We start from the raw sequence: 55,318 nt of genomic DNA on the forward strand, positions 1-55,318 counted from the left end.
GCCGAGTTCGCCGAACTCGTTGACGATGACCGCCAGGCGCAAGCCCTGCGCATTCGACATGATGTGGCGCATCAAAGTGGTCTTGCCGCTGCCGAGAAAGCCGGTCACGACGGTGACGGGAATCTTGCGGGTTTGCATCGTTGCTCCGTGGCGTGTGTGCGTGCGCCGTGCCGCTCAAGGCATGGAATGCGATGTCGAACGGGAATGCGCACGGCTCTGTGATCATGGACCGGGCCGCATCCCCGCGGCATGGGTCCTTGCGAAAGTCTGGCCGGTATCCGGGCTTGCGGCTTCATTGCACCGCCTTCCTGCCGATGGCAGTGGCGTATGGCGCAATGCGCGGCATCGTCAATACCGATACCGCCAGTCGCTTACCGTTGCGGGGGCAGCGCAGGTTGACGCAAGCCATGATCATGCATGGCCAGGCGCTCCCTGCTTCCCGTTTAACTGTGCGCGAAAGAAGCTCGCGCACGAGCACCAAAACTGCGTGAAAGTCTAGGCGTAGCGGGCACGAGCGTCAAGGAAACACGCGCTTTGAAGAAGCGCCTATGGTATCTTTGGCCCGCGACTGGTGCCCGCGCGTTCCAACGCAACGCGCAGTTAAACGGGAAACAGGAAGCCGTGCTCGTCAGACGAACCACGCGCCAGCCTGTGCTGTCCCCGCAACGGTACGCGACCGGCGGCATTGTCATCGTGCAATGCCGCGCATCGTGCTCGAATGCCACTGCCGAAGGCGGGAAGGCCGCACGATGAGGTCGCAAGCCCGGATACCGGCCAGCGCAGGGGACGAAGCGCATTGCGTGATTGCAAGCGACGCGCTTTGCCGAACGCCGCGCATCCGCGAGGGACGCATGCACGGCGCAAGCTGCCATTCCATTTCGATGATGACCATTAGCGCGAATCGGCGCCATCTTGCCGTCGGCATCGGTTGCAGGCGAGGCGCAAGCGCGGACGCCATAGAGCAAGCCGTGCGCGCGGCGCTTGGCGCAACCGCCTTTCTGTTCGAGGATATTGCGCTGGTCGCCAGCATTGCCGCGAAAGCGAATGAAGCAGGCTTGCTTGCGTTTTGTGAGCAACATGGTCTTGCATTGCAATTCTTCCGAACGGAAGAAATTGCCGAAGCGCCAGCAAGCTATTCACCGTATGCCGGCAAGCACATGAACGTCGATGGCGTGTGCGAACCTTGCGCGATACTGGCAACCCAGGGCGGACGCCTCGTGCTTGGGAAGACCATCGTCGGCGATGTGACTGTCGCCATTGCAATGAAGAACGCGCCATCAGATACGAAAGTCCCATGAAAACCGATACCGAATCGCATCTGCGCATGACGCAGCGTCGCAAGGAAGGCCACGAAAAGAAGCAGGCCGCCGCCGATCACGAGAAGGGTTTGTTGATCGTCAATACCGGCAATGGGAAGGGCAAGACCACAGCCGCATTCGGCATGGCGGTGCGCGTGCTCGGCCACGGCATGAAACTCGGCATCGTGCAATTCATCAAGGGCGCGTTGCATACGTCCGAGCGCGATTTCCTCGCCGCAGTGGCGAATTGCGATTTCGTCACGATGGGCGACGGCTATACGTGGAACACGCAGAACCGCGAAGCCGATATGGCGACCGCGCGCAAAGGCTGGAATGAAGCGCGCCGCATGATCGAGAGCGGCGAGTACCAGATGGTCGTGCTCGATGAACTCAATACCGTGCTCAAGTACGAGTATCTGCCGCTCGATGAAGTGCTCGATGTGCTGAAGGCGCGGCCCGCGATGCTGCATGTCGTCGTGACGGGCCGTCATGCGCCCGATGCGCTCGTCGACATCGCCGATCTCGTCACCGAGATGCGGCTCGTGAAGCATCCGTATCGCGAGCAAGGCGTCAAGGCGCAACGCGGCGTCGAGTTCTGATGCCGCGCTGCCCTGCACTCTTCATCGGTGCGAGCGCCTCGCATCAAGGCAAGACCACCGTGACGGCCGCGCTTGCGCGCCATCATGCGCGGCAAGGCCGGCGCGTGCGCGTCTTCAAGACCGGCCCGGATTTTCTCGATCCGATGATTCTCGAACGGGCATGCGGTTCGCCTGTCTATTCGCTGCACCTGTCGATGGTCGGCCTCGATGCCTGCCGCGCGATGCTTGCAAAAGCAGCGCGTGAAGCCGATCTCATTCTGATTGAAGGCGTCATGGGCTTGTTCGATGGCACGCCCAGCAGCGCCGATCTGGCCGCCGCGTTCAACGTGCCCGTGCTCGCCGTGATCGGCGCGCATGGCATGGCGCAAACGTTCGGCGCGGTGGCGTTCGGGCTGGCGCGTTATCGCACGGATGTGCCGTTCTATGGCGTGCTCGCCAATCGCGTGGCATCGGCGCGTCATGCGCAGATGCTTGCCGAAGCCATTCCCGATGGATTGCGCTACTGCGGGCACCTGTCCAACGCGGACGATATCGCGTTGCCCGAGCGTCATCTCGGCCTGACGCAAGCGCAGGAAATCGCGAGCCTCGATGCACGCCTCGATCGCGCCGCCGATGCCATCGCTACTACCTCGCTTGGCGAGCTGCCGCCGCGAGTCGAGTTCGAAGATGCAACGCTCGATGCACCGCCGCGCCTGCTCGACGGCATGCGAATCGCCATCGCACGCGATACCGCGTTTTCTTTCATCTATCCGGCGAACATCGACTTGTTGATTGCAATGGGTGCGAGCGTCACGACGTTCTCTCCGCTCGCCGACGAACCGCCGCCCGCCGATACCGATGCGCTCTATCTTCCCGGCGGCTATCCCGAACTGCATGTGGCCACGCTCGCATCGAATGCATGCACGCGAGCGTCGATCAAGGAGCACGTTGCGCGTGAGCGCGTCGTCGTCGCGGAATGCGGCGGCATGCTTTATCTGCTCGACACGCTGACGGATATCGAAGGCAACCGGCACGCCATGCTCGGCGTGCTGCCCGGCAATGCAACCATGCAGCGGCGTCTCGCACGCCTCGCGATGCAGCGTCTCGACACTGCACATGGCATGCTCACCGGCCACACCTTTCACTACTCGACACTCGATACCCCGATGCAGCCCCAACTCACCGCGACGCATGCAACGACGGGCGCGGCAGGCGAAGCGCTTTACCGGCAGAGCCGCATCACGGCAACGTATATGCACGCTTATTGGCCGTCGAACCCGGCGGCAGCAGCCGCGCTGTTTCGCGGCGAATCACTATGACGATGACATTGGACCTCGCCTTCACGATCGAACGCGCGAAAGCGCAAGAACCCATTGGTTCGCCCTGCACCGGCGTATGCAAGATCGATCCCGCACACGAACTGTGCGCGGGATGCTTCAGAAGCCGCGCGGAAATCAAAGCCTTCAGATCGATGGACGATGCCGCAAAACTCGCCCTTCTCGACGAATTGCCCGGCAGGCAAGCATCGGTGTCGGGCGTGAGGACCGCTTAGACCGTCGCCATTGTTCGCCGCGCGGGACGTTCCAGTTCGCGGGCGGCAAGTGCGCCGAAGACAAGACCGAGCGCCGTCCAGATGATCGCCTGAATGCCGATAGCGGCCACGCGGAAATTCCAGAGCAACGATGCGGAAAAACCAGCGGGCACTTCGTCGACGCGCGGCAGGATGAATTGCGCAAGCACCATCAACGCGACATACGCAGCGCCCGCGATGATCGTCGCATTCCAGTTGCCCTGAGTGCCATGCAAGCGCCTTTGCGACCACACGGAAAAAGCCGCAGCCGCAATGGAAATTGCAACGATGCCGAAGAACAATGCAGTGCGCGCGCCGATGGTCTCGGGATTGCCGACGGCGGGCGGATTCGGCGGATACACGAGAAACGGCGCGACGGTCACGCTGACGAAGCCGAACATCGCGAGCAATGCCGCTACGCCACGCGCGTGCAAAGCGCCGAGCCGCCCGTAAGCGACCGCGAAGACAAGCGAGAAAATGCCGCCGAGCGCCGTGCCGAATACCGCGATGCCTGTGAGCAAGCCTAAGCCCGCCTGAGTATCGCGGCTAACGATGTCTTGGCCGCCTTCGTGTTCGTGTGAATGCGCCGCTCCTTCATGCCCTGCATGAGCATGTTCGTGCTGCGCTTCGAAAGCGATGGCGCGCTCGACCGATGCTTCACCCACCGTCTTTGCGAACGCGAAGCCGAGCAGGCCCGCGACAAGTCCCGCGATCATGCCGCGTATCAACAGACTGCGAATCATGGCCCGTCCTCAGTGGCACGGAAAGCCGAGCAAATGCCGGCCATCGTGAACGAACTCGTGGACGTAGGTGCCCGACAGAATCGACGTTGCGCCCTGCTCTGCGCCGACGAAGTAAATGGCGATCAGCAGAATAAGGCCGATAAACACAGCCCAAGGCAGGACTTCGCGCACCGGAATGGGGACAGGTGCGTCGATTGTCGGTAAGGAAGGAGCCGCGGAAAAGACCGGTGCGTTGGAAGCATTCATGGATGGTTCTCCTGGGAAAAGCGCGTCCCGTTAGACGAAGAGCTTGCAGCGGGGTCTGACTCGCGGGCTATCTATTTGAAACGCCCGCATACAGTGGCGCGACCGTGCCGGGTTTGCACCGGCTTCCTCGCACTGCAAGCTTGCCATTCTATGACGATTACCGGCAAAGTAAAGCAATGCTGCTCTAAGGGCGATTGATTGAAGTGAACGTTATTCTGCTTTGCCACGCCGCTACTCATGCAATGAAAGCCGCGCGCTTTCCGACTGGTAACGAACCCGCCAAGCGCGCGGAACTCATGCGCTTCGGTCTTCCTCACGACGTTCCTGTCATTTCAAGTCCCGCCGCCGCAGCTCGCGAGACGGCCTCGTGGCTGACGAGTCAATTCACGATCGACCCTGCGTTCGACGATATCGACTATGGGCGTTGGCGCGGCCATGCCATTCGCGAGATTGCGCAGCAGGAAGCGGAAAGCATCGCTGCGTGGCTATCGGATGTGAATGCGCGCCCGCATGGCGGCGAGAGCATCGCCATGCTGGCGGAACGCATTGCAGGGGCGCTGACGCGTATCGGCAACGATGCGTCGCATGAATGCTGCATCGTGGTCACGCATGCGATCGTCGTCAAAGCGGCGCTCGCGCATGTGCGCGGAGAAGCGCTGGCGTCGTCGCTGAGAATGGATTTCGCGCCCTTGTCGTCGATACAGCTCGAATACGATGCAGCGCATCGTTTATGGTCCGTACGAAACTTCGATGCGAGCGCGAGGCTCAAAAGCATCGACAGCGCATGACGCTGCCGCACACTCAAGGAGACTCACATGGCGCACTACGTTGATGGTTTCGTCGTACCCGTGCCAATAGACAAGATCGATGCATACCGGGCCATGGCCGAGGAAGCCGGCAAGATCTGGCTCGAACACGGCGCGTTGCAGTTCGTCGAAGCCATCGCCGATGACGTCAAACCGGGCGAACTCACTTCGTTTCCGCAGAGCGTTCAGCTAAAGGAAGGCGAGACAGTTGCGTTCTCGTGGATACTCTACGATTCGCGAGAGCAACGCGACGCAGTGAACGAGAAAGTCATGAACGACCCTCGGCTGAAGGCCATGATGGAGAAGGCTCCGCCGCCGTTCGACGGAAAACGCATGTTCTTCGGCGGATTCAAAACGCTAGTCGAACTCGGCAGCGCCTGAGCCCGATTAGCGCAATTCACAAAGGAAAAGCATCGACATGTTCATCGCCATGAATCGCTTCAAGATCGTGCCGGGCGCCGAGTCAGATTTCGAACGGCTGTGGACGAGCCGCGACACTCATCTGAAGGAAGTTCCGGGCTTCGTCGAGTTTCATCTGTTGAAAGGCCCGGTCAAGGACGACCACGTGCTTTATTCAAGCCATACGATCTGGGCGAATCGTGCCGCATTCGAGAACTGGACGCGCTCGGACGCGTTTCGCGCCGCTCATCGCAATGCGGGCGGCGAGACACGTCAACTCTATCTGGGTCACCCGGAATTCGAAGGCTTCGAAGTCATTCAGACGATCAGCTAACACGCGCGTTTTACACGCCTATGAAAAAACGCGCTAAAGCCGCCGTCGCAATAAACTAAGCCTTTGCCCCGCGAGCCATCCGTTGCAGCGTCGAAGAATCGATTGCGGCGGCGCAAATGCGTACGGCTTCCTTCAAGGTCCGGGGCCGTCCTTCGCCGAACTGCGATTCGAGCATGGCCAAAGCGCGCACCCGCTCTTCGTTGCCCAGCTTCTCGCCGGTCGCCAGTTCCAGCACGGAGATGAAGTAGGCGGCGGGCGGGGCTGCGCGCCCGGCAGGTGTGGGATGTGCGGCACGCACGCCATGCGATTCGCCCGCACCGTCGCGGTGCCCATCGAACGCCGTCCGGCGCAATGCCGGCCGTGCGGTCCAATCCGTTTCGTTTCGACTATTCATTGGTCTGATCTTCGCTGAAGTGCCCTGCGCCCGAAGCGCATCGTCTGTTTAATAGACAGCAAAGATCGTTCCAACCCGCTTACGCGCTCGCCTCTTGCGACGATAAAACTGCTTTCGCGACGCGGCATGCAGCGAGATCCCACGCCGCACAGCCGACCGACTTGAATACCACAGGACGGCCCGAAACGCTGCGTGAAACAAGCGCCGACGCAAGCGGCGTCACTGCACTCCAATCGACATCCGCAAGAATGTAGTCCCCTGCTTCGTGGCGAGCGCCAGCCGGATCGTCGACATAAAGCTCGCTGGCATGAACGATCGACGGCGCGATTTCGGCCGCGTCCGCCGTGAATGCGCCCACGCCGATGACGAGCCGAGCCGGGTTCGCCGGCTGCGTATAGACCGGCGTCTTGCTCGTTGTCGCCGTAATCACGACGTCGATCGAATCGGGCACCGACCCGTGCTCCAGCGGTTCCATATTGGCGGACAACCCCGCGTTCTCCTCGAAGAACACGCCCGCGCGGCCTGGCCGCGAGCCGAGAACATGGATGCGCGCTTCGGGATAAAGACTCGCAAGCGCCTCGACATGATGCGCGGCCTGTTTGCCGGTACCGATAACGAGCACTGCCCGAGGCGCTTGTGCGGCGAGCGTGCGAATGGCAAGCATGGATACCGCGGCGGTACGGCGGCCCGTGACGGTCGGACCGTCCAGCATGAACTGCAGCGCACCGGTTGCAGCATCGAATGCGCTGACCTGCCCGTGTATCGTCGGCAAGCCCAGCGCGCCATTGCCGGGGCACACGTTGACGAGCTTGTGCATGGCGATATCGGCGGCGGACGCGGGCATCGACAACATCACGCCGCCGTGCGCGAGCGGCACGACCATGCGCTCAGGACTGACGATGCGGCCCGCCGTGTAATCGAGCATGGTCGCGGCCAAGGTGTCGACGAGGCGATCGTAAGGCAATAGGCGCGCGGTTTGCACTGCATCGAACGTGTCGGTCATCGTGAGTCGCCTCTCTGAGTTTTAGCGCCAAGCGCCGCAATATTCTAACGGCGCACGAACGCGTGTCATAAAGCGCGAGCGTTTCTACAATGGACGAATCGATTGCGGCGTCATACGACTGCAACGCCATGCGGTCATAATCGGCCGTCCCGCGCCGCCTCACGAACGACCGCGCGAACCAGATGCATTCCGGAGCACGACATGAACATGACGGACAAACAGCGCCGTTTTCACGCCGACCTGATCGACAGCTACGACGAAGAGTTCGAGATGGAGATCGACGACCGCTTGATGGACGGCGAAGCGGCCTTCTCCGATGAAGAACGGGCGATCCGCAAGACCTATTTCCGCGAGCTTTTTCGCTTGCAAGGCGAACTCGTCAAGTTGCAGGACTGGGTCGTACACACGGGGCACAGGCTCGTCGTCATCTTCGAGGGACGCGACGCCGCAGGCAAAGGCGGCGCAATCAAACGCATTACGCAGCGGCTCAATCCGCGTGTATGCCGCGTCGCTGCGCTGCCTGCGCCGAACAACCGCGAGCGTACGCAATGGTATTTCCAGCGTTATGTGTCGCACCTGCCGGCTGGCGGCGAGATCGTGTTGTTCGATCGAAGCTGGTACAACCGCGCGGGCGTCGAACGCGTGATGCATTTCTGCACCGACGAAGAGTACGAAGAATTCTTTCGTTCAGTGCCGGAGTTCGAGAAGATGCTGGTGCGCAGCGGCATTCAGATCATCAAGTACTGGTTTTCGATTACCGACGATGAACAGGAAGTGCGCTTTCAGGCGCGCATCGAAGATCCGTTGAAGCAGTGGAAGCTCAGCCCGATGGATCTCGAAAGCCGCCGCCGATGGGAAGCCTATACGGCCGCGAAGGAAGTCATGCTGCAACGCTCGCACATACCGGAAGCGCCATGGTGGGTGGTGCAGGCCGTCGACAAGAAGCGCGCACGCCTCAACTGCATTCATCACCTGTTGAGTCAGGTGCCGTATCACGAGATCGAGCATTCTTCGATACAACTGCCCGAGCGGGTATTCAATCCCGATTATTTACGCCAGCCCGTGCCGCAGGAGATGTACGTTCCCGAAGTCTATTGATGAACCTTAGCAGCAGTGACGGCAGGCAATGGATTCGATTGCCTGTCCGCGCTCACGATGCACTGCCTGACGCGCGACGAACTGATATGCGTGCTGCGAACCTCTAAGCAGCATCACGAACATGACTTGCGCGAGATTGAAGTCGAGCGTGACCATGAGCCGCATGAGCAGCAGCAAAGGCAGCACGACGGCAGGTTGATAGATTTGTCTTGCGATCAAGGCTCTCATTGGCGGCTCCCATTCCCATGACTTGTATTCTATGGATCGGAGCGATGCCGATAAATGGGCCGCAAGTGAAGACATATGTTCCTTGAAGCGAACAATCGCGGTCAGAAACAAAAAGGCCCCGCATTCAGCGGGGCCAAAGACCGGCATCAGTTCTTCGCGAGACTCGGTTCGGGAACCGGCGTGGGCATCGCATCGCCCCATCCGCCGCCAAGCGCGCGTATCAGGTTCACCGTCGATACCGCCTGCGTCCCCGCAAGCTGAACGGCCACGCGCTGCGACTGCAACACGGTGCGCTCCGCGTCGATCACATCGAGGTAATTCACCGCGCCTTCCGTGTACTGCCTGCGTGAAAGCTGCGCGGCGCGCACCGATGCGTTCACCGCATCCGCCTGCGTCGTGGTCTGCGTTTCGAGGATGCGCAAGTCCGACAGGTTGTCTTCGACTTCACGGAACGCCACCAGCACTTGCTGACGATAATTCGCCACGTCCTCTTCATAAATGGCGCGCGCATTCGCGAGATTGCCCTTGCGACGCCCGCCATCGAAGATCGGCAGATTGAGCATCGTGCCCGCGAACGGCCCGAGAAGGAACGTGCGGCTCGACCAGTTGAAGAGATCGCCGAGCGTCGCCGATTCGAAGCCGCCCGATCCCGTCAAGGTCAACGACGGAAAGAACGCCGCCTTTGCCACGCCGATGCGCGCATTCGCTGCGGCCATGGACCGCTCCGCTGCAGCGATATCCGGACGGCGTTCGAGCAACGACGAAGGCAAGCCCGGCGGCAAGCGCACCGTCACCGGCTTGAGCGGGTTGGCGGCCATCGTGAATTGCGCGGGTGCCTTGCCGAGCAGTACCGCAAGACCATGCTCCGATGCCGCGCGCAAGCGTTGCACCGTCATCGCATCGGAACGAGCGGTCGCCAGTTCGGAGCGCGCACGCGCGACGTCGAGCTCGCTGATATCGCCTTCCGCGAAGCGCCGCTGCACGAGTTTGAGCGCTTCTTCACGCAGGGTCACGGTGCGCGCGAATACATCGGCTTCCGCATCCAGCTCGCGAAGATTGAAGTAGTTCTGCGCGACATCCGCCTGCAATGCAAGCTGCACGGAACGGAACAACGCCTGGCTCTGTTCCGTGTCCGCGTTGGCCGCCTGCACCGAGTTCGAGACGCGGCCGAATAGATCGACTTCATACGACACGCTCGCTTGCGCGCGCCACAACGTCTGCGCCGGAACGTTCCCGTCGGGCGGCAGGAACTGCGAGGCTGGCGAGAACTTCTCGCGTGTCGGACCGAAGCCTGCATCGAGCGTCGGAAAGAGGCCTGCACGCGCCGTCTGATTGATTGCGCGCGATTCCTTCACGCGCGCCGCCGCAGCCTTCAGATTCTGATTGGCATCTTGCGCCTGACGTTCGAGATCGTTGAGCGTGGGGTCGTCGAACACGGTCCACCACTCGCCGCGCAGCATTTCTTCCGAAGGCTGCGCGGTCTTCCACGTACCCGCTTCCGATGGCGACAGCGTCGGGGTTTCCTTGTAAGCAGCCGGCGGATTCACATCGGGCTTTTCATAGGTCGGGGCAAGCGAACATCCCGCGACCACGAGCAGCGACGCCATCAATGCAGGCAAGCCCAACCATCGTTTCATTAGCGACTTATTCATCATCCACCTCATTGCGCTTCGTACGAAGCACCGATACCGCGCATCTGCGGATGCGTGCCGTGCTTGTCCGTCACATGTTCCGTGCGGCTCAGTTTGCGCAGGATCACGTAGAACACCGGCGTCAGCATCAAACCGAAGAGCGTTACGCCGAGCATGCCGAAGAACACGGCAACGCCCATCGCGTGACGCATCTCCGAGCCCGCACCCGACGACAACACGAGCGGCACCACGCCCATGATGAACGCGATGGATGTCATCAGAATCGGACGCAGACGCAAGCGGCTCGCTTCGATCGCAGCCTGCACGATCGAACGTCCCTGCATCTCCAGCTCGCGTGCGAACTCCACGATAAGAATGGCGTTCTTCGCCGACAAGCCCACGAGCACCATCAAGCCGATCTGCGTGAAGATGTTGTTGTCACCATCCGTGAGCCATACGCCGAGCAGCGCGGAGAGAATGCTCATCGGCACGATGAGGATCACCGCGAGCGGCAACGTCAGGCTTTCATACAACGCGGCGAGCACGAGGAACACGAGCAGCACGCTGATCGGGAACACCCACAGTGCAGCGTTGCCCGCGAGAATCTGCTGATACGTGAGGTCCGTCCATTCGAACTTGATCCCGCGCGGCAGTACTTCAGCCGCAATGCGTTCCGCAGCCGCCTGTGCCTGGCCCGACGAATATCCCGGCGCAGGACCGCCGTTGATATCGGCTGCCGTGTAGCCGTTGTAACGCACCACCATTTCCGGGCCGTACGTCGGCGATACCTTCACGAGCGACGAAAGCGGCACCATGTCCCCGTTCGCGTTGCGCGTCTTCAGCAAGCCGATGTCTTCGGGATTCGCACGGAACGGCGCATCGGCCTGCACACGCACCTGGTACACGCGTCCAAAGCGGTTGAAGTCGTTGACATACAGCGAGCCGAGATAGACCTGCATCGTGTCGAAGACATCCGTCACCGAAACGCCCAGTTGCTTCGCTTTCACGCGATCCAGATCCACGTTCAGTTGCGGCACGTTGATCTGATAGCTCGAGAACGTCGGCCCGAGTTCCGGCGTCTGCGATGCGCGCTTGATGAACGCCTGCGTGGCATCGGCGAGCGCCGCATAGCCGAGCGCGCCGCGATCTTCGAGCTGCATCTTGAAGCCGCCGAGCGTGCCGAGACCGAGCACTGGCGGCGGCGGGAACACGGCGATGAACGAGCCCTTGATGCCCGCATACTTCTGATTCAACGCACCGGCAATGGCATTGGCCGACAGCGATTTGTCATGCACGCGGTCCTTGAACGGCTTGAGCGTGACGAAGACAATGCCCGCGCTCGAAGAATTCGTGAAGCCGTTCACCGACAGGCCCGGAAATTCCACCGCGCTTTCCACGCCCGGCTGCTTCAGCGCGATGTCGCTCATCTGGCGGATCACGCCTTCGGTGCGATCGAGCGATGCGCCGTTCGGCAACTGTGCGAAGCTGATCAGATACTCCTTGTCCTGCGCGGGCACGAAGCCGCCCGGCACGAGCTTGCCCATCAGCACCGCACCGCCGAGCAGCACCGCATACACGACCATCATGATCGCCTTGCGGTTGATGACGCGAGTGACGCCCTTGCCGTACGCGTCCGAGCCGCGATGAAAGACCTTGTTGAAGCCGCGGAAGAAGCCGCCGAACACGCGATCCATTCCACGCGTAAGCCAGTCCTTCGGCTCATCGTGGCCCTTCAGAAGAAGCGCTGCGAGCGCCGGCGACAGCGTCAGCGAGTTGAACGCGGAGATCACCGTCGAGATCGCGATGGTCATCGCGAACTGCTTGTAGAACTGCCCCGTCAAACCGGACATGAACGCGAGCGGCACGAACACGGCAACGAGCGTCAGGGCAATCGCGATGATCGGCCCGCTCACTTCGCGCATCGCCTGATACGTGGCATCTCGCGCCGACAAGCCCGCTTCGATATTGCGCTCGACGTTTTCCACGACGACGATCGCATCGTCGACCACGATACCGATCGCGAGCACCATGCCGAACAGCGACAGCGCGTTGATCGAGAAGCCGAACGCAAGCAACAGCGAGAATGTCCCGACGATCGACACCGGCACAGCAAGCAGCGGAATGATTGAAGCACGCCACGTTTGCAGGAACACGATCACCACCAGCACGACGAGCGCAATCGCTTCGACGAGCGTATGAATGACCGCCTCGATACTGGAGCGCACGAATTGCGTCGGGTCATAGACGATCTGATACTCGAGACCCGCGGGCATGTCGGCCTGCAGTTCCTTCATCGTCTTGCGCACTTCGTCGGAGATCTGAAGCGAGTTCGCGCCCGGTTGCTGATTGATTGCGATTGCCACGGCCGACTTGTTGTCGAGCAGCGAGCGCAAGCCGTATTCGGATGCCGCGAGTTCGACGCGCGCGACATCGCTGAGATGCGTGACCGCGCCATCCGGCGAAGTCTTCAGCACGATGTCGCGAAACTCCGACTCGTTCTGCAAGCGGCCGCGCGCATTCACGTTCAACTGAAGCGGCACGTTGGGCAGCGTCGGCGAACCGCCGATCACGCCAGCCGCAACCTGCACGTTCTGCTCGCGGATCGCGTTGACGACATCAGTCGCCGTCATGCCGCGCTGCGCGACCTTTTGCGGATCGAGCCAGACGCGCATCGAATAATCGCCCGAGCCCCACAACTGCACTTCACCCACGCCGGCGATACGTTCGAGCCGATCCTTGACGTTGATGAGCGCGTAGTTGCGCAAATACGTCATGTCGTAGCGGCCGTTCGGCGAGTTCAGGTGAACCACCATCGTGAGCGTCGGCGATGACTTGATCGTCGTCACGCCGAGCCGCTGCACGTCCTGCGGCAAACGCGGCAGCGCCTGATTCACGCGGTTCTGCACGAGCTGCGTGTTCTTATCGGGATCGGTGCCGAGCTTGAACGTGACGGTCGTCGTGAGATTGCCGTCGCTGTTCGCCTGCGACTGCATGTACAGCATGTCTTCGACGCCGTTGATCTGCTCTTCGAGCGGCGAAGCCACGGTCTCCGCAATCACCTTCGGGTTCGCGCCGGGATACTGCGCATGCACGACGACCGATGGCGGCACGACTTCCGGATACTCGGAGATCGGCAGCTTGAACATCGCGATGATGCCCGCCAGCAGCACGACCACCGACAACACGCCCGCAAAGATCGGGCGGTCGATGAAGAATTTGGATATGTTCATGACGAGTTCTTTCCGTTGCGGATCACGCGAATCACTGCGCCGATGCCGTCTTCACGACGGGCGCATCGCCGCTGTTGTTCATCGCGACACCGTTGGCTTTGACGACATCGTTCGGACGCACGCGCTGCAATCCGTTCACGACGATGCGTTCGCCCGCTTCCAGTCCCTTCGCAATCACGCGCAAGCCGTCATGTGTCTGACCGAGCGTGACTTCGCGATACTGCACGCGGTTGTCCTTGTCGACGACCATCACGAACTTCTTGTCCTGATCGGTGCCGATGGCGGCATCGTCGACGAGCACGGCCGGGTGAGGCGTGCCGCCGCCCACTTTGATGCGTGCGTACAGCCCCGGCAGGAGCGAGCCGTCCGGGTTGTTGAAGCGCGCACGCACGCGGATCGTGCCGGATGTCGTATCGAGGCGGTTATCGACGGAATCGACGACGCCTTCGCGTGAATAACCGTCTTCGTTGGCAAGCCCGAGCGACACCGGCACGGTGTGGCCCGCGTCGCGGCCGAGATAGCGCAGATAGGTTTGTTCGTCGACATCGAACGATGCATAGATCGGCGAGACCGACACCAGCGTCGTCAGCAAGGGCGCATTGCCGCCCGTCGATACGATGTTCCCCACCGTCAGTTCCGCACGCGACACACGGCCCGATACCGGCGCGGTGATGCGCGTATAGGCAAGATTGATCTTCGCGGTCTCGACGGCGGCTTGCGCAGCCTTCAGGTTGGCGACGGCCTCGCGAGCGGCGTTTTGCTTCTCGTCGTAATCGCGCTTGGCGATCGCGTTATCCGTGAGCAGACGTTCGGCGCGCGCGGCGTCCGTCGATGTGTAGCCATTGCGCGCCTGCGCCGCCGCGAGTTGCGCTTGCGCGCGGTCCACTTCGGCTACATAGGGACGCGGATCGATCGTGAACAGCGGATCACCCTTCTTCACGAGCGCGCCATCCTTGAAATGCACCGCGACGATCGTGCCGGGCACGAGCGGGCGAATGTCCACGTGGTCCACCGCTTCCAGCCTGCCCGAGTAGCTTTGCCAGTCGGTGATGGTCTTCGAGATGACGGTCGCGACATCGACTTCGGTGGCAGTGGGGCTATGCGCTGCAGCTTTGGCTTCGTTGATCGCCGCGTCGCCGTGGCCGCGCCAGGCGGTATAGCCGCCCGCGCCTGCGATGACCAACGCAGCGCCTAGCGCGGCGTAGATGCGTTTGCGAGTGAAGAACATGATGAAAGGCTCCGGTTGCGTTGAGATTGTTTTTTTATGGTGCTCGGCTTAGCGCTTATTTGGTGCGCGCAAGCCGCTTCCTGAAGAAAGCGACGACATCGGCCAATGCGTCGGGATGCGCGGCAAGCGCCTGATGCGATGCCTTGCAATGCCGCGTCACTTCGGTGGGCACGCCCGCCGAGATCAGTTCCGCTGCGTACTTTTCAGCCTCGATGTGCAGCAGGTCATGCTCGGCGCTCGCGATCAATGCAGGAGGCAGGCCAGCAAGACGACGCGATTCGAGCGGCGCCGCATACGGATGCAAACGTTGCGACGGATTCGGCAGGTAAGCGCGATAACAGCGCGCGCATTCGCTCAGTTCGAGATCCGGGCACAGCACCTTGCGCTCATCGGCGACGCGCGTCATGCTCGGATCGAGCAGCGGCGCGAGCAGCACTTGCGCCGACATGCGAATGTCGCCGCGATCGCGTGCAATGGCAGCGACACATGTCGCGAGATTGCCGCCCGCATCGTGGCCCGCCACGCCCACTCGCTGCGGGTCCGCACGTTGAGCGCGGGCATGCGCCACGGCCCATTGCGCCGCGCGATAGCCGTCCTCGGGCGCGGCCGGAAACGGATACTGCGGCGCCAGCGAATAAGCCACCGACACGACCCAAGCGGGCGTATCGCGTGCGATGGTCGCGGCTGCGATGTCGGCATCGTCGAGCGTGCCGCTTGTAAAACCACCGCCATGAAAATAGAGGACGATGGGCAGGACGGTGCCGTCCGACGCGGGGCGATAGCTGCGCAGCATGATGGGCTGCACATGGCCCGCAATGCGCACCTCTTCGATGCACAGTCTCGGTCCTTGCTCCAAATCCAGCAGTGATGCCATGGTTATTTCCGTGCACAGCCCTGATTGCAAGGCCGTCACGCATGAGTTGCGATGGTCCGAATTCTGGAGTCCGCGCCTTTTTTAATAAATGCCTATAATCCGGCAACACAATTCGGTCGCCCCGAACAATCATCGCTTAAGCTCCCGGCGATTTTCTTAGCCAGCCGCTTAATTCCCTGCCTCTATAAGCATCGAAGGTACGAAAATGGATCGGCTACAAGCAATGCAGGTCTTTACTCGCGTCGTCGACACCAACAGCTTTTCGCGCGCAGCGGACACGCTGAACCTGCCGCGTGCATCGGTGACGACGATCATTCAGAACCTCGAAGCCTTTCTCAACGTGCGGCTGCTTCAGCGCACCACGCGCAGGCTCAATCTGACGCCCGACGGCGCCGCCTACTACGAGCGATGCGTGCGCATCCTCGCGGACATCGAGGAAGCCGAGAGCACGTTCTCCAACAACGGCAAGGGGCCGCACGGCAAGTTGCGCGTGGACATGCCGGGGGCCATCGGGCGGCTGATCGTCATGCCCCAGCTATGCGATTTCCACACGCGCTATCCGGACATCGAACTGATGATGGGCTTCGGCGACAAGCCGGTCGATCTCATCCAGGAAGGCGTCGATTGCGTGATCCGCGTCGGTACGCTGCAGGATTCGAGTCTTGTCGCGCGGCGCATCGGCGTGTTTCAGGGCGTCACGGTGGCCAGCGCTCAGTATCTGGAACGCAACGGCACGCCGACGACGCTCGACGATCTGCAGAACCACACGGCCGTCAATTATTTCTCGAGCCGGACTGGGCGAATCATGGACATGGATTTCGTCGTGGACGGCGAGACCATCGAAGTGAAGATGCGCGGCATGATCGCGGTGAACGATGCCGAAGCGTATCTGAGTTGCGGGCTCAAGGGCGTGGGCATCGTTCAGGTGCCGCGATTCATGGCGCTGCCGTATCTGCGTTCGGGCGAACTCGTCGAACTGCTGCCGCAATGGAGCCCGATGCCGATGCCCATTTCAGCGGTGTATCCGCACAACCGGCATTTGTCGCCCAAGGTGCGCGTGTTCGTCGACTGGGTGGCGGAGCTGTTCGAACGCTGCCCGCTGCTGCAGGGCCAGAAGGAAGCGGAAGAACGCTGCCTGCCGACGAGCACCGCATCGCCGATGATCGTTCGCCACGGCACGCCCGAAGTCGCGGGCACGGCGGACGTCGTGGTTTGACGGCTCGACGATTATTCGTCGCAATAGATAAATCTATTCGTCAATAGGCCATTTATCCGCCGCACCGGCGCGACTACATTTCGTCCTGTCACGGCGCATCGTTCATTCGCACGATGCGCCGTATCCCGAAGGATCGAAAGGAGTCGCACCATGAAACGCTATCTGCTCACGAGCCTCTCGCTCGCCGCTGTGTCTGCCGTGATCTCGAGCACCGCTTTTGCGGAAGGCGGCCAGGGAATCGGCCGTGCGGGAACGTATCTCACGCCTACGCAAAGCACGGCAAGCGCAAGCGAAACGCCCAAAACGCGTGCGCAAGTGCGGGCCGAACTCGCCGCAGCCTATTCGAACGGCTCTTTGCCGGCGCTCAATCGCAATACCTATCCTTCGCGAAGCATGTGGGGCGACGCTGTCGCCGCGCAGGCAGAAGCGCACAACCGGGCAATCGTCGATTACGCGAATGGCGCGCCGGCCGCCGCGAATCTGAGCTCACGCTGATTCGTTCGTCATTCTAACTATCCGAAGGATAAGCCCATGTTCGATACCGAATCGGCACTGGAGCAATTCTCATTGCTCGATGATTTCTCGACGGACGCGCCCGTCTGGCGTCCGTTCGCACCGGACGAAACTCAACAGCACGTCGACGCCGAGACTCTTTAGGAACCCGCTTCCACCGCGCTCAACGCCCGCTCGATCACGCCCGCCAGCTTTGCAAAGGCGGGCGCGATCTCGGCGTTCGGCACACACGCATAGCCCAGCATCAAGCCCCTGCGCGCGTCTTCCTGATTCATGTAGTAGTGCGTGAGCGGACGCGTGACCACGCCGCTCGCGAGCGCATCGTCGGTGATCGCGCGATCGCTCGCGTTGCCGGGCAATTCGAGCACGAAGTGCAGGCCCGCTTCGTCGCCGCGCACGGCGAGCGTTTCACCGAAATGCGCGCCGATCGCGTCGATGAGCAACTGGCGCCGTTCATCGTAAAGGCCGCGCATGCGCCGCACATGCGACGTCAAATGACCATCCAGAATGAATTCGGTCATCACCGCCTGCTGCATCAACTGGCCTTCGCGGTATAGCTCCGCGACGCCGGTGCGGAACGTATCGACGAGATTCTCCGGCACGACCATATAGCCCATGCGCAAGCCGGGAAACATCATCTTGCCGAGACTGCCGACATAGATGACCTGCCCCGCGTCATCGAGTCCCTGCAGCGACGAAAGGGGCCGGCTGCGATAACGGAACTCGCTGTCGTAGTCGTCCTCGATGATCCACACGCCATGCTGCCGCGCGAATTCGAGCAGCGCACGACGCCTCGCGAGACTCATCACCATGCCGAGCGGATACTGATGCGACGGCGTCACGAGCGCAATGCGCGGCGGCGCGGCCATGTCGCGCGCGCTCGGATTGAGGCCTTCTTCGTCGACGGGCACGGGCACGAGCGTCAGCCCCGACGCCTGCAGCACGCTGCGCACGCCCCAGTAGCACGGCTCCTCGACCCACGCGCGATCGCCGCTATCAGTCAGAAGACGCACCGCGAGATCGATCGATTGATGAATCCCCGTCGTGATGATGATCTGATCCGGCGTGCATTTCACCGAACGCGCGACGCGCAGATAGTCCGACAACGCGCGCCGTAGCGGCCGATACCCGCCCCCCGGCGCATACGTCAGCAAGTCGGGACTCGCGCGCTTCCAGAGCCGCGACTGCAAACGGCTCCACGTCCGCGACGGAAACTCCGCCACATCCGGCACGCCCGGCATGAACGCGCCCCACTGCTTCGGCGCGACGCCCGCGTGGGCGATCAGCCGCGCGCCCCGCTTCGATATCAGGCAAGGCTTGCGCGGCGTTTCATCGGCCGGTTCCTGCGGCTTGCGCACAGCCGCACGGTCGTTCGGGGCGGTATCGGCGACATAGGTGCCGCTGCCGGTCGTCGACGTGACATAGCCTTCGGCCGTCAACTGCTCGTACACGTGCAGCACCGTATTGCGCGCGACGCTGATATCGGCCGCCAGCATGCGCGAGCTCGGCAGCTTCGCCCCCGACGCAAGCTGACCGGTCAAAATGGCCTGCTGCATCGCCTCGAGCAGTTGCCGGTAGACCGGCTCTTCCCGCGCGCGGTCGATTCGCGCATTCAGCCAGTCTGCAAGGTGGATCGTAGTCAAGGTGCTGTCCCGGGACGAGGCGCCAGCGCCGAAAGTGGCTCCCCGATGAATATTGAAATGGTTCCCCATTGTAGAACCGTCTCAGGCTATAGTTAGCGCAAGTAGTGGAAAAAATTTCCGGAGCCGCTCGCCGTCCCGTTGCGGCGCCGGCATCCGAAATATCCGCATTCAGCTTTCCGAAGGAGACACGGAAGATGAAATCCGATCAGGTGATCGTCAGCTTTCGCGGCGTCCGAAAGACTTACGACGGCGAAACGCTCGTCGTGAAGTCTCTCGATCTCGACATCTATCAAGGCGAATTCCTCACGCTGCTCGGGCCGTCCGGCTCAGGCAAGACCACGTGCCTCATGATGCTCGCGGGCTTCGAATTCCCGACGGGCGGCGAAATCTGGCTCGACGGCAAGCTGCTCAACAAGGTGCCGCCGCACAAGCGCGACATCGGCATGGTGTTTCAGAACTACGCGCTCTTTCCGCATCTGTCGGTGCAGCAGAACGTCGAATATCCGCTGACAGTGCGCAAGATGTCCGCCGAAGAACGTGCTCATCGCGTCAACAACGCGCTGAAGATGGTGCGCATGGAGAGCTTCGCGAAGCGTTATCCGGCGCAGTTGTCGGGCGGTCAGCAGCAGCGCATCGCGCTGGCTCGCGCGCTCGTCTTCGAGCCGAAGCTGGTGCTGATGGACGAGCCGCTCGGCGCGCTGGACAAACAGCTTCGCGAGCACATGCAGTACGAACTGAAGTCGCTGCACGAGAAGCTCGGCGTCACCTTTGTGTACGTCACGCACGATCAGGGCGAGGCGCTCACCATGAGCGACCGCGTCGCCGTGTTCGACAAGGGCATCGTGCAGCAGCTCGATACCGTCGATCACCTCTACGAAGCGCCGTGCAACGAGTTCGTCGCCAATTTCATCGGCGACAGCAACCGGCTTCGGGGCACCATCGAACATACGCAAGGCGATTATTGCGAGATACGGCTCGCGGACGGCACGCGGCTTTCGGGCCTGAACGTGGCGAAGGCGAACGCCGGCGCGCCGGCGGTGGCGTGCATCCGGCCCGAACGCATGAAGCTCGCAGCCGGCGCGCACCGCATGAACGGCGCGAACGGACACAACGCGCTCGCGGGTGAAGCCAGGAGCCTCATCTATTTCGGCGACCACGTGCGCATGCGCTGCGGCGTGCGCGATCAGGACGAGTGTTTCGTCAAGGTGCCGCTCGGCACCGAAGCACTCGCAGGCTTCACGCCCGGCGCGCCGATCGCACTGGAATTCGCGCCCGAGCATTTGCGCGTGTTCGCGTGAGACGTTCCCCGGCGTGCCGCGCGCATGCCCTTTTCCGCAGTCAATCGATAAAACCAAGCAGAGGAAACCACCATGAGGAAGTTCGCACTGTGTTCCAAGGGAGCCGCCGCGCTCGTGTGCGCGACGAGCGTATCGGTCGCGTTCGCGGCGGACCTCACCGTCGTCAACTTCGGCGGGGCTAATGGGGACGCGCAGAAGGTCGCGTTCAATCAGCCGTTCGAGAAGGCGACCAACAACAAGGTCACGGCGGTCGAGTACAACGGCGAGCAGGCCAAAGTCAAGGCGATGGTCGAAGCCAAGCACGTGAACTGGGACGTGGTCGAAGTCGAATCGGGCGATCTCGGCCGTGGCTGCGACGAAGGTCTTTACGAAAAGCTCGACTGGTCGAAGATCGCGAAGAAATCGGAACTCGTGCCCGAGTCGCCGCAAACCTGCGGCGCCGGTTTCTTCGTCTGGTCGACGGCCCTCGCCTATAACGCCGACAAGCTCAAGAGCGCGCCGGCCAGCTGGGCGGACTTCTGGGACACGAAGAAATTCCCGGGCAAGCGCGGCATGCGCAAGGGTGCGCGCTACAACCTCGAATTCGCACTGATGGCCGACGGCGTCGCGCCGAAGGATGTCTACAAGGTGCTCGGGACCAAGGCCGGCGCGGATCGCGCGTTCAAGAAACTGGACGAGCTGAAACCGAGCATCCAGTGGTGGGAGGCCGGCGCACAGCCGCCGCAATTCCTCGTCGCGGGCGATGTCGTCATGTCCACCGCGTACAACGGCCGTATCGATGCCGCGCGCAAGGAAGGCAAGAACCTCAAGGTCGTGTGGAACGGCAGCATCTACGACCTCGATTACTGGGCCATTCCGAAGGGCTCGCCGAACAAGGACGTGGCGACGCAGTACATCGCGTATTCGGTGTCGCAGAAGCCGCAGCAGGAGTACGCGCAGCACATCGCCTATGGTCCGGTGAACAAGGCCGCGATCACCGCGCTCGATGCGAAGACGCAGGCCGATATGCCGAACTCGCCGGCCAACGCGAAGAACGCGGTGTTGCAGGACATGGCGTTCTGGACCGATCACGGCGATGAACTGGAACAGCGCTTCTCGGCGTGGGCATCGAAGTAAGTGGCTGACTGCGGTGCGACGGTCGCGCTTCCTGTGAGGCGCGGCCTCGTTACCGCCAAGTTGCAGGGAGACACCAGCGTGAACACCATCACGATCGCCGTGGACGAGTCGGGCGAATCGACCGCGCGCCTGAAAAAAGAGCTGAAGCTCGCCGACGCCAAGAAACGCGCGATGGCGCTTGCGTTGATCGCGCCGCTCGCCATCTTTTTGTTTCTGATCTTCGTGGTGCCGATCGGCGCGCTGCTCACGCGGGCCATCGAAAATCCCGAAGTGGCGAACGCGTTGCCGCATACCGGCGCGGCGCTCGCCGGCTGGGACCGCAAGGCGGCGCCGCCCGATGCCGCCTACGCCGCGCTCGCGCAAGACCTGACCGCGATTCAGGACGGCGATTCGATGGGCGCCCTCGCCCGCCGCCTCAACACGGAGATTCCGGGATATCGCTCGCTCGTTGCGAAGACCGCTCGCGCGATGCCGCTCACCGGCGACGACGGCAAGCCGCTCGCGCCGCCGCAGTTGCGTGCGAAGATCATCGAAATCGACGAGCGCTGGAACGATCCGGCCTACTGGCAAGCCATCGCGAAGAACGCGAGCCGGCTGTCGCCGTTCTATCTGCTGGCGTCGCTCGATCATAAGCAGGACGGGTTCGGCAACATCGTTCACGCCGATCCGGACCAGTCCATTTACGTCAACGTGTTCGGGCGCACCTTCGTGATCGGCTTCGCGGTGACGCTGTTCGCGCTGCTGCTCGGCTATCCGCTCGCCTACTGGATCTCCACGCTGCCCGCGCGCCGCGCGAACCTCGTGATGGTCCTCGTGCTGATACCGTTCTGGACCTCAGTGCTCGTGCGCGTCGCCGCGTGGATCGTGCTGCTGCAAAGCGAAGGGCTCATCAACAAGGCGCTGATCGGCAGCGGGCTGATCGGCTCGCCGCTCGCGCTGCTCTTCAACCGCGTGGGCGTCTATATCTCGCTCACCCACATTCTTCTGCCCTTCATGATCCTGCCGCTGTACAGCGTGATGAAGTCGGTGCCGCCGACTTATCAGCGCGCGGCGGTATCGCTCGGCAGCCATCCGTTCGCCGCGTTCTGGCGCGTGTATGTACCGCAGACGTACCCCGGCATCGGCGCGGGCGTGCTGCTCGTGTTCATTCTGGCGATCGGCTACTACATCACGCCGGCGCTGCTCGGCGGACCGAACGACCAGATGGTGAGCTACTACATCGCCTATTTCACGAACGTGACCATCAACTGGGGCATGGCCTGCGCCCTCGGCGCGCTGCTGCTCGCCGCGACGCTGGTGCTGTACGTCGTCTACGGGCGCTTCACGCGCTCGAACGTGAGCCTGGGGTAACAGAGATGAAACTCGCCAAACCGCTGTTCGCGCCGCACACGTCCGCCATCGAGCGCATCTGGTACTTCGCGTTGCGCATTCTGTGCGTGCTGACGCTGCTGTATTTGATTCTGCCGGTGCTGGCCGTCGTGCCGCTGTCGTTCTCGTCGAGCACCTTCCTCGTCTATCCGATTCCCGGCTTCTCGATGCGCTGGTATCATAACCTCGTCATGTCGGACGAGTGGCGCATGGCCGCGAAGAACAGCTTCATCGTCGCGCCATCGGCGACGCTGGTCGCGACGATCCTCGGCACGCTCGCCGCAGTCGGGCTGACGAAAGCGAACTTCGCCGGCAAGGGCCTGCTGATGGCGGTGCTCATCTCGCCGATGATCGTGCCGGTGATCGTCGTCGGCGTCGGCATGTATCTGTTCTTCGCGCCGCTCGGCATCGCGAATACGTACTTCGGCCTGATTCTCGCGCACGCGGCGCTCGGCGTGCCGTTCGTGGTGACGACGGTCGCCGCGACGCTGCAGAACTTCAACACGAACCTGGTGCGCGCGAGCCAGTCGCTCGGCGCGAACCCGCTGACGACGTTCTTTCGCGTGACGCTGCCGGTGATCGCGCCGGGCGTGATATCGGGCGCGCTGTTCGCGTTCGCGACATCGTTCGACGAAGTTGTCGTCACGCTCTTTCTCGCCGGCGCGGAACAGACGACACTGCCGCGCCAGATGTTCACGGGCATCCGCGAAAACATCAGTCCGACAATCGCCGCGCTCGCGACGATTCTCATCGTGTTTTCGACGAGTCTGCTGCTGGCGCTCGAATGGTTGCGCGGCCGCGCGGCGGCTCGGGCCGTGGCGGGGTGAAGTGCTGCCGGGCTGCTTCGCGCGTGTCGTTGCAGCCCGGTTTTATTGCGATAGCGCTTGAACGCTGCAGCGATTCTTTCGAATTCGCCTTCTTTTTAATTACTTATCGCTTTCGGAATTCCGGCGACGCTCCGTTTTGCCGACTGTGCGGGCAAATCTTAAACAGGCCGCAAAGCCTTACCTGGCAAGCATCCGGCATTTACATAAGCGCAATCTGACCGTCCATTGGGATTATTCGCGTCAACGGGACAGTGTTTTCACTGATGCCGTATTTATCGGAATGTGCTTAATGACGTACGTTCTAGGTCGAGCCAAAGCCTGGAAAAATGCCATGACAGCACTTTCGAAGCGAGCCGATCCGTGGTCTCAAACGGTCCATCAGCTCGAAACGATACCCGCCGAGACCGGCCGCATCGCTCCGTCCCAACGAACCGCACGCGCCGAGAGCGCCTTCGTCGACCGTCTGACGCGCGACTGGAATCGGGCGCATCCGCAGCCTGCGAATGACCGGCTGCCCTATCCTCAAGCCATCGTGCGCGTGATCGAGCGCCCGAGTAGCGCGACCGCGCTCGTCTACTGGTCCGATCCCGGCACCTGCCATTACGGCTATCAGGGCTGGCGCGCGACCACGGCTAACACGGAAGGCGTCTGCTCCCTGTCGGGGATGCCGATTCATCGCGGCGATCAGGTGTATCGCCCGTCGCAGCGCGATCCGAAACCGCAAAACGCATCGGCGATGATCCTCGCCGCCGCGATGCCGCAAGACGAGGAAGTCGAAGCGGACGTCCACGGCTGATCAGTAGCCGACGGTGAAGCGTTGCCTGACCGGTTCGCCGCGCTCGAACGCGTCGAGGAAGGCGATCGCGAAGTCGTCGAACGTGATCCAGCTTCTGCCGTTGGCATCGACGAGCAATTCGTCGACGCCGACGCGGAATTTGCGCGTGCGCGGGCCGTCCACGAACTCGGCGGACGGCGACACGAAGGTCCACATCACGTCACGCTCGCGGCGCAGCGCGTCGAGGAACGCCGCGCCCGCCGTCGCCTCCTCGCGATAGGCCGGCGGAAAGCCGGGCGCATCGAGCACGCGCCGGCCGGGCGCGACGTACAGGCTTCCCGCGCCGCCGACGACCAGCAAACGTTCGACGCCCGCACGCTTCACCGCTCCGACGATCGCGCTTTCAGGCACCGAGGCGAAGCGCGTGGCGCTGAACACCGCGTCGTGACCCGCGATCGCATCAGCGAGCGCGGCCATGTCGAGCGCGTCGACGTTGCGCGCGGTCACGCCGTCGCGCGCGCCCAGGCCGGATGTATCGCGGGCCAGCGCCGTTACCGTGTGTCCGCGGCGCAACGCTTCCTCCAGCAATCGGCTGCCGACATTGCCCGTCGCGCCGATGATCGCAATCTTGCTCATGCATGTCCTCCCGGCGTTGGCGGCGCAAAACGTGCAACTCCGTGCGCGGTAATTCCTTCACACAGAGAGCGAAAACACAGAGGCGCCGCATCGAATGGCCCGATTCCGTTTCGACGAAACGACGAATGCGAGAATCGTTCTGGCATCGCCGCTGCTTTCAGAACCGGCGACCGGTTTGATGAATGCAATTTCCGAGCCGGTTTTAAGTGTCCCCGCCAATAATCGACCGGCCCGGCCATAATCCGCCGCACACCATGATGCAAGGAAGACGCCGTTAAACTAGAGACCCCGCACTCTTGTCGAAACGCGTTATTACGGCGATTCCCGGCGCGCCGAACGCAATCCGTTTCGCGAAGAGTTTCAATCGAAGTCGTCAATTTGTCATGACACTGGTTTATCTTGCAGGTCCTCGCCGCTCCATTACCGGAAGGAGTTAATCGTGAAGAATCCGCAATTGCAGGGTGCGATCGAAGGACGCGACAATCCGGCTGGTGAAACCGCCTACGAGCCAATTCCGCTTGGCGCCGCGCAGGCGGATTCCGCCGATGAAGCCGACTACGCCGATTCGCTGGACATCCCGCTCAATTACGGCATTGTGATGGACGCTGTCAGGGACGCAGTTCGCGCCAACCCCTGAGCGTTCCAATTCCTTACACGAAGCGCCCCGGATGGGGCGCTTTTTTTGTCCAGTTTCGGTCACGACCTTCACCGTTCTTCACTGCGCCGTCGCACCAATTATCAGAACAATAATCGCGGCGCACGCCCAAATTCGCCCATCGGTCGCTCTGACCGACAAAAAGTCAAGCGAAACAAAAGCGTCAATATTCGTTACCGAACTGTATTAACGCGATGGTACACTTCGCCGTCCGCTTAGCGCGGGCTCGCGTCTGAAGCAAGGCGCGGCTGCTGTCCATCGTTCGTCCATCCAGACGGCGCCTGAAAGACCGAATCAATGCCGCGAATCAAGCGGTATATCGCCGTACTGGCTAATCGTCCTGATTATTGCTCTTTGGCAAAAGCCAATGATCTGAGCTAACTTCAGACGAGAAGCAACGCCTGACCGACTATTGGGATACAGGGATTAGACGTCTGCTTTCAGTCAGATAAGCAAAGGCGAAAATCACCGGACAACCTGCACGCACCTTGCGCGCGCATTCGAATCAACCACGATGGCCGCACCTCTCGATTACCTGCTCGACCGTCAGATATCCCGGCAGTGGCGCGGCTTGCTGTCGTCGCTTGCGGACGAGTTCGAGGCGCAGATCGGCGGTGCGGAGCTGCGTCAACTGATGCATCGCGTAGGCAGCCGTTTTGCCGATGCGTCGCCCCTGCCGCCATGTGCCTCGACGGCCGACCTCGCCGCTGCGCTGAATGCGGTCTGGCGCGAAGCGGACTGGGGCTTCGTCGAGCTGTCGGACGCGCGCGATCATCTGCGCATCGTTCATTACTGCGCGCCGCTTCGCGCGTTCGGCGAAAGCGCCCTCGCGTGGACGCCCGCGTTTCTCGAAGGCGCGTACCAGCATTGGCTCTCGGTGCTAGGCGCGGAAGGGCTCGCCGTCCGGCAGCACGGCGGCATCGGCGAGACGGGCGGCGACGCCGCCATCGAATTCCGGCTAGCGCACGGCGCGAGCTGAGCATCGGCTGTCGAGGATGGGCCGCGTCGTTCGCGGCATCGACCGTTCAGCATCGGACGGCGAACAAATGCAGTACGCAGCACTGGCCACGTTTGAAGCAGGGCATCACGAGGATGCGGCATCCATGAATACTTCGCGCGACATCGAGAAGCTGTTCGATCACTTCGGCGGCAATGCAGGGGAATATCAGGAGATCGGCCGGGAGAACGAGGCCAGGAACGCTCGCACCCGCTGGCCGCTGCTCGCCACGCTCGACTTCGCGCAGCCGGCCATTCCCGAGATCGCGGCGCGCCGCGAGTCGCGCGGGCCATCGGACGCCGCGCCGACGCCCAATCCCACGCTCACGCCAATTCGCCGCGGCAAGCCGCCGCTTTTCGCGCGGTCTCATCGACGGACGATTCCGCCTGTGAATCCGCCCGCCGCGCACGATTCGCTGAGCGCCGCGCGGTTTTCATCGCCGGAAGAGGCGGTGCAAGCGGCCGTTCCCGCGTCGCTGAACGTTGCGCGCCCCGGCTGGCTCGACGCGCGCAACGCGCCTGCGGCGATACCTGTCGTCGACAAGTCCGCAGCCGCCGCTCCGGCGATCCCGAAGGCCGAAACGCCACGCGCGACCCCGGCTTCGTCGATCCTCGGCAAGCTCTTCCAGCCCGCGCCCGCCGCGCAGGCCGCCTCCGACGACTCCCTGCCCGCGCTGTTCCACCGCCTGCGCAACGGCGGCCCACGCTCATGAAAGTCCTCACGGTCGTCTCCGCGAAGGGCGGCGTCGGCAAGACGACGCTCGCCGCCAATCTCGCCTCGGTGCTGGCGTCGCGCAATCGCCGCGTGATCGTGCTCGATCTCGATCCGCAGAACGCGCTGCGCCTGCATTTCGGCATTCCGCTCGACAGCATCGACGGCATCTCGCGCGCCACGCTCAGCCAGAGTCCGTGGCAAACGGTGATGTTCGACGGCATCGACGGCGTCACCGTGCTGCCCTACGGCGCGCTCGTCGAGGACGATCGCCGCCGCTTCGAAACGCTCGTCGACGGCGATCCGGCCTGGCTCGCGCGTTCGCTCAATTCTCTTGCGCTCGACGCAAACGATATCGTCATCGTCGATACCCCGCCCGGCTCCTCCGTCTACACGCGCACCGCGCTGACGGCGGCCCATTTCGCGCTGAACGTCGTGCTTGCGGACGCGGCCTCCTACGCCGCGATTCCCGGCATGGAGCGCATGATCGACGCGTACGCCGCGCCGCGCCGGGACTTCGCCGGTCAGGGCTATGTCGTGAATCAGGTGGATCAATCGCGCCAGTTGAGCAAGGACGTGCTCAAAGTGCTGCGCGACATGCTGGGCTCGAAGCTCTTTCCGGGCGTGATCCATCAGGACGAAGGCATCGCTGAATCCCTCGCGTGCGACACGACGCTCATCCACTACGATCCGCTCTCGCAAGCCGCCGCCGATCTGCGCGCGTGCGGCGACTGGCTGCTCGCCGCCATCGACGCGATCGCGCCTTCGAGGAACGTCGCATGAGACCGGCGAAGGTTCCATCGCAGGAAACGGAGGTCAGCGTCGCGACGTCGCGGCTCGAACGGATTGTCGATGCGGGGATCTGGAGCAGCCGGATCGTGGTCGCCGCGCTGACGCTTTTTGCCGCGTTCGCGCTGTACTTCGTCGTGACGGTGCCGCTCGCGTTCGGCCAGCAACTCGCGTTCGCGACGATCTGCTTCGTCTGCGCGCTCGGGTTTCGCCGCTTGCAAGGCCAGTATGCGACGCTCGTGATGATCATGCTGTCGGTGACGGCCTCGGGCCGCTACATGTACTGGCGGCTCACCGAAACGACGTACTGGGAGCGTCCGCTCGACGCCGCGTGGGGCCTCTTGCTCGTCACCGCCGAAGTCTACGCGACGCTCGTGCTGATGCTCGGCTACTTCCAGACCGCGTGGCCGCTTAAGCGCAAGCCGCTGCCCTTGCCCGCCGATCGCAGCGCGTGGCCGACGGTCGATGTTTTTATCCCGACCTACAACGAGCCGCTTTCCGTCGTGAAGCCGACGATCTACGCTGCGCTCGCGCTCGACTATCCGACCGACAAGCTCGCGATCCACGTGCTCGACGACGGCCGCCGCCCCGAGTTCAAGGCGTTTTGCGAGGAAGTCGGCGTCAACTGGACGATCCGCACGCATAACCGCCACGCGAAGGCGGGCAATATCAACGAGGCACTCAAGATCACGAACGGCGAGTACCTCGCGATCTTCGACTGCGATCACATCCCGACGCGCTCGTTCCTGCAAATCTGCCTCGGCTGGTTCTTGCGCGACAAGCTGCTTTCGATGCTGCAGACGCCGCATCACTTCTTTTCTCCCGATCCGTTCGAGCGCAATCTCGGCACGTTCCGCAAGGTGCCGAACGAAGGCGAACTGTTCTATGGCCTCGTGCAGGACGGCAACGACCTCTGGAACGCGACGTTCTTCTGCGGCTCGTGCGCGGTGCTGCGCCGCTCGATGGTCGAAGAGATCGGCGGGATCGCGGTGGAAACGGTCACCGAGGACGCGCATACCGCGCTGAAGCTGCATCGGCTAGGCTATACGACCGCGTATCTTGCAATTCCACAAGCCGCCGGGCTCGCGACGGAGAGTCTGTCGGGGCACATCGGTCAGCGCATCCGCTGGGCGCGCGGCATGACGCAGATTTTCCGGATCGACAATCCGCTCACGGGCAAGGGCCTCAAGCTCGGTCAGCGGCTGTGTTATCTGAACGGCATGCTGCACTTCTTCTATGGCGTGCCGCGTCTCGTCTTTCTGACCGCGCCGCTGTCGTACCTGTTCTTCGGCGCGCACGTGATCGAAGCGGCGGCGAGCACCATCGCCATTTTCGCGCTGCCGCACATGATGCACGCGAGCATCACCAATTCGCGGATGCAGCGGTCGTTCCGCCATTCGTTCTGGGCCGAAGTGTACGAGTCGGTGCTGGCGTCGTACATCACCGCGCCGACGCTGCTCGCGGTCATCAACCCGAAGCTCGGCAAGTTCAACGTGACCGCGAAGGGCGGACAGATCGCGAAGGCTTACTTCGACTGGTCGATCTCGCGCCCGTATCTGTTCCTCCTGTTGCTGAACCTGCTCGGCTTCATCGCGGGCGCGGTGCATATCGGCCTGAACTGGCACGTGCGCAGCGAAGTGCAGACGACCGTGCTCAACCTCTGCTGGACCGTCTACAACATGCTGATTCTCGGCGCGTCGGTGGCGGCGGCGAGCGAGCAGCGGCAAGTGCGGTCGACGCATCGCGTGACCATGAAAATGCCGGTCATGCTCAAGTTCGCGACGGGGCGCACGCTCGCTTGCGAGACCATCGACTATTCGGAAGGCGGCGTCGGCGTGAAGCTGCCGAACAGCATCGCCGTGCCGCTGCACGAGCGCGTCACCGTCTCGCTCTTTCGCGGCGACGAGGAATTCGCGTTCCCCGCGACCGTGGGTTTCAGCGAGCCGGGGCGCGTCGGCCTGCGCTTCTTGCAGCTCACGCGCGAGCAGGAATACGACTTCGTCAAGACGACGTTCGCGCGCGCGGATGCCTGGACCGGCTGGTCCGAAGGCCGCCTCGCCGATACCCCGCTGCGCGGCCTGTCGCACGTGCTGCTGGTGGGCACGCGCGGCATCGCCGGCCTTTTCGAGCACCTGTACAGCGACCTTCGGACCTGGACGAGCAAGACGCCGGTCGACGCGAAGAAGCTGACGACCAAAGACCAATAATGAGCAAGGGATCATCGAGGCCGCGTCTTGGCGGCGCAGTGGCATGCGCGTTTGCATTGGCTATGGCGCTGGGCGTGTCGGTCGCGGGGGCGGCCGACGTCGCGCCGGGCCCGGCCGTCGTCTATAACCCCAACACCATCGCGCAGCCCGCGCTCGCGGCGCCCGTGCCCGCGTTCTCCGGCAAGCCCGACAAGCCGCTCGCCTCGCGCGTGCCGACGACCGCCGATCCTGGCATGCTCGTCCCCGGCGGACGCCGCCAGACGCTCACCTTCGCCGACTACGGCGCGCTCGATCCGCTGCAATTGCGCGGCACGGACGGGCAGAACGGCATCGCGTTCTCGGTGCGCGGCGACGAAGTCGTGACCGGCGCGGTGCTGCATCTGATCTACAGCTATTCGCCGTCGCTGCTGCCAGCGATTTCGCAACTGAAGGTGCTCGTCAACGGCGAAGTGGCCGCGACACTGCCGGTGCCGCGCGAGCAGGCCGGCACGCTCATCGCCCGCGACGTGGCGATCGATCCGCGCTTCATCACCGAGTTCAATCACCTGAACGTGCAGTTGATCGGGCACTACACGCAGCAGTGCGAAGACCCGTCCAATTCGACGCTGTGGGCGACGGTCAGCAATGCCAGTTCGCTCGATCTCACGTATGCGTCGATTGCGAGCAAGCCCGATCTCGCCGCGCTGCCGCAGCCTTTCTTCGACCGGCGCGACGTGCGCCGGCTCGAACTGCCCTTCGTTTTCGCAGGCAAGCCGGGCCTCGGCGAACTGGAGGCGGCGGGCATGGTGGCGTCGTATTTCGGGTCGCTCGCGGGCTATCGCGGCGCGGTCTTTCCCGCGCAGACGGACGCCGTGCCGCTCGCCGGAAATGCCGTCGTGTTCGCCCTCGGCGATGCGAAGCTGCCGGGCGTCGACATTCCGCCGGTTTCCGGTCCGACGATCGCGGTCGTCGAACGCGATGCCGCCGCACGCGGCCGCCTGCTTCTCGTGCTCGGCCGCGACGACAAGGAACTGAAGATCGCCGCGAAGGCGCTCGGCGTCGGGCAGAACACGCTGTCGGGTGCGAGCGCGACGATCACGCAGTTCAACGACTTGCAGCCGCGCCGCCCCTACGATGCGCCGAACTGGCTGCGCACCGACCGCCCGGTGCGCTTCGGCGAACTGGCCGAAGCGCGCGATCTGACCGCCAACGGCTACGACGCCGACGCGGTGCGCGTGAACCTGCGCGTGCCGCCCGATCTCTTCATGTGGCAGACCAAGGGCGTGCCCATCGACCTGGCTTATCGCTACACGGTGCGGCCCGCGCCGGATCGCTCGTCGCTCAACATCAGCGTGAACGACGGTTTCGTGCAGTCGCTGCGGATTCCGGCGGTGTCGGCATCGACGTTCGATCTCGCGCACTATTTCAGCCGCGTGCTGCCCGACCGGACCGCCGCCGCGCGCCGCCAGATTTACTTGCCGCCGCTGCTCATCACGCCGCGAGCGCAGTTGCGCCTGCACTTTTATTACGACATCCCGAAGACCGGCGAGTGTCAGGGCCGCGTGCTCGATAACGTCGTCGGCGCAATCGATCCGAATTCGACCATCGACCTGTCCGGCTTTCCGCATTACATGGCGCTGCCCGACCTCGCCGCGTTCGCCAACGGCGGCTTTCCGTTCACGCGGCTCGCGGATTTGTCGCAGACGGCGGTCGTGCTGCCGAACGACCCGAACTCCGCCGACTACAGCCTGTATCTGCTGGAAATGGGCCGCATGGGAGCGTCGACGGGCTATCCGGTGACGGGCGTCACGGTGACGAACGCGAACGATGTCGACCGTTTTGCCGACAAGGACCTGCTGATTCTCGGCGCGCCGGGCCGCCAGCCGCTGCTGCAACGCTGGGCGAAGCAGATGCCTTTCTCGAGCGACGGCGACGCGCGCACGTTCCAGTTGAGCGACGTGGCGTTCAAGGTCGTCGACTGGTGGCATGGCGAAGACGGGCCGGAGCGCTCGCCGGCACGCGCGGATTTGTCGCTCGTCAGCGCGAACGGCGACGCGCTCCTGACTGGCTTCGAATCGCCGCTGAAAAGCGGGCGCAGCGCGGTGGCGCTCATCAGCGCGGCGGGGCAATCGGATGCGGACCTCTCCGCCGCATTGCTCGACAACGACCTGCTGCCGTCCATTCAAGGCGCGATGGCGGTCATTCATGGCCGCACGGTCACGGTGACGTCGAACGGCGAGGCGTATTACGTCGGCCATCTTTCGCCGATGCATTACATGCGCTGGGCGCTGTCCGCGCATCCACTGTTGCTCGTGTTCTCGGCGGTGATCGCCGCGTTGATCATCGCTGCGCTGTTCTATCGCGCGCTGCGTTCGCTCGCGGCGCGCCGTCTGAGGGATTGATATGCGTGAGGTTCTCGTTCGGCTCGCGGCGGGCGCGGTCGTCGTAATGGGCGCGGCGTCGCCTGCCAACGCTGCGCAATCCTGCGACTGGCCCGCGTATCGACAGTTCGTCGAGCGCGTCGTGCAGGCCGATGGCCGCGTGGTCGACCGCTCCACCGACGCGCAGCAGACCACGTCCGAAGGCCAGTCGTACGGCATGTTCTTCGCGCTCGTGGCGAACGACCGCGCGACTTTCGACCGCCTGCTCGGCTGGACGCGCGCCAATCTCGCCGCCGGTCGCTTCGACGCGAACGACATCCGTTTGCCCGCGTGGCAATGGGGCCGCAAGGCCGATGGCTCGTTCGGCGTGATGGACCCGAACGCGGCCTCCGACGCCGACCTGTGGATCGCCTATGACCTGCTGCAAGCGGGCCGCTTGTGGAACGAGCCGGCCTACACGCGGCTCGGCCGCGCGCTCGCGGCGCAGGTCGTGAAGCAGGAAGTCGCCGATCTGCCCGGTCTCGGGCCGATGCTCCTGCCCGGGCCGCAAGGCTTCAGCGCGGACGGCGTGACGCGCCTGAATCCGGGCTATCTGCCCCTGCCGCTGTTGCGCGGCCTCGCCCACGAGATGCCCGACGGCCCGTGGACGAAGCTCGCGCAAAACGCCGCGCGCCTCGTCAAAATCACGTCGCCGCGCGGCTACGCGCCGGATTGGGCGGCGTATCGCAATGGCCAGTTCGTCGTCGATCCGAAGAGCGGAGATATCGGCAGCTACGACGCCATCCGCGTCTATTTGTGGGCCGGCCTCGCCGCGAGCAGCGATCCGCTCGGGCGGCCCTGGCTCGACGCGCTTTCGGGCATGCGTCAGAGCGTGGCGAAGACGGGCTTTCCGCCGGAGAAGGTTTCGTCGACGACCGGCGCGGCCAGCGGCGAAGGCCCGCTATCGTATTGGGCTGCGCTGGCGCCGTATTTCAGGGCGCTGAACGACGAGCGAAGTCTCGGCCTCGCGCGCGCCCATCTCGACGCGCTGAACGGCGGACAGGAGCCGGTCTACTACGACCGCGTGCTCGGGCTGTTCGGCGGCGGTTTCATCGACGGGCGATACCGCTTCGACGCCAACGGCCGCCTCGTGCCGAACTGGAGAAGCGCATGCTGATCCGCACGAGAAAACGCGCCATCGCGGCGATGCTCTGCGCCGCGCCGGCATGGGCATTCGCGCAGGCCAACGCCGATCCGCTGAACGTGCTCGTCGATCAGGGCAAGTACTGGCAGGCGCACAAGCGGGGCGATCTCGCCGAGCAGGCGTGGCAGAAGGTGCTGCGCATCAATCCGAAGCAGCCGGATGCGCTCTTCGGCATGGGCATGGTGCTCGCGGATCGCAAGGACGGCAGCGGCGCGCAGCAATATCTCGCGCAGTTGCGGCAGGTCGCGCCGAACTATCCGAGCATCGACGAACTCGGCGCGAGGCTCGGCGAATCCAGCCCGCGCGATCAGAGCGTCAACGATGCCCGCCGTCTCGCGCAAAGCGGACAAAGCGCGTCGGCAGTGCAGGAATACCGGCGCGCGATCGACGGCAAGCCCGCGACGCCCGCGCTTCAGCTCGAGTATTACCAGGCGCTCGCGGCGACGCCGCAGGGCTGGGACGAGGCGCGCCGCGGGCTGGAACAGCTCGCGCGCCAGAACGCCGACGATCCGCGCTACGCCCTCGCCTATGCTCAGCATCTGACCTATCGCGATACGACGCGCCGCGACGGCATCGCGCGGCTCGCGAAGCTGGCGGGCGACGGCGCCGTCGGTGCGCAGGCGAAAACGAGCTGGCGGCAGGCGTTGTTGTGGCTGGGCGCGCGGGCATCGGATGCGCCGCTGTTTCAGGCGTATCTCCAGACCGCGCCCGATGACGCCGCCGTGAAGGCCCGCTTCGATGCGATGGTGCAGCAGGACAAGGCCGCCCGCGACCGCGCGCAGGCGGACGCCGCCGTCGATGCGCGCGGCCGCGCCGTCGCCGATGGCTTCGCGGCGCTCGATCGCGGCGATCTCGTCGCGGCGCAGGCGCGCTTTTCGTCGGTGCTCGCGGGCGATCCGAACGATGCCGACGCGCTGGGCGGCCTCGGTGTCGTTGCGCTGAAGCAGGAGCGCTTCGCGGAGGCGCGCACGTATCTCGAACGGGCATCGCGTGCCGGCAACGCCGCGCGCTGGAAAGACGCGCTCACCAGCGCGACCTACTGGACCTATACGAGCGATGGCATCGGCGCGCGCAGCAACGGTGAAATCGCGAAGGCGAAGGCGTTGTTCGAGCGCGCCATCGCCGTGAATCCGTCCGATGTCACCGCGCAAACCTTGCTCGGCGACATGCTGCTCAACAATGGCGATCCGCGCGGCGCGGAGGCGGCGTTTCGCATGGCGCTGCGCCGTCAGGCCGACAATCCCGACGCGATCCGTGGACTCGTCGGCGCACTGGCTGCGCAAGGACGCGGCGACGAAGCCCTCGCATTCGCGAATCGGCTGAACGCGGAGCAGCAGGCGAAAGCGGGCGGCATCAATACGCTGCGCGGCGAAGCGCAGGCAGCCCAGGCGCGCACCGCCGAAGCGCGCGGCGATCTCGGCGCGGCCCGCAGCCTCTTCGAAGACGCGCTGCTCAACCTGCCCGACGATCCGTGGCTGCGCCTCGACCTGGCGCGCATCTATGTGCGGCAGGGCGCGGTCGGCAATGCGCGCAGCATGATGGACGGCCTCGTCGCGGCGCACCCCGAGATGACCGATGCGCTGTACGCCAGCGCCCTGCTCGCCGCCGAAACGCAGGACTGGTCGACGGGGCTCGCGCAACTGGAACGCGTCCCCGCCGCGCAGCGCACGCCGGCGATGACGGCGTTGCAGCATCGGCTGTGGGTGCATCAGCAGGCCGAACTCGCGACGCGCGTCGCCAATGCGGGCCAGCGCGCCCAGTCGATCGCCATCTTGCAGCGCGCGGAGCCGCTCGCCGCGGGCAGCGCGGAACTGACGGGCGCGCTCGCGTCGGCGTATCTGAAGGCGGGCGATGCATCGCGTGGACTCGCGCTCATGCGCGGGGCGATTGCCAGTGCGCCGAACGATGCGGGCCTGCTGCTGCAATACGCGGGCATCCTTTCATCGACGCAGCAAAGCGCCGAGCTTGGCTCCGTGATGCGGCGTCTCCAGTCGATGCCGCTGACCACGCAGCAGCGCGCCGATTTCAACGACCTGAACGTGGGCATCGTGATCGCGCAGGCGGACGCGGTGCGCACGCGCGGCGATCTGGCGGGCGCTTACGACGTGATCGCGCCGTGGCTCGCCGCGATGCCCGACAACGCGGACCTGCAGGCGGCGCTGGGCCGCATGTACACCTCCGCCGGCGATGACCGCAACGCGCTCGCGTGCTATCGCGCGGCGCTCGCCCGCCGTCCGGACGATATCGGTTTGCAGAGCGCGGCGATATCGGCGGCATCCGGCGTGCGAGATTTCCGGCTGGCGGAATCGATCGCGAAGCAGGCCATCGCCGCCGCGCCGAACGATCCGGCGCTGCTCGCCGCGATCGGGCGGATGTATCGAGCAGAAGGCAAGCTGGATCTCGCCGCACAGTTCTTGCAGCGGTCGCTGGTTGCGGCCAGTCCGTCCGTCGCTGGCGGCGCGGAAAAGCGCGGCAACGTTCCGCGCGACTGGCAGACCGCGATGAACCGCATCGGCTCGACGCCGCTTCCCGGGACCAATCCGTTCGAGGGGAAGACGGCGGTCGGAACGGCGGGCTCGGGAAATGCGCAAGCCGATTTCGGTCCGTCCAACTCGTTCAACTCGTCCTATTCGACACCCGTGCCGACTTATTTGCCGCCGCCTGCGCAGCCTGCGCCCTATTCCGTGCCTTACGTGGCGCCTCAACCCTATGGCGCGCCGCGCCCAGCGGCAAGCGGCGGATATGGCCCGGATGCCTATGGCTCCGCGCAGTCGGGCGGGCCGCGCCCGGCGGCGAACAGCGGCTATGCTCCGGACAACGCGGGCTACGCGCAGCCGGCCGCGCCGCTGCAACCGTATCCCGGGCAAGAGCCGGGCGCTTATCCGGCGCAGGCATACCCGCAGCCGGATGCCTATCCGCCGCCGTATCCGCAGCAGCAGGCGGCCTACGGCGCGGCGGACCCGTACGCGACGTCGCCATGGCCGATGTCGCCTGCGGCGCGTCAGGCGCAAACGGGCGGATATGCTGCCGCCGCTGCACCGGCTTCGAAGCGGGCGGCATCGGGCAAGACGGCGGCGGCATCGGCTTATCCCGCGCAGGCGCCATATGGACAGCAGCCATACGCGCCGCCTCAATACGCGCCGCCTCAATATGCGCAGCAACAGCCGTATGCGCAGCCTTACGCTCAACAGCCCTATCCGCAGCAGTACGCGCAGCAGCCCTACATTCCGCAGCCGCCTGCGGGCTACGCGCAGCCGTACTATCCGGCGCAATCGCAGCGCGCCACGTCCGCCGCAGCGGTGAGCGCGGGCGGCGCGGCGAGCATCGCCAGTTCGCAGACGGCTGGCGTCGCCGAAGAACTGGCCGCGATCAACCGCGAGCAGGCAAGCACGATCTCGGGCGGCATCGTCTTCCGCAATCGCGATGGCGAAAACGGCCTGTCGAATCTGACCGATATCGAAGCGCCCCTGGAAGGCCGCATCAAGGCGGGCAACGGGCACGTGATCGTGCGGGCGACGCCCGTCACGCTCGATGCCGGCACCGCCGAGAACACGCAGCAGACGCTCGCGCGCTTCGGCTCGGGACAAGGCGCGACGACGACGCCGGTCGCCAATCGATACGGCTCGCAGACGGCGACGGGCGTCGGCCTGTCGGTCGGCTACGAGAACCGCCATTTCAAGGGCGATATCGGCACGACGCCGCTCGGCTTCCGCGAGACGAACATCGTCGGCGGGGTGCAGTATCAGAACGCGATCAGCGACAAGGTTTCGTATTCGCTCGCCGTCGCCCGCCGCGCCGTCACCGACAGCCTGCTCTCCTACGCCGGCGCACGCGATGCCGGCCAAGGCCTCGAATGGGGCGGCGTGACATCGAGCGGCGCGCGCGCGGACCTCGGCTGGGACGACGGCACGAGCGGCGTCTATGTCAATGCGGCGTTCCAGTATCTGGATGGCCGGAACGTCGCGTCGAACACGGCGGAGAAAGGCGGCGGCGGCATCTACACGCGGCTGTTGAAGGACGCGGACCAGACGCTGACCGTCGGCGCGAACACGACGCTCATGCACTACGACAAGAACCTGTCGTATTTCACGTACGGTCAGGGCGGCTATTTCAGCCCGCAGCAGTACGTGATCCTCAACTTCCCTGTCGAATACATGGGACGCACGGGCCTTTTCACCTACGATGTAAAGGGATCGGTCGGCGTGCAGCATTACCGGCAGGATGCGTCGAGCTACTTCCCGACCGATAGCCAGCGGCAGCAGAACGCGGCGGGTTCGTCGACGGTGCCGGATGCCGGCGCGGTGTATCCCGGCCAGAGCAAGACGGGCGTATCGTACTCGTTGAGCGCGACCGGCGAGTATCAGCTTGCGCCGCAACTGGCGTTCGGCGCGACGGCTTCGTTCGGAAACGCGTATCAGTATCGGGAATGGCTGGCGGCGGTGTACGTGCGATACAGCTTCAACCGGCAAGGCAATGTGCAGCCGCTATTTCCGCCGCAGGCGTTCAGTTCGCCGTATCTGTCGCTGGCAAACTGAGCGGGCGTTGTTTCTGGCGATGCGCGGGCGGTCGTTTGTCTTGCGGCGTTTCCTCGCTGAAACGCCTGATGCCGGCTATGGCGCTTTCGCGGGAACGCGCGTAGCTTGCGGGCTTAGGGGACGTGCAGGCGCATGTTCCAGCACATCCGAGGACACGTCAAATGACCTCGACTTTCACCGACAGACGCCACGCAGGCCGCGAACTCGCCACGCTTCTTTCGACGTATGCGGCCCGCGACGACGTCATCGTGCTCGGCCTGCCGCGCGGCGGCGTGCCGGTGGCGTTCGAAGTGGCGAGCGCGCTCGATGCCATGCTCGATGTCCTCGTCGTGCGCAAGCTGGGCGTACCGTGGCAGCCGGAACTCGCGATGGGCGCGATCGCTTCCGGCGACGCGTTCTATCTCGATGAGCGCATCGTCGAATATGCGGGCGTGTCCGCTTCCGCACTCGAGGACGTCATTGCCAGCGAGCGCGCGGAACTCGGACGGCGCGAGCGGCTTTATCGCGGATCGCGGCCGCCGCTGATTCTGTCGGGCAAGATTGCGATCATCGTCGATGACGGCATGGCGACCGGCGCAACCATGAAGGCCGCCGCCATGTCGTTGCGCAACGGCGACGCGCCGCCTGCTTTGATCGTTGCGGCGGTGCCGGTCGCCCCGCTGGATTCGGAGGCGCGCGTTGCACATGTCGTCGATGAGTTCGTGTGCGTGCTGAGGCCGCAGCAGTACCTGGGGGTCGGGCAGTTCTATTTCGACTTCGATCAGACTAGCGATGAGGAAGTCCGCACGTTGCTGGGTTTGCGGGGTTAGTGCTTACGGGGGGTGTCGCGTTGCGCCGCCGCATGGTTCCACGCCGTTTCATCATCCGCCATCAGAAGCAGTCCGAGGCGGGCGCCGGTTCCTGAAGATTGACAAGCATTCCTGATTACTTGGCGGAGGCACAACAGCGCCGCGTAAGCCCGCCCATTGCCCGCCCTGCACGCTACCGCGTCCAGGGAGCGTCGCCTTCCGCTTCCTCCCGCCCATACTTCTTCCGCGCCTCCCCAAGCACCGACCGCGCGACCACGCCATCATCGACCAGCGCCTTCAGCGCCGCCAGCACGATCGACACGCGGTCCACTTCGAAAAACGCGCGCAACGATTGCCGCGTATCGCTGCGGCCGAAGCCATCGGTGCCGAGCGTCACATAACGGCGCGGCACGTAAGCGCGGATCAACTCGGGCACCGCGCGCACATAATCCGTCGCGGCGATCACCGGTCCGCGCGACGTTTCCAGCGCACGCTCGACGTAAGGCTTGTTTTCCGCATCCGACAGACGCGCAAGCCGCTCGCACGCCGCGCCATCGCGATGCAACTCCGTGTAGCTCGTCACGCTCCACACGGAGGCGTCGATGTTCCAGTCCGCCTGCAGCATTGCGCTGGCGGCGATAGCCTCGTTCAGGATCGCGCCGGAGCCGAGCAATTGCACTTGCGCGTCGTTCGCCGAAGCAGCGTCGCCAATCCGATAAATGCCACGCAGAATGCCTTCGCGCGTGGCGGCATCCAGCGTCTTGCCGGGCGCGGACGGCTGCGCGTAATTCTCGTTGCCCACGGTGATGTAATAAAACACGTCCTGCTGCCGCTGCATCATCTCCTGCATACCTTCGTCGACGATGACTGCGACCTCGTACGCGAACGCGGGATCGTAAGCGCGGCAGTTGGGTATCGTCGATGCCGACAGGTGGCTCGTGCCGTCCTGATGCTGCAAGCCCTCGCCGCCGAGCGTCGTGCGTCCCGCCGTCGCGCCGATGAGAAAGCCGCGCGAACGCTGATCCGCCGCCGCGAAAATCAGGTCGCCGATGCGCTGGAAGCCGAACATCGAGTAGTAGATGTAGAACGGCAGCATCGGCAAATCGTGAACGCTGTAGGACGTCGCCGCTGCGATCCACGATGAAATCGCGCCCGCTTCCGAGATGCCCTCCTCCAGAATCTGGCCGCGCGTGTCCTCGCGATAGTAGAGCATCGAGCCCATGTCCTCCGGCTCGTACAACTGGCCGAGCGGCGAATAGATGCCGACCTGCCGGAAAAGGTTAGCCATGCCAAACGTACGCGCCTCGTCCGCCACGACCGGCACGACGCGCGATCCGAGCGTCGCATCTTTCATCAGGCTGCCGAGCATGCGGACGAAAGCCATCGTCGTCGACATCTCCTTGCCGGCGGCATCCATCGCGAACTGAGCCCACGTATCGAGCGCGGGCGGCACGATTGGTTGCGAGGCCCGTGCACGGCGGCGCGGCAGATAGCCGCCCAGCGCCGCACGCCGCTCGTGGAGATAGCGCATTTCGGGAGCATCGTCGGCAGGCTTGTAGAACTTAAGTTGTTCCACATCGCTATCCGACAGCGGCAGACGGAAGCGGTCGCGGAACGCCTTGAGGTCATCGAGATCGAGCTTCTTTTGCTGATGCGTCGTCATGCGGCCCTGCCCGACCGCGCCCATGCCGAAGCCCTTCATCGTCTTGGCGAGGATCACCGTCGGCTGGCCCCGATGCGCCAGCGCCCTCGCGTATGCCGCGTGCAGCTTGCGCACGTCGTGACCGCCGCGCCGCAAACGGTCGATGTCCTCATCCGACACATGCGCGACGAGCGCCGCCAGTTCCGGATTCTGGCCGAAGAAGCGCTCGCGGTTGTAGCGGCCATCGTTCGCGGAAAAGGTCTGGAACTGGCCGTCGACCGTGTGCGCGAACGCGCGCAGCAATGCGCCGGTGCGGTCGCGCGCAAAGAGCGCGTCCCAGTCCGATCCCCACAGCACCTTGATGACGTTCCAGCCCGCGCCGGTGAACTGCGCTTCGAGCTCATCGACGATACGGCCATTGCTGCGCACCGGGCCATCGAGCCGCTGCAAGTTGCAGTTGATCACGAACACGAGATTATCGAGCTGCTCCCGCGACGCCAGAGACAGCGCGCCAATCGATTCCGGCTCGTCCATCTCGCCGTCGCCGAAGAAGCCCCACACCTTGCGTCCTTCCGTCTGCTTCAAGCCGCGATTCTGCAGATAGCGCATGAAGCGCGCTTGATAAATGGAGTTGATCGGACCGATGCCCATCGAGCCGGTCGGGAACTGCCAGAAGTCCGGCATCAGCCACGGATGCGGATACGAGCACAATCCCGGTCCCGCGATCTCGCGGCGATAGTGGCGCAGATGGTCTTCGTCGAGAAAACCTTCGAGGAACGCGCGGGCATAGACGCCCGGCGACGAGTGCGGCTGGAAATAGACGAGATCGCCGCCGCGTTCATCGCCGGCGGCGCGGAAGAAATGATTGAAGCCGACTTCGAAGAGATCGGCCGCCGATGCGTAGCTCGCGATATGGCCGCCAAGCTCGCCATACGCTCGGTTGGCGCGCACGACCATCGCCAGTGCGTTCCAGCGCAGGACAGCCGCGAGTTTCTCTTCGATATCGAGATTGCCGGGATACGGCGGCTGCTCGCTGACGCCGATGGTGTTCGTGTAGGGAGTCGCACGCGCCCGCGCCGATTCGACGCCGACCGACAGCGCATGCTCCGCGAGCCTGTCGAAGAGATATTGCGCGCGCTCTTTGCCGACGTGCGCGACGACCGCATCGAGCGCCTCCAGCCATTCGGCGGTTTCGGCGGGGTCCGTGTCTTCACGGCCTCGCGCAAGGGAAAGAAGCTGGCTGGTTCCGCTCGACAAGTCCGTCATGGCGCGACTCCGGGTAAGGGCTGAATGCTTTCAAGCATATCCAGTTCCCGCCAGAATTTGCGTCTCATTTGGCTGCGGCGCCGCTTTGAGATAGTGTGTTCATTCTTCGAAATCGCAAAAAACCGGAATCATCACACTATGAGCGTGCAACCGAAGCAACGCCTCGATCGTATCGATATCGGCATCCTGAACCAGTTGCAGCAGAACGCGCGCATCACGAACTCGGAACTGGCGCGCGCCGTCAACCTGTCGCCGACACCGTGCTTCAACCGCGTGCGGGCGCTCGAAAAAGCGGGGCTGTTCAGGCAGCACGTGACGCTGCTGAGCCCCGAGGCGCTCGGCTTGAGCATCAACGTGTTCATTCAGGTCAGTCTGGAAAAGCAGGTCAAGGACGCGCTCGCCCGCTTCGAACAGGCGATCAGCGAGCGTCCCGAGGTCATGGAGTGCTATCTGATGACGGGCGACGCCGATTATCTGCTGCGGGTCGTTCTGCCGGACGTGGCGGCGCTGGAACGCTTCATTCTCGAACGGCTGACGAAGATGCCGGGCGTGTCGAACATCCGCTCGAGTTTTGCGCTCAAGCAGGTGCGATACAAGACCGCGTTGCCGCTGCCCGCGTCAGGACTGACGCTGCCGGAACCCAAGCACGATGAAGACGACTGGACGTGACGCGCTATGAACGCTCCGCGCGGCGGACGGTCGAATCGCGCAGAATAGACGCTCCTGTCACTCCCCGGAAACGCCGATGACCGACCGCGCCCCGCTTCGCGCGCCATCGTGGCGCGATGTCCTTCAGCAGACAGAACACGCGCTCGCCTGCGGCGCACTGCGTCCGTTCGATACCGTTCCGCATGTCATCGACGATGAAGGCGTGCGCTTTCTCGTGCGTCAGGCGGCCAATCTCGCCCGCAAGGAAGAAGCCGCGAAACTGGCGGCCAAGACGGCGGCCGATGCGGCCAGCGAATGGCGCGATCCGTTCTCTCCGTGCGAGGAGGCGCTGCGCGTCGGCGACATCGGCGAGCGGCACTTTCTCCTGCTCAACAAGTTCAACGTGCTCGCGCATCACCTGCTGATCGTGACGACGGAGTTCGAGCCGCAAGCCGCGCTGCTCGACGCCGGCGACTTCGCGGCGCTTCTCGCCTGCCTGCGCGAGTTCGACGGCCTCGGCTTTTACAACGGCGGCGCCGTCGCCGGATCGAGCCAGCCGCACAAGCATCTGCAGATCGTGCCGCTGCCGCTCGACGGTCATCCGGTGCCGATCGAACCGCTCGTCGAAGCCGCTCGCGATACCGCGCCGTATCGCGTGCCGCAACTGCCGTTTGGGCATGCCGCCGCGTGGCTCGGCGATGCCACGTCGTTCGAAGCGGCCGACGCATTCGATACGTATCGCCGGCTGCTGGACGCGATCGGTATCGAACCGTTCGACGTGCTCGGGGCGGTGCATCAATCGGCGCCCTACAACCTGCTCGTCACACGCCGATGGATGCTCGCCGTCGCGCGCACCGCCGCCGATGTCGATGGCATCGCGGTGAACGCACTCGGCTTCGCAGGATCGCTTTTCGTGCGTGACGATGCACAGCGCCGCATCGTCGAAACGCTCGGACCGATGAGCCTGCTCGCGCGGGCATCGCGGCCCGCCTGAGAGCGCCGAACCCGTCTTGAAAAGCCGTGCGGCGGCCCGCATGTCGGCTCTCATACATTCGGAGTCCGACATGGGAAGCCGTCCTCGATTCATCGACGATCTTGCGCGCGGCTCGCAAGACGCCGCGCCCTCGCAGCCGCTCCAGCCGCTCGACGACGCCGCGGTGCTCGATGCCTATTCGCGCACCGTGATCGGCGCGCTCGAGCGCGTGCAGCAAGCCGTCGTCTTCATTTCAGTGGAACGCGAATATGCCGATGCGCGCGGTGCCCGCCGCGCGGCCGGCGGCACCGGTTCGGGCTTCATCTTCACGCCCGACGGCTATCTGCTGACCAATAGCCACGTCGTCCACGGCGCGACGCGCATCACCGTGACACTGGCGGACGGCGCGCGCTTTCATGCGGATCTCGTCGGCGACGATCCCGACAGCGATCTCGCGGTGCTGCGAATCGGTTCGCCGGAGCCGCTGCCGCATGTCGCACTCGGCGATTCGCACAGCCTGCGCGTCGGGCAGATCGCGATCGCCGTCGGCAATCCGCTCGGGCTTGCGCAAACGGTGACGACGGGCGTCGTGTCGGCGCTCGGACGCTCGCTGCGATCGAACTCCGGCCGCATGATCTACGACGTGATCCAGACCGATGCCGCGCTCAATCCCGGCAACTCGGGCGGGCCGCTCATCAACTCGACGGGACAGGTCATCGGCGTGAACACCGCGATCATCTCGGGCGCGCAGGCCATTTCCTTCGCCACGGCGATCGACACTGCGAAGTGGGTGATCATGCAGATCTTCGCGCACGGGCGGGTGCGGCGCGCATACATCGGCGTCGCGGGCACGACTGCGCCCGTTTCGCGGCGCGTGCAGCGCTTTTTCGGGCTGCCGGCCGCGAGCGCGGTGCACGTGATGGAAGTCGTCAAGGGAAGCCCAGCTGCGTCGGGTGGCCTGCGCGCCGGCGATCGCATCGTCGCGGTGGATGACGTCGTCATCGATAGCGTCGACGGTTTGCAGCGCACGCTGGATGCATCGCGGATCGATCGTGCCGTGAAGATCACGGTGCTGCGCGGGTCGCAGAAACAGGACATCGAAGTGACGCCGGTCGAACAGACCGGCTGACGTTTTTCGTCGGCATCACGAAGCACTCAGGCCAGCGCGAACCTGTCAGGCCCACGGTTTGCGCTACAACGATTGTCTGGTGACTATGTGCGCTAACAGCCGGTCGAAACAGCGACTATCCGGCTTAATAAAGGAGCAGCAGGCGCACGAGCGGGTCACCGTTCGACCGGCCTGCCCTCCGGGAAGGTCCCAAGGTCCATAAGAACCAAGCAAAAGGGATTGCCATGACCAAGCACAAGACCAAACTTTCGATGCCGCGCCGTCAGGCGTTCCGCTGCAGCGGCCAGCAACTCGACGCCATCATGCGATTCGCCGAAGAGCGCAAGTTCGACGAACAGCCGCTGCAATGGGTCGTCGCGCAATATTGCCGTTCGCAAGCGAAGGCGGCCTGATTGCAGACTGAGTACCACTGAGCATGACGCCGGATCAGCGCTCCGACAGAATGCGCTGCTTGAGCACCCAGATCGCCGTGGGCACGGCGTAGTACGCACTTACGTTGCCGGTCACGAGCTTGCCGGTAAGCTGCACGCGTGCGTCTTCGGGCAGTTCGGCATCCACGATCTGCACCGTCGATACGTTCGACTGCGTCCCCGCGCTCGCAATGCAAAGAGGGCTCGAAAGCGCCAGAATCCATGCGCGGTTCGTGGCGGCGTCGGCCTGACGCGCAGCCTGGCGCGTGATCTTGCCTTCGAGCATCACGATGTCGCCGTCGCTGAAGCAAGGCGCCGCCCATGCTGAGCCCGCCGCTGCCATAATGAGCAGACACACCCACGCACACGCTTTCGCTGTCATGCGAGCCTCGTAGAAAGCGCATTCGAGTCGACGCGCTGTGGCCTGAAAAGACGCCCACCCACTTTAGGCGATTGCCGATAGGGTCGCAACCCGGACAAACTTCGAAAACGTGCCGCGCCGGGCGTACGTGCGGGAACGCACGTTGCTGTCTCTTCTGATGATTCCTACACCGCGTACTCATGCGAGCGTCGCGTCGTTCGATCAAGGAAGCGACGCTCGCATCGACGATACGCGCATACACGCGGACGGAGACGACGATGAATCAGGCGACCAATCAGGTGATCGTGGGCGTATTTGCGTCCTATCGCGACGGACACGAGGCGCTGCGCGCGTTGCAACATGCCGGACTTTCGCGCGACGACGCGCATCTGTACCGCGCCGGGCCGAACGATGTCGATTTCGACGCCTTTCCGCTGCCCTCGCACGAAGAGGACGAGGCGGAATACATCGCACATGGCGAACATCAAGGGGTAATCGGGGCGCACAACCGTTTCGTTTCCCGCGACCCGCAGCCGACACGGCCGCCGGGTCCCACGGAAAACGACGATGCCGTTCGGCAGCGCACGCTGCTGGTCATCAGGATCACCGAACATATCAAGCCGGGTCCGATCGGCGACATGCTGCATGAGCATGGCGCAGTCGCCGTGAAAGATGCGGCGGGCCATTGGCGCTTCTCGCCGTACAGGAGCGCGGCGCGCGCGTAATCCGCAGCGCGGCGCTTGGCTTCAATGCATGCGCCGCTGCGCTCGTTCGCTGCAGGCGGTATCGGTGTCTGCCGAGCAATCGGCTTCGGTATCCGCCGCCGCGGACGCTTCGTCAGCCTCTTCTCTCGCAAGGCGCATCGCCTCCTGCGCCGACGCAGCCCGCAAGGCCCGGCATTGCGCCGATCTACGAAACATTGCCAGCATACGGACGACTTCGCGTGGTCTCGTTCGCATCGCCGTCTCCTGATGAAGCGTTGAGAAACTACTTTAAGTGTAGGCGGCAAACGGCGGAAGAGAAAGCCCGAATCGCGCATGATCGGATGCAGCGTTCACGTTTTCTTTCGCTCATCGCGCCTCTTCGTCCACCTCCCCATGCACCCGCGTAAACGAACCGTCTAGTTAATTTCACCATCGTGACGCTCGCACAACAGGCCGAGAAGTACTTTACTGCCGCCTTGCCAGCCGCGCTCGATGTCCGCAGAATGGAAGCAACGGATTAATTAAAGCCGTTCTTCATTCATGGCAGCGGACGGGCGGACAGTCGATGGCAACCCTGGAAGGCAAAGCGCGGTTTCGGATCGATACCGACAACACCGGCGCCGGCATCGCGATCATGGTTCTGACGACCGCCACCTTCGCCGCCAGCGACTCGACCGTCAAGCTGATCGGCGCCGCTGTCCCGCTCATCGCCCTGCTGTCGGTGCGCTACCTCTTCCAGATGATCGTGCTCGGCGTCTGGGAAGCGCGGCGCGGCTCGTTCAGCCTCTTTCGAACCGACAATGCGAAATTGCAGATTGTCCGCGCGCTCCTGCTGCTCACGAACTCCGCCTGCACCTTCGCCGCGCTCCGTTATTTGCCGCTTCCCGTGACGACATCGCTTGCGATGCTCGCGCCGCTCATCTCCACGCTGCTCGCCGCGCTCGTGCTGAAAGACCACGTGCCGCGCAGCAAGTGGGCGATGGTCGTGATCGGCTTCATCGGCATGTTGATGGTGGTGCGGCCGGGCGGCAGCGGATTCACGTGGACCGTGATTTTTCCGATCGCCTCGGCGACCTCGTTCGCGTGCTTCCAGGTCGTGTCGAGCCATCTGTCGCGCGTGGATGACGCCGCCACGACGAACTTTCTGACCGCGCTCGTCGCGACGATCGTGCTGTGCGTGGCCGTGTGGGCGGATCAGGCGCAACTGCTGCCAGAAATTGCGCGCGTGACTGCCGCAAGCTGGATGCTCGTCGCGTTCATGGCGACGATGGCGACCGTCGGCCAGTTGCTGATGCTGCAGGCGTTGCGCCGCGCTCCGCTATCGGTGCTGACGCCCTTTTCCTACGCGCAGCTCGCCTTTGCATCGTGCTTTAGCTGGCTGCTTTTCGGACAGGCGCCCGACCTTTGGATGGCGATCGGCATGTGCGTGATCGCGGCGAGCGGTATCGGGACGGTGCTGATGCACGGCCGCAAGGCGGTCGCGGTTTGAACGCTGCCGCGCGCTGCGCACGGCCCGAAGCACGCGGATAGCGGATCAGCGCGATGCTTGCGCCGCCTGAGCCTGGCCGGTACAGAGCCAGTGCACGTCGACATCGAGCGCGCTGGCGATGCGATTAAAAGCGTGGAGCGGCGGGACGGTAATGCCGCGTCGCCAGAATTGCACGTCGTCTTCGCTTACTTCGACCCATTTCGCGGCTTTGGCGGAACTGACGTTCGCGCGTTGCATCGCCCGGTCGAGGCGCGCAGCCATGGCGCGGCGCAAGGAATTATCGTCGTGACTGCGTTCAAGATGCCCAATGGTGAAGGTATGTCGGCCCATCTGTTTCAACTCTCTCGATTTATATATTTGGCCGTTCAGTGCCGGCTCGATTTGCTCCACGAATCGTACGAAATAACAGTGACGAACGAATGACAGCCCTGTTCTTTCGTTGAATCATGCACTTATTGCAGTGCGAGATTTTTCAAGATAGGGGGCACAGCGTCAAGTGGGGATAGACCGGATCTCGTGCCCGCCGCCCTAAGTGTTTACCCGCTGCAAACGTAAAACGCTTTATTGTCAAGGGTTTATCGAACGTTCGTACGCGCAGCGTCTCGCTCGGCAGAATCGCAAGCAGGACGCGCGGTTGCGTCATATCCATTGACTGCCGTTGAACCGAAATTAGACAGAGCAATGCCGCCGCCAAAATAAAGCATTAGAAATGGCGATTGACACGCGTGTAACTTTCTCTAAAAATCGATTCTTCGCTGCACCGCAAAATTCACCGATTTTCTTAAAGAGGCATTTCAATGGAATCGAGCACGAGCAGTCTTGCGCCGGAGAATCTACTTGCATCGCAGAAGGCAGGATTGGACGTCAGTTTCGGTCTTGCATCGCGCGCGGTCGAAGGCTTTGAAAAGCTCATCGATTTGAATGTGCGCACTTTCAGGACAGCACTCGCGGAGCATCAGGAATACGTGACGAAGGCTTTCTCCGTCCGCGATCCGAAAGAATTCTTCGCGCTTCAGAACGCGCGATTCCAGGCGAACGCCGAGAGTACGCAGGCGTACTGGCAGCAGGTCGCCGACGTTGCGACGGGCGTGCGCGGTGTCTATCTGGAGGCCGCGCAGGATCAGATCGGGAAATCGCAACGCAACGTTCAGGCGTTCGTCGACAGCATCGCGAACGGTGCGCCGGGCAGCAACGCGGTCGTGTCGGCGTGGAAGCAGGTCATCGATACGGCCACGCAGTCCGCGAATTCGGCGTATGAAGCCGCTCGCGCCGCTGCGCGCCAGGTCGTCGAAGCCGCACAGGACGATGCAGCGAGCGCAGCGAATGCCGCCAGCACCGCCAGTGCAGCGACGCCGCCCGCCGTTCGCGCGGTATCGACGAAGGCTACGAGCGCAAAGAAGTAAGAACGCGTTACCGTTGAAAGGCCGTCAGCACGAGTTCGTGCGAGCGGCCTATCCACACGGCCGAGTCGCGATGATCGCGCAAGTCATCGCCGGTATTCGGATGCATGAAAATATCCAGCGCGCCGTGATTGACGGCCAGCCATTCGAGCATCGAAGCGAGCCGCTCGCTCCCGAACGCCAACTGAAACGACCATTGGGGATGCGGCCCGACCGGCCGTTCGTGAAAGCGCCCGAGCCGCAACACGCCGCTTTGCACGTCGATCGCGAACCGCTCCGCGATCAGTTCCCTGAGTTGCCACGCGGCATCGCGGCTGGCGGCGTCGAAATAAACGTGCGCGTGCCAACTGCTTATCGTGGGCGTTTCCATCGTTTCATCCGTTCGCGCATGATCGAGACAGCGACCATTCTAGCGAAACGCCGCTAATACGCCCCGCCGCCGCTACCGGACGACGGCCGGCTCGACGACGCGCCTCCGCCCTCCGTCTGACACCCCGCGAGCGTTCCACCAAGCAGCGCGACGACCGCCGCGACGATGATTGCGAGCTTCATGTCCATCTCCGAAAGTTAGCGACGTTCAATAAACGCGTCGCCGGAGCGCAATATTCCGCATGCTAGACTACTGTACATGCGTACAGTTCCAGAGCCCGCCTACACTGTCGCCGTGCGCGCGCTGTGCGAATTCACCGCGAAGCAAGGCGATCTCGACCTTCGCTTCACGCCCACGCCGACCGCACAGGAAGGCGTCGCCGGTCACCTGACCGTGACTGGGCGCCGGCCCGACGGGTATCAGAAGGAAATCACGCTGTCGGAAGACTACGGCCCGCTGCGCGTGCGCGGCCGGGCTGACGGCTACGATCCTGCATCGAACCGGCTCGAAGAGATCAAGACGCATCGCGGGAAGCTGGAGTCGATGCCGCAGAACCATCGGCATCTGCATTGGGCGCAGGCGCGCGTCTACGGGCATCTGATGTGCCGCAAGCTCGCGCTGGAATCCATCGACATCGCGCTCGTTTATTTCGACATCGTCGCGCAGACGGAAACCGTGCTCGTCGAGACGCAATCGGCGCTCGCGCTCAAGGAACATTTCGACGCGCAATGCGAGCGGTTCATTGCGTGGGCGGAGCAGGAGGTGCAGCACCGGACGGCGCGCGATGCCTCGCTCACGGCGCTCGCTTTCCCGCACGCCACGTTTCGCCCCGGACAGCGCGCGCTTGCCGAAGGCGTGTATCGCGCGGCCATGTCTGGGCGATGCCTCGTCGCGGAAGCGCCGACGGGCATCGGCAAGACGGTCGGCACGCTTTTTCCGCTGTTGAAGGCGTGGCCCGCGCAGCAGCTCGACAAAATATTGTTCCTGACCGCGAAGAGCGCAGGCCGCCAGCTCGCGCTCGATGCGCTGACGACACTCGGCGCGTCGACGCAACGGCCGCTGCGGGTCATCGAACTGGTGGCGCGCGACAAGGCGTGCGAGTATCCGGACCGCTCGTGTCACGGCGATTCGTGCCCGCTCGCACGCGGCTTCTACGATCGCCTGCCGGCGGCGCGCACCGCTGCGCTGGAACGTGCGCAGTTGCATCGCGCGTCGATTGCGGAAGTGGCGCGGGAGCACGCCGTCTGTCCGTACTATCTGAGCCAGGAATTGTCGCGCTGGGGCGACGTGATCGTCGGCGACTACAACTATTACTTCGATACCAGCGCGATGCTGTTTGCGCTGGCGGAGGCGAATCGCTGGCGCGTGGCCGTGCTCGTCGACGAGGCGCATAACCTCGTCGATCGCGCACGCGGCATGTATTCGGCGACGCTCGATCAAGCCACGTTCAACGCCATGCGCCGCACCGCGCCGGCGGCGTTCAAGCGCACGCTGGCTCGCGTGGCGCGTGCTTTCAGCGACACCAGCCGCGAGCAGAGCGCGGCGGGCATCGAATACGCGGCGCACGACGAGCCGCCCGCCAAACTTCTGAACGCGCTGGGCCAGGCGGTATCGGCGATGACTGAAACGCTTGCCGAGCAGCCGGACGTTTTCACGCCCGATGTCTTGCGCTTTTATTTCGACGCCGTGCAGTTCACGCGCATCGCGGAGCGGTTCGGCTCGCATTCGCTGTTCGACATCGCGCCTTCTGGCAAACGCAACGCCGTGTTCTGCCTGCGCAACGTGATTCCCGCGCCGCATCTCGCGCCACGCTTTGCGCGCGCCCACAGCGTCGCGCTATTTTCCGCGACGCTCACGCCCGCGCACTTTTACGCCGACATGCTCGGCCTGCCCGCGACGACCGTGCGCATCGACGTCGATTCGCCTTTCACCGCGGACCAGCTCGACGTGCGGGCGATCGCGAACGTATCGACGCGTTTTCGGGATCGCGAGCGCTCCGTGGACCGCATCGCCGATCTGATCGCCGGGCAGTATGCGCGTGCGCCGGGCAACTATCTGAGCTTCTTCAGCAGCTTCGACTATCTGACGCAAGTCGCGTCGGCGGTGGCGGAGCGGCATCCGTCGATACCCTGCTGGCAGCAGTCCCGCGCAATGAGCGAGGCCGCGCAACAGGCGTTTCTCGCGCGCTTCGAGCCGGACGGGCGCGGCATTGGCTTCGCGGTGCTGGGCGGTGCGTTCGGCGAGGCGATCGATCTGCCGGGCACGCGGCTTATCGGCGCGTTCGTCGCGACGCTCGGGCTGCCGCAACTGAACCCCGTGAACGAGCACATGAAAGCGCGCATGCACGATGCCTTCGGCGAAGGCTACGCGTACACGTATCTGTTTCCGGGCTTGCAGAAGGTGGTGCAGGCGGCCGGGCGCGTCATTCGCGGGCCGCAAGATCGCGGCGTCCTGTTCCTGATCGACGATCGCTTCGCCCGCGCCGAGGTGCGGCGGCTCTTGCCAGCCTGGTGGAACGTGAACATCGTTCGCGAGCGCGAGGCGGCGGGCACTCTCCTTGCTGAATAACGGCACCCCAAAAGCCTGCCGCGCGAGAAGCCCAGGCCACACATAAGGAGAAGCCATGTCCACCACCGATCAACCGCTGCGGCAACCGGAAGCGGGCGACGCGCTCGAAATCCTCACCGCCGATCATCGCGCCGTCGAACAGCTTTTCGACGCGTTCGACCGTGCGCCGAAAGACGATCTCGAACGCAAGTCGACGCTCGTGCAGCGCGCGTGCGAACTGCTGACGATTCATGCGATCGTCGAAGAGGAACTGCTCTACCCCGCCGCCCGCGAGGCGTTCGGCAAGGACGACGAGAAGATCGACGTCGAAGAAGCGTACGTCGAGCACTTTCTCGTGAAGACGCTGATCGAGAAGTTCACGCAGCTGCGCGCCGGCGACGAAGGCTTCGATGCGACTTTCCGCGTGCTGAAGGAAAACGTCACGCATCACGTCGAAGAAGAGGAAACCGAGCTGTTCAAGGAAATTCGCAAGGCCGGGGTCGATCTGGTCAAGCTGGGCGCGAAGATCGAAGCGCGCAAGACCGAGTTGCAGAACCGCATCACCGAAGTCGCGACCGCGACGACGCACTGAATCACACCGCAAGATCCGGTGCGTGTGAGCCGCGCTTTTGCCGCACAGTGACGGCGAGACTCACACATCGGCCGGAGCATTCATGAAAGCGACTGGAAACGCGCTCGCATACGATGCGGGCGCGGATATCGTCGAACGCGTCGATGCGCTCGACTGGACGGATATCGAAACGCAACTCGGCTTGCAAGGCTCGGCCATTGCGCCAGGCTTGTTGTCCAGCGATGAATGCGTGGCGCTCGCGTCCTCGTATGACGACGACGCCTTGTTCCGCAGCCGCATCGTGATGGAGCGGCATAGCTTCGGGCGCGGTGAATACAAGTACTTCTCTTATCCGCTACCCGCGCTGATCGACGACGTGCGCGGCGCGGCGTACGCGCATCTCGCGCCGATTGCGAATCGCTGGAACGAAGCGATGCACGTCGACGTACGCTTTCCGCAGGACCATGCGGCCTTCATCGAACGATGCCACCGCGCGGGACAAACACGCCCGACGCCGCTTCTTCTTCGCTACGTCCCCGGCGATTTCAACTGCCTGCATCAGGACTTATACGGCGAGCACGTTTTTCCGATTCAGATGGCGATTCTGCTTTCCGCGCCCGGACGCGAGTTCACGGGCGGCGAATTCGTGATGACGGAGCAGCGCCCGCGCATGCAGTCACGCGTGGAAGTGGTGCCCCTGGCGCAAGGCGACGCGGTGTTCTTCGCGGTGCATCAGCGGCCCGTGAACGGCACGCGCGGGGTGTATCGCGTGAACATGCGGCATGGCGTCAGCCGCCTGCGCGCTGGCCGGCGGCACATGCTCGGCGTGATCTTCCACGACGCGCGCTGACGCTTACTCGTTCTCTTCGAAGTAATGCCCGAAGCGCGTCTGCTTCGTCTTGATGTAGCGTTCGTTTTCCTCGCGCATCGGGATGGCGAGCGCCACTCGTTCACTGACCGGAATGTCATGGCGCAGCAGCGTATCGAACTTCGACGGGTTATTGCTCATCAGCCGCACGGATCGGACGTTCATCGCGCGCAGGATGGCGGCGGCTGAGTCGTATTCGCGGGCGTCGTCGGGCAGGCCGAGGTGCAGGTTCGCATCGACGGTATCGAGGCCCTGTTCCTGCAGCGCATAAGCGCGAATCTTGTTTGCGAGGCCGATGCCGCGCCCTTCATGCCCGCGCAGATAGAGCAGAATGCCGCGATTCTCGGCGGCGATATAGCGCAGCGCCAGGTCGAGTTGCTCGCCGCAATCGCAGCGATATGAGCCGAACACATCGCCGGTCACGCATTCAGAATGCAGCCGCGTGAGCACGGAGTCGCCGTTGCTCACATCGCCCATCACGAACGCGATGTGCTCGACATCCGTTTCCTTCACGCGATAGACATACGAGCCGAAGGTGCCATAACGCGTCGGAATGGTGGCGGTAGCGACCAGTTCGACGTCCGCGCATTCGGCGCATTCGCCGAAGCGGTGATCAGTGTCCTGCACGGCAAGCGTTGGAGAAACGGTTTTCATAGTAAATCAGCGAGTCCATGACGCCGGGTGCGACCCGGCACGTCATGGTAAAGCCCATCGGGAAAGTTTGCAGATTGTCGCACGGCGCGCGTCCGCTTTACCCGTTGCCCCGCTGATGGCCTCGATTCACGCCGGGTTCTCGAAAGTGCCGGGACTGTTGTCCGTTGCGCGCCATTCGGGCTTGCGCACCGGATCGGCCTTTTGCAACGCGGCGCGCAGGGCGGCGGCGTCGAGATCGGCGGTATAGACGGGCGTGGCCGGCTGCTGACGCCAGGAGTCGTCGAGCTCGCCGGCATCGACCGCATCGAAGCCGATTTCGTCGATCAGCTTCATCACGACGCTCTTCGCGCGATGATCGTCGCCCGCGACCGGCAGCGCGATGCGTCCCGCCGTGCCCGCCGGCTTGCCGTTCTCGCGCAGATGCGCCGCGTAGATATTGTTGAACGCCTTCACGACAGGACGCCCGATCTGCTGCTCGACCCAGCGGCTTTCCGGCATGCCCTTCTCGATCGGCTCGATACGTCCGTCGCGCTGCTGCGGATAGTAGTTGCCGGTGTCGATCACCACGACGTTCGCCGGCACGCCCGCGAACAGGTCCTTTGGCAAGCCGGGCACTTTCGCTTCCGGAATGGTCACGACGACGACTTCCGCGCCCTTCACCGCATCGCGCGCCTCGACGGCGACCGCGCCGGTCGTCCGCTCGACGTCGCGCAGCGAGTCCGGCCCGCGTGAGTTCGCGATGCTGACGTCGTGCCCGGACTGCGTGAAGCGCTCAGCGAGAACCTGTCCGATGTTGCCTGCTCCAATGATGCCGATCTTCATAAACCCTCCGTGAATTAAGCGCCTACCTGGCTACGCAAGCGCAGTGCCGCCTCAGGGAAAACGCGGCGAATCGACGCCATAGCCTGGATCAATTACAATGATAAAATCAATCCATTTTCAAGGATTGATAGTTTTAGTTCATACTTCATTCACTTCTTCAACACCACTCCAAGAGGAATCTGGTAAT

55 protein-coding genes and 3 riboswitches (2 of these 58 running past the window's edge) are annotated in these 55,318 nt (G+C 63.6%); of the genes, 36 read left to right on the plus strand and 19 right to left on the minus strand.

Features of this window, described 5'->3' with window-relative positions; all coding sequences use genetic code 11:
- Positions 1-138, minus strand: the 5' end (the start) of a protein-coding gene (cobW, locus tag BG57_RS14360) for a cobalamin biosynthesis protein CobW (RefSeq protein ID WP_035964550.1). Its footprint begins 942 nt before the window's first position; 138 of the gene's 1,080 nt are visible here — the first part of the coding sequence; it begins with the start codon at positions 136-138; the stop codon falls past the left edge of the window.
- A 114-nt stretch (positions 139-252) separates the two neighbouring features.
- Positions 253-497, minus strand: a riboswitch (cobalamin riboswitch).
- 55 nt (positions 498-552) lie between these two features.
- Positions 553-793, plus strand: a riboswitch (cobalamin riboswitch).
- A gap of 91 nt (positions 794-884) precedes the next feature.
- Between cobW and BG57_RS14365 the strand changes: the two genes are divergently transcribed.
- The 4 genes from BG57_RS14365 to BG57_RS14380 are packed head-to-tail and all read left to right on the plus strand — an operon-like array spanning position 885 to position 3,428.
- Entirely contained in the window at positions 885-1,298 is a 414-nt protein-coding gene (locus BG57_RS14365; protein WP_152562599.1) for a cobalamin biosynthesis protein, read from the plus strand.
- On the plus strand, positions 1,295-1,897 hold the full coding sequence (gene cobO, locus BG57_RS14370) for a cob(I)yrinic acid a,c-diamide adenosyltransferase (protein WP_035964552.1): 603 nt from the start codon (positions 1,295-1,297) through the stop codon (positions 1,895-1,897). The genes BG57_RS14365 and cobO overlap by 4 nt, the downstream gene beginning before the upstream one ends.
- Entirely contained in the window at positions 1,897-3,195 is a 1,299-nt protein-coding gene (locus tag BG57_RS14375; RefSeq protein WP_035964562.1) for a cobyrinic acid a,c-diamide synthase CobB, read from the plus strand. Before cobO ends, BG57_RS14375 begins: the two co-directional genes overlap by 1 nt.
- Positions 3,192-3,428, plus strand: a complete 237-nt coding sequence (locus tag BG57_RS14380; protein ID WP_052005813.1) for a DUF1289 domain-containing protein — start codon at positions 3,192-3,194, stop codon at positions 3,426-3,428. The genes BG57_RS14375 and BG57_RS14380 overlap by 4 nt, the downstream gene beginning before the upstream one ends.
- Here the strand turns inward: BG57_RS14380 and BG57_RS14385 are convergent.
- On the minus strand, positions 3,425-4,189 hold the full coding sequence (locus tag BG57_RS14385) for a CbtA family protein (protein WP_035964564.1): 765 nt from the start codon (positions 4,187-4,189) through the stop codon (positions 3,425-3,427). The two genes, BG57_RS14380 and BG57_RS14385, sit on opposite strands and share 4 nt — an antisense overlap.
- Positions 4,190-4,198: 9 nt before the next feature.
- A complete protein-coding gene (locus tag BG57_RS14390; RefSeq protein ID WP_035964566.1) occupies positions 4,199-4,435 on the minus strand; it encodes a CbtB domain-containing protein in 237 nt (78 codons plus the stop codon).
- A 30-nt stretch (positions 4,436-4,465) separates the two neighbouring features.
- Positions 4,466-4,587: riboswitch (cobalamin riboswitch) on the minus strand.
- A gap of 90 nt (positions 4,588-4,677) precedes the next feature.
- Between BG57_RS14390 and BG57_RS14395 the strand changes: the two genes are divergently transcribed.
- The 3 genes from BG57_RS14395 to hmuQ are packed head-to-tail and all read left to right on the plus strand — an operon-like array spanning position 4,678 to position 5,974.
- Positions 4,678-5,223 carry a histidine phosphatase family protein gene (locus BG57_RS14395; RefSeq protein ID WP_075583139.1) on the plus strand — a complete coding sequence of 182 codons (546 nt, stop codon included), beginning with the start codon at positions 4,678-4,680 and terminating at the stop codon, positions 5,221-5,223.
- A 27-nt stretch (positions 5,224-5,250) separates the two neighbouring features.
- Entirely contained in the window at positions 5,251-5,622 is a 372-nt protein-coding gene (locus tag BG57_RS14400; RefSeq protein ID WP_035964568.1) for a DUF1428 domain-containing protein, read from the plus strand.
- A 37-nt stretch (positions 5,623-5,659) separates the two neighbouring features.
- Positions 5,660-5,974 carry a heme-degrading protein HmuQ gene (gene hmuQ / locus BG57_RS14405; RefSeq protein ID WP_035964570.1) on the plus strand — a complete coding sequence of 105 codons (315 nt, stop codon included), beginning with the start codon at positions 5,660-5,662 and terminating at the stop codon, positions 5,972-5,974.
- 55 nt (positions 5,975-6,029) lie between these two features.
- Here hmuQ and BG57_RS33785 read toward each other — a convergent pair whose 3' ends face one another.
- Both BG57_RS33785 and lhpI read right to left on the minus strand, forming a co-directional pair.
- The gene (locus BG57_RS33785; protein WP_035964574.1) at positions 6,030-6,368 is read right to left on the minus strand and encodes a hypothetical protein; all 339 of its coding nucleotides are present in this window, start codon (positions 6,366-6,368) and stop codon (positions 6,030-6,032) included.
- 79 nt (positions 6,369-6,447) lie between these two features.
- Complete coding sequence (gene lhpI / locus BG57_RS14415) at positions 6,448-7,371, minus strand: bifunctional Delta(1)-pyrroline-2-carboxylate/Delta(1)-piperideine-2-carboxylate reductase (RefSeq protein ID WP_035964577.1); 924 nt, start codon at positions 7,369-7,371, stop codon at positions 6,448-6,450.
- A gap of 201 nt (positions 7,372-7,572) precedes the next feature.
- On the opposite strand from lhpI, the gene ppk2 reads away from it, so the two are divergent.
- Positions 7,573-8,469: a polyphosphate kinase 2 gene (ppk2, locus tag BG57_RS14420; RefSeq protein ID WP_035964579.1), complete on the plus strand. Its 897-nt coding sequence runs from the start codon at positions 7,573-7,575 to the stop codon at positions 8,467-8,469.
- A 6-nt stretch (positions 8,470-8,475) separates the two neighbouring features.
- On the opposite strand, the gene BG57_RS14425 is transcribed toward ppk2, so the two are convergent.
- The 5 genes from BG57_RS14425 to BG57_RS14445 form a co-directional block, all read right to left on the minus strand.
- Positions 8,476-8,697: a hypothetical protein gene (locus BG57_RS14425; protein WP_035964582.1), complete on the minus strand. Its 222-nt coding sequence runs from the start codon at positions 8,695-8,697 to the stop codon at positions 8,476-8,478.
- A 146-nt stretch (positions 8,698-8,843) separates the two neighbouring features.
- A complete protein-coding gene (locus BG57_RS14430; protein ID WP_277621553.1) occupies positions 8,844-10,334 on the minus strand; it encodes an efflux transporter outer membrane subunit in 1,491 nt (496 codons plus the stop codon).
- Positions 10,335-10,357: 23 nt separating this feature from the next.
- Positions 10,358-13,558, minus strand: coding sequence for an efflux RND transporter permease subunit (locus BG57_RS14435; RefSeq protein WP_035964585.1), 3,201 nt, complete (start codon positions 13,556-13,558; stop codon positions 10,358-10,360).
- A gap of 31 nt (positions 13,559-13,589) precedes the next feature.
- Positions 13,590-14,786, minus strand: coding sequence for an efflux RND transporter periplasmic adaptor subunit (locus tag BG57_RS14440; RefSeq protein WP_035964587.1), 1,197 nt, complete (start codon positions 14,784-14,786; stop codon positions 13,590-13,592).
- A gap of 55 nt (positions 14,787-14,841) precedes the next feature.
- The gene (locus tag BG57_RS14445) at positions 14,842-15,660 is read right to left on the minus strand and encodes an alpha/beta hydrolase (protein ID WP_035964589.1); all 819 of its coding nucleotides are present in this window, start codon (positions 15,658-15,660) and stop codon (positions 14,842-14,844) included.
- Between the two features lie 205 nt (positions 15,661-15,865).
- On the opposite strand from BG57_RS14445, the gene BG57_RS14450 reads away from it, so the two are divergent.
- The 3 genes from BG57_RS14450 to BG57_RS34135 all read left to right on the plus strand — a co-directional run bounded on the left by BG57_RS14450 (position 15,866) and on the right by BG57_RS34135 (position 17,533).
- On the plus strand, positions 15,866-16,876 hold the full coding sequence (locus BG57_RS14450) for a LysR family transcriptional regulator (protein WP_035964591.1): 1,011 nt from the start codon (positions 15,866-15,868) through the stop codon (positions 16,874-16,876).
- 150 nt (positions 16,877-17,026) lie between these two features.
- The gene (locus BG57_RS14455) at positions 17,027-17,371 is read left to right on the plus strand and encodes a DUF4148 domain-containing protein (RefSeq protein WP_035964601.1); all 345 of its coding nucleotides are present in this window, start codon (positions 17,027-17,029) and stop codon (positions 17,369-17,371) included.
- A gap of 36 nt (positions 17,372-17,407) precedes the next feature.
- The gene (locus BG57_RS34135) at positions 17,408-17,533 is read left to right on the plus strand and encodes a hypothetical protein (RefSeq protein ID WP_268237943.1); all 126 of its coding nucleotides are present in this window, start codon (positions 17,408-17,410) and stop codon (positions 17,531-17,533) included.
- Here the strand turns inward: BG57_RS34135 and pdxR are convergent.
- Complete coding sequence (pdxR, locus tag BG57_RS14460; protein ID WP_035964608.1) at positions 17,530-19,032, minus strand: MocR-like pyridoxine biosynthesis transcription factor PdxR; 1,503 nt, start codon at positions 19,030-19,032, stop codon at positions 17,530-17,532. The genes BG57_RS34135 and pdxR overlap by 4 nt on opposite strands.
- Before the next feature lie 194 nt (positions 19,033-19,226).
- Here pdxR and BG57_RS14465 point away from each other — a divergent pair, with 194 nt between their 5' ends.
- From BG57_RS14465 to BG57_RS14485, 5 genes are all read left to right on the plus strand, one after another.
- Positions 19,227-20,330, plus strand: coding sequence for an ABC transporter ATP-binding protein (locus BG57_RS14465; protein WP_035964616.1), 1,104 nt, complete (start codon positions 19,227-19,229; stop codon positions 20,328-20,330).
- Between the two features lie 72 nt (positions 20,331-20,402).
- On the plus strand, positions 20,403-21,446 hold the full coding sequence (locus BG57_RS14470; RefSeq protein ID WP_035964626.1) for an ABC transporter substrate-binding protein: 1,044 nt from the start codon (positions 20,403-20,405) through the stop codon (positions 21,444-21,446).
- A 78-nt stretch (positions 21,447-21,524) separates the two neighbouring features.
- On the plus strand, positions 21,525-22,796 hold the full coding sequence (locus BG57_RS14475) for an ABC transporter permease (protein ID WP_035965002.1): 1,272 nt from the start codon (positions 21,525-21,527) through the stop codon (positions 22,794-22,796).
- A 5-nt stretch (positions 22,797-22,801) separates the two neighbouring features.
- A complete protein-coding gene (locus BG57_RS14480) occupies positions 22,802-23,641 on the plus strand; it encodes an ABC transporter permease (protein WP_035964637.1) in 840 nt (279 codons plus the stop codon).
- Positions 23,642-23,972: 331 nt separating this feature from the next.
- Positions 23,973-24,437, plus strand: a complete 465-nt coding sequence (locus BG57_RS14485) for a DUF3331 domain-containing protein (RefSeq protein WP_035964645.1) — start codon at positions 23,973-23,975, stop codon at positions 24,435-24,437.
- On the opposite strand, the gene BG57_RS14490 is transcribed toward BG57_RS14485, so the two are convergent.
- Positions 24,438-25,052, minus strand: a complete 615-nt coding sequence (locus BG57_RS14490) for an NAD(P)-dependent oxidoreductase (protein ID WP_035964653.1) — start codon at positions 25,050-25,052, stop codon at positions 24,438-24,440.
- Positions 25,053-25,491: 439 nt separating this feature from the next.
- Here BG57_RS14490 and BG57_RS14495 point away from each other — a divergent pair, with 439 nt between their 5' ends.
- The 9 genes from BG57_RS14495 (at position 25,492) to BG57_RS14535 (ending at position 39,298) form a co-directional block, all read left to right on the plus strand.
- A complete protein-coding gene (locus BG57_RS14495) occupies positions 25,492-25,689 on the plus strand; it encodes a hypothetical protein (RefSeq protein WP_035964659.1) in 198 nt (65 codons plus the stop codon).
- Between the two features lie 532 nt (positions 25,690-26,221).
- On the plus strand, positions 26,222-26,686 hold the full coding sequence (bcsD, locus tag BG57_RS14500) for a cellulose biosynthesis protein BcsD (protein WP_035964670.1): 465 nt from the start codon (positions 26,222-26,224) through the stop codon (positions 26,684-26,686).
- A 124-nt stretch (positions 26,687-26,810) separates the two neighbouring features.
- Entirely contained in the window at positions 26,811-27,416 is a 606-nt protein-coding gene (gene bcsP / locus BG57_RS14505) for a cellulose biosynthesis protein BcsP (protein ID WP_052005819.1), read from the plus strand.
- Positions 27,413-28,198, plus strand: coding sequence for a cellulose biosynthesis protein BcsQ (gene bcsQ / locus BG57_RS14510; protein ID WP_035964678.1), 786 nt, complete (start codon positions 27,413-27,415; stop codon positions 28,196-28,198). The genes bcsP and bcsQ overlap by 4 nt, the downstream gene beginning before the upstream one ends.
- Positions 28,147-30,411 carry a UDP-forming cellulose synthase catalytic subunit gene (gene bcsA, locus BG57_RS14515; RefSeq protein WP_371875847.1) on the plus strand — a complete coding sequence of 755 codons (2,265 nt, stop codon included), beginning with the start codon at positions 28,147-28,149 and terminating at the stop codon, positions 30,409-30,411. Before bcsQ ends, bcsA begins: the two co-directional genes overlap by 52 nt.
- Entirely contained in the window at positions 30,411-32,792 is a 2,382-nt protein-coding gene (bcsB, locus tag BG57_RS14520) for a cellulose biosynthesis cyclic di-GMP-binding regulatory protein BcsB (RefSeq protein WP_229753859.1), read from the plus strand. The genes bcsA and bcsB overlap by 1 nt, the downstream gene beginning before the upstream one ends.
- 46 nt (positions 32,793-32,838) lie before the next feature.
- On the plus strand, positions 32,839-33,927 hold the full coding sequence (gene bcsZ, locus BG57_RS14525; RefSeq protein ID WP_229753875.1) for a cellulose synthase complex periplasmic endoglucanase BcsZ: 1,089 nt from the start codon (positions 32,839-32,841) through the stop codon (positions 33,925-33,927).
- Positions 33,921-38,489, plus strand: coding sequence for a cellulose synthase subunit BcsC-related outer membrane protein (locus BG57_RS14530; protein WP_035964702.1), 4,569 nt, complete (start codon positions 33,921-33,923; stop codon positions 38,487-38,489). Before bcsZ ends, BG57_RS14530 begins: the two co-directional genes overlap by 7 nt.
- A gap of 161 nt (positions 38,490-38,650) precedes the next feature.
- Complete coding sequence (locus BG57_RS14535; RefSeq protein WP_035964711.1) at positions 38,651-39,298, plus strand: phosphoribosyltransferase; 648 nt, start codon at positions 38,651-38,653, stop codon at positions 39,296-39,298.
- Positions 39,299-39,470: 172 nt separating this feature from the next.
- On the opposite strand, the gene mdeB is transcribed toward BG57_RS14535, so the two are convergent.
- Positions 39,471-42,185, minus strand: a complete 2,715-nt coding sequence (gene mdeB, locus BG57_RS14540; protein ID WP_035964722.1) for an alpha-ketoglutarate dehydrogenase — start codon at positions 42,183-42,185, stop codon at positions 39,471-39,473.
- A 138-nt stretch (positions 42,186-42,323) separates the two neighbouring features.
- Between mdeB and BG57_RS14545 the strand changes: the two genes are divergently transcribed.
- From BG57_RS14545 to BG57_RS33040, 4 genes are all read left to right on the plus strand, one after another.
- The gene (locus BG57_RS14545) at positions 42,324-42,854 is read left to right on the plus strand and encodes an Lrp/AsnC family transcriptional regulator (RefSeq protein WP_035964730.1); all 531 of its coding nucleotides are present in this window, start codon (positions 42,324-42,326) and stop codon (positions 42,852-42,854) included.
- A 76-nt stretch (positions 42,855-42,930) separates the two neighbouring features.
- Positions 42,931-43,827, plus strand: coding sequence for an ATP adenylyltransferase family protein (locus tag BG57_RS14550; protein ID WP_035964739.1), 897 nt, complete (start codon positions 42,931-42,933; stop codon positions 43,825-43,827).
- Positions 43,828-43,897: 70 nt separating this feature from the next.
- Positions 43,898-44,935 carry a S1C family serine protease gene (locus BG57_RS14555; RefSeq protein ID WP_035964744.1) on the plus strand — a complete coding sequence of 346 codons (1,038 nt, stop codon included), beginning with the start codon at positions 43,898-43,900 and terminating at the stop codon, positions 44,933-44,935.
- Between the two features lie 224 nt (positions 44,936-45,159).
- Positions 45,160-45,327 (plus strand): hypothetical protein, encoded by a 168-nt coding sequence (locus BG57_RS33040; protein WP_160174734.1) that lies wholly within the window; start codon positions 45,160-45,162, stop codon positions 45,325-45,327.
- A gap of 34 nt (positions 45,328-45,361) precedes the next feature.
- Here BG57_RS33040 and BG57_RS14560 read toward each other — a convergent pair whose 3' ends face one another.
- Complete coding sequence (locus BG57_RS14560; protein WP_035964750.1) at positions 45,362-45,727, minus strand: hypothetical protein; 366 nt, start codon at positions 45,725-45,727, stop codon at positions 45,362-45,364.
- A 179-nt stretch (positions 45,728-45,906) separates the two neighbouring features.
- Here BG57_RS14560 and BG57_RS14565 point away from each other — a divergent pair, with 179 nt between their 5' ends.
- Both BG57_RS14565 and BG57_RS14570 read left to right on the plus strand, forming a co-directional pair.
- The gene (locus BG57_RS14565) at positions 45,907-46,431 is read left to right on the plus strand and encodes a hypothetical protein (RefSeq protein ID WP_229753858.1); all 525 of its coding nucleotides are present in this window, start codon (positions 45,907-45,909) and stop codon (positions 46,429-46,431) included.
- Positions 46,432-46,975: 544 nt separating this feature from the next.
- A complete protein-coding gene (locus BG57_RS14570) occupies positions 46,976-47,899 on the plus strand; it encodes a DMT family transporter (RefSeq protein ID WP_035964760.1) in 924 nt (307 codons plus the stop codon).
- A 45-nt stretch (positions 47,900-47,944) separates the two neighbouring features.
- Here BG57_RS14570 and BG57_RS14575 read toward each other — a convergent pair whose 3' ends face one another.
- Positions 47,945-48,289, minus strand: a complete 345-nt coding sequence (locus tag BG57_RS14575) for a helix-turn-helix domain-containing protein (RefSeq protein ID WP_229753857.1) — start codon at positions 48,287-48,289, stop codon at positions 47,945-47,947.
- Positions 48,290-48,696: 407 nt separating this feature from the next.
- On the opposite strand from BG57_RS14575, the gene BG57_RS14580 reads away from it, so the two are divergent.
- Positions 48,697-49,302: a phasin family protein gene (locus BG57_RS14580; RefSeq protein WP_035964774.1), complete on the plus strand. Its 606-nt coding sequence runs from the start codon at positions 48,697-48,699 to the stop codon at positions 49,300-49,302.
- Between the two features lie 7 nt (positions 49,303-49,309).
- On the opposite strand, the gene BG57_RS14585 is transcribed toward BG57_RS14580, so the two are convergent.
- Together BG57_RS14585 and BG57_RS34140 are read right to left on the minus strand one after the other, a co-directional pair.
- On the minus strand, positions 49,310-49,669 hold the full coding sequence (locus tag BG57_RS14585) for a DOPA 4,5-dioxygenase family protein (RefSeq protein WP_035964782.1): 360 nt from the start codon (positions 49,667-49,669) through the stop codon (positions 49,310-49,312).
- Positions 49,670-49,722: 53 nt separating this feature from the next.
- Positions 49,723-49,851: a hypothetical protein gene (locus BG57_RS34140; protein ID WP_268237942.1), complete on the minus strand. Its 129-nt coding sequence runs from the start codon at positions 49,849-49,851 to the stop codon at positions 49,723-49,725.
- A 76-nt stretch (positions 49,852-49,927) separates the two neighbouring features.
- Here BG57_RS34140 and BG57_RS14590 point away from each other — a divergent pair, with 76 nt between their 5' ends.
- From BG57_RS14590 to BG57_RS14600, 3 genes are all read left to right on the plus strand, one after another.
- A complete protein-coding gene (locus BG57_RS14590; protein WP_035964787.1) occupies positions 49,928-52,237 on the plus strand; it encodes an ATP-dependent DNA helicase in 2,310 nt (769 codons plus the stop codon).
- Between the two features lie 55 nt (positions 52,238-52,292).
- Complete coding sequence (locus tag BG57_RS14595) at positions 52,293-52,808, plus strand: hemerythrin domain-containing protein (protein ID WP_035964793.1); 516 nt, start codon at positions 52,293-52,295, stop codon at positions 52,806-52,808.
- 82 nt (positions 52,809-52,890) lie between these two features.
- The gene (locus BG57_RS14600) at positions 52,891-53,637 is read left to right on the plus strand and encodes a 2OG-Fe(II) oxygenase (protein WP_035964803.1); all 747 of its coding nucleotides are present in this window, start codon (positions 52,891-52,893) and stop codon (positions 53,635-53,637) included.
- 3 nt (positions 53,638-53,640) lie between these two features.
- On the opposite strand, the gene ribA is transcribed toward BG57_RS14600, so the two are convergent.
- Together ribA and BG57_RS14610 are read right to left on the minus strand one after the other, a co-directional pair.
- On the minus strand, positions 53,641-54,309 hold the full coding sequence (ribA, locus tag BG57_RS14605; protein ID WP_035964806.1) for a GTP cyclohydrolase II: 669 nt from the start codon (positions 54,307-54,309) through the stop codon (positions 53,641-53,643).
- A 126-nt stretch (positions 54,310-54,435) separates the two neighbouring features.
- The gene (locus BG57_RS14610; RefSeq protein WP_035964810.1) at positions 54,436-55,131 is read right to left on the minus strand and encodes an NADPH-dependent F420 reductase; all 696 of its coding nucleotides are present in this window, start codon (positions 55,129-55,131) and stop codon (positions 54,436-54,438) included.
- A gap of 185 nt (positions 55,132-55,316) precedes the next feature.
- Here BG57_RS14610 and ahpC point away from each other — a divergent pair, with 185 nt between their 5' ends.
- Positions 55,317-55,318: a 2-nt sliver of an alkyl hydroperoxide reductase subunit C gene (gene ahpC / locus BG57_RS14615; protein ID WP_035964812.1), read on the plus strand. It continues 562 nt past the right edge of the window; just 2 of its 564 coding nucleotides fall inside the window; only part of the start codon is in view: it crosses the right edge, with 2 bases visible at positions 55,317-55,318; its stop codon lies beyond the right edge, outside the window.

Source organism: Caballeronia grimmiae (assembly GCF_000698555.1).
In the GTDB taxonomy this organism is placed as follows: Bacteria; Pseudomonadota; Gammaproteobacteria; order Burkholderiales; family Burkholderiaceae; genus Caballeronia; species Caballeronia grimmiae.

What these genes read in the sequence shown, in the direction of transcription:
- bcsZ (WP_229753875.1), top strand. Translation starts at nt 32,839, where the DNA reads ATGGGCGCGGCGTCGCCTGCCAACGCTGCGCAATCCTGCGACTGGCCC.
- mdeB (WP_035964722.1), bottom strand. Translation starts at nt 42,185, where the DNA reads ATGACGGACTTGTCGAGCGGAACCAGCCAGCTTCTTTCCCTTGCGCGA.
- BG57_RS14480 (WP_035964637.1), top strand. Translation starts at nt 22,802, where the DNA reads ATGAAACTCGCCAAACCGCTGTTCGCGCCGCACACGTCCGCCATCGAG.
- BG57_RS14560 (WP_035964750.1), bottom strand. Translation starts at nt 45,727, where the DNA reads ATGACAGCGAAAGCGTGTGCGTGGGTGTGTCTGCTCATTATGGCAGCG.
- BG57_RS14440 (WP_035964587.1), bottom strand. Translation starts at nt 14,786, where the DNA reads ATGTTCTTCACTCGCAAACGCATCTACGCCGCGCTAGGCGCTGCGTTG.
- BG57_RS14380 (WP_052005813.1), top strand. Translation starts at nt 3,192, where the DNA reads ATGACGATGACATTGGACCTCGCCTTCACGATCGAACGCGCGAAAGCG.
- BG57_RS33040 (WP_160174734.1), top strand. Translation starts at nt 45,160, where the DNA reads ATGACCAAGCACAAGACCAAACTTTCGATGCCGCGCCGTCAGGCGTTC.
- BG57_RS14590 (WP_035964787.1), top strand. Translation starts at nt 49,928, where the DNA reads ATGCGTACAGTTCCAGAGCCCGCCTACACTGTCGCCGTGCGCGCGCTG.
- ribA (WP_035964806.1), bottom strand. Translation starts at nt 54,309, where the DNA reads ATGAAAACCGTTTCTCCAACGCTTGCCGTGCAGGACACTGATCACCGC.
- bcsB (WP_229753859.1), top strand. Translation starts at nt 30,411, where the DNA reads ATGAGCAAGGGATCATCGAGGCCGCGTCTTGGCGGCGCAGTGGCATGC.
- BG57_RS34135 (WP_268237943.1), top strand. Translation starts at nt 17,408, where the DNA reads ATGTTCGATACCGAATCGGCACTGGAGCAATTCTCATTGCTCGATGAT.
- BG57_RS14585 (WP_035964782.1), bottom strand. Translation starts at nt 49,669, where the DNA reads ATGGAAACGCCCACGATAAGCAGTTGGCACGCGCACGTTTATTTCGAC.
- BG57_RS14365 (WP_152562599.1), top strand. Translation starts at nt 885, where the DNA reads ATGACCATTAGCGCGAATCGGCGCCATCTTGCCGTCGGCATCGGTTGC.
- BG57_RS14425 (WP_035964582.1), bottom strand. Translation starts at nt 8,697, where the DNA reads ATGAGAGCCTTGATCGCAAGACAAATCTATCAACCTGCCGTCGTGCTG.
- BG57_RS14470 (WP_035964626.1), top strand. Translation starts at nt 20,403, where the DNA reads ATGAGGAAGTTCGCACTGTGTTCCAAGGGAGCCGCCGCGCTCGTGTGC.
- BG57_RS14390 (WP_035964566.1), bottom strand. Translation starts at nt 4,435, where the DNA reads ATGAATGCTTCCAACGCACCGGTCTTTTCCGCGGCTCCTTCCTTACCG.
- bcsD (WP_035964670.1), top strand. Translation starts at nt 26,222, where the DNA reads ATGGCCGCACCTCTCGATTACCTGCTCGACCGTCAGATATCCCGGCAG.
- bcsQ (WP_035964678.1), top strand. Translation starts at nt 27,413, where the DNA reads ATGAAAGTCCTCACGGTCGTCTCCGCGAAGGGCGGCGTCGGCAAGACG.
- BG57_RS14375 (WP_035964562.1), top strand. Translation starts at nt 1,897, where the DNA reads ATGCCGCGCTGCCCTGCACTCTTCATCGGTGCGAGCGCCTCGCATCAA.
- BG57_RS14530 (WP_035964702.1), top strand. Translation starts at nt 33,921, where the DNA reads ATGCTGATCCGCACGAGAAAACGCGCCATCGCGGCGATGCTCTGCGCC.
- BG57_RS14535 (WP_035964711.1), top strand. Translation starts at nt 38,651, where the DNA reads ATGACCTCGACTTTCACCGACAGACGCCACGCAGGCCGCGAACTCGCC.
- BG57_RS14545 (WP_035964730.1), top strand. Translation starts at nt 42,324, where the DNA reads ATGAGCGTGCAACCGAAGCAACGCCTCGATCGTATCGATATCGGCATC.
- BG57_RS14385 (WP_035964564.1), bottom strand. Translation starts at nt 4,189, where the DNA reads ATGATTCGCAGTCTGTTGATACGCGGCATGATCGCGGGACTTGTCGCG.
- BG57_RS14400 (WP_035964568.1), top strand. Translation starts at nt 5,251, where the DNA reads ATGGCGCACTACGTTGATGGTTTCGTCGTACCCGTGCCAATAGACAAG.
- BG57_RS14600 (WP_035964803.1), top strand. Translation starts at nt 52,891, where the DNA reads ATGAAAGCGACTGGAAACGCGCTCGCATACGATGCGGGCGCGGATATC.
- BG57_RS33785 (WP_035964574.1), bottom strand. Translation starts at nt 6,368, where the DNA reads ATGAATAGTCGAAACGAAACGGATTGGACCGCACGGCCGGCATTGCGC.
- BG57_RS14550 (WP_035964739.1), top strand. Translation starts at nt 42,931, where the DNA reads ATGACCGACCGCGCCCCGCTTCGCGCGCCATCGTGGCGCGATGTCCTT.
- BG57_RS14565 (WP_229753858.1), top strand. Translation starts at nt 45,907, where the DNA reads ATGCGAGCGTCGCGTCGTTCGATCAAGGAAGCGACGCTCGCATCGACG.
- BG57_RS14455 (WP_035964601.1), top strand. Translation starts at nt 17,027, where the DNA reads ATGAAACGCTATCTGCTCACGAGCCTCTCGCTCGCCGCTGTGTCTGCC.
- BG57_RS14595 (WP_035964793.1), top strand. Translation starts at nt 52,293, where the DNA reads ATGTCCACCACCGATCAACCGCTGCGGCAACCGGAAGCGGGCGACGCG.
- bcsP (WP_052005819.1), top strand. Translation starts at nt 26,811, where the DNA reads ATGAATACTTCGCGCGACATCGAGAAGCTGTTCGATCACTTCGGCGGC.
- BG57_RS14490 (WP_035964653.1), bottom strand. Translation starts at nt 25,052, where the DNA reads ATGAGCAAGATTGCGATCATCGGCGCGACGGGCAATGTCGGCAGCCGA.
- BG57_RS14465 (WP_035964616.1), top strand. Translation starts at nt 19,227, where the DNA reads ATGAAATCCGATCAGGTGATCGTCAGCTTTCGCGGCGTCCGAAAGACT.
- BG57_RS14610 (WP_035964810.1), bottom strand. Translation starts at nt 55,131, where the DNA reads ATGAAGATCGGCATCATTGGAGCAGGCAACATCGGACAGGTTCTCGCT.
- BG57_RS14435 (WP_035964585.1), bottom strand. Translation starts at nt 13,558, where the DNA reads ATGAACATATCCAAATTCTTCATCGACCGCCCGATCTTTGCGGGCGTG.
- BG57_RS14555 (WP_035964744.1), top strand. Translation starts at nt 43,898, where the DNA reads ATGGGAAGCCGTCCTCGATTCATCGACGATCTTGCGCGCGGCTCGCAA.
- cobO (WP_035964552.1), top strand. Translation starts at nt 1,295, where the DNA reads ATGAAAACCGATACCGAATCGCATCTGCGCATGACGCAGCGTCGCAAG.
- BG57_RS14570 (WP_035964760.1), top strand. Translation starts at nt 46,976, where the DNA reads ATGGCAACCCTGGAAGGCAAAGCGCGGTTTCGGATCGATACCGACAAC.
- ppk2 (WP_035964579.1), top strand. Translation starts at nt 7,573, where the DNA reads ATGAACATGACGGACAAACAGCGCCGTTTTCACGCCGACCTGATCGAC.
- BG57_RS14395 (WP_075583139.1), top strand. Translation starts at nt 4,678, where the DNA reads ATGAAAGCCGCGCGCTTTCCGACTGGTAACGAACCCGCCAAGCGCGCG.
- BG57_RS14485 (WP_035964645.1), top strand. Translation starts at nt 23,973, where the DNA reads ATGACAGCACTTTCGAAGCGAGCCGATCCGTGGTCTCAAACGGTCCAT.
- hmuQ (WP_035964570.1), top strand. Translation starts at nt 5,660, where the DNA reads ATGTTCATCGCCATGAATCGCTTCAAGATCGTGCCGGGCGCCGAGTCA.
- BG57_RS14450 (WP_035964591.1), top strand. Translation starts at nt 15,866, where the DNA reads ATGGATCGGCTACAAGCAATGCAGGTCTTTACTCGCGTCGTCGACACC.
- BG57_RS34140 (WP_268237942.1), bottom strand. Translation starts at nt 49,851, where the DNA reads ATGAAGCTCGCAATCATCGTCGCGGCGGTCGTCGCGCTGCTTGGTGGA.
- BG57_RS14430 (WP_277621553.1), bottom strand. Translation starts at nt 10,334, where the DNA reads ATGAAACGATGGTTGGGCTTGCCTGCATTGATGGCGTCGCTGCTCGTG.
- lhpI (WP_035964577.1), bottom strand. Translation starts at nt 7,371, where the DNA reads ATGACCGACACGTTCGATGCAGTGCAAACCGCGCGCCTATTGCCTTAC.
- BG57_RS14580 (WP_035964774.1), top strand. Translation starts at nt 48,697, where the DNA reads ATGGAATCGAGCACGAGCAGTCTTGCGCCGGAGAATCTACTTGCATCG.
- BG57_RS14445 (WP_035964589.1), bottom strand. Translation starts at nt 15,660, where the DNA reads ATGGCATCACTGCTGGATTTGGAGCAAGGACCGAGACTGTGCATCGAA.